Origin of the sequence: Streptomyces sp. Alt3, assembly GCF_030719215.1 — a bacterium.
GTDB classification, from domain to species: Bacteria; Actinomycetota; Actinomycetes; order Streptomycetales; family Streptomycetaceae; genus Streptomyces; species Streptomyces glycanivorans.
In genome coordinates this window covers 8,116,580-8,173,809 of record NZ_CP120983.1, presented here as the reverse complement: position 1 = coordinate 8,173,809, position 57,230 = coordinate 8,116,580, and the positions used below count along the sequence as shown (strand labels likewise).

The window sequence follows — 57,230 nt, the reverse complement described above, 5'->3', positions numbered from 1 at the left end:
GGTCGAAGACCTTGTCCTTCTGCTAGTAGGGCTTTGTTAGGTATCTAAGGGCTGTCCCGCAAACGCGGCCATGCTCTGACCTGAGGCCGGCTGGATAGGGTCAGGAGCACAGCCGACGGAAGAGGACCGTTCGATGGCGACGTACGACCAGCTGACCGAGTGGGCCGGTCTGGGGCATGTCACGCGTGCCGGACGGGACGTGGTGGCCGGCTGGCGGGTCCCGGACTCCCCGAAGGCGCAGCTTGCCGAGGTGGGCATCCCGGTAGCTCCGCGACTGATCGAGCGAGTTGTGATGCAGAGCGAGGCTGAGCCGACCCTGCTCACGTCCCGGGGCCCGCTCTACCGTCTCACCGAGCAGGCGGATCCTGATGAGCCGGCCGAGCGGTCATCGTTCGGTGTCGAGCCGGAGACCGGGGCGGTCTACTTCGTCATGCCGGACGGGGAGGCATGGTTCGCCAACTCGGGTGTCGGCGTGTGGCTCGACGTCCTTCACCACTACGGCAGCCGGGTCACAGCCTCTGAGCTTCTCAGCGAGCCTGACGGTCCCGAGGAGTACTTCTCTGAGGAGGAGGAAGAGCGGGCTTTCGCCGAGCTGCACCGGCTGGCCGAGGAGCTGAAGGAGATCGACCCGGCGGCCTTCAGCGGCTACGAGGGGTTTCTCTGGCCAGGGCTCCTGGACCGCTGGCTCTACTGACCTCGGCCGGCAGGTCCAGGGCCCGTAGGTCTGGACCGTGCAGGGAGGCCAGGCCCGTGGCTGAGATGATCTCCATGTGGGGGCTGTGATCACGGCGTCGGAGCCGTCATGGATAGCACCGTACTCCGGGCTGAGCCCGAAGCAGTTCGGGAAACTGATCACCATGCTGCGGCGCCAAGGCCCGCCCCTCGTTCGCAGGGGCCGTCCGTGGAGTCTGCCGCTGGAAGACCGGGTGTTGCTGGTTGCCGCGTACTGGCGAACGAACTTGACCTTGCGGCAGCTGGCTCCCTTGTTCGGGATCTCGAAGTCGGCCGCGGGCCGGATCGTGAGCCAGCTCGGGCCCCTGCTCGCGTTGCGGCTGCGGAGCCGTTTCCGTAGAGACACGGTGCTGATCGTGGACGGCACCCTGGTGCCGACACGGGACCACAGTGTGGCGGAGCAGTCCAAGAACTACCGCTATTCCACCAACCATCAGGTCGTCATCGATGCCGACTCACGCCTTGTCGTCTCCGTCGGACGGCCCGTGCCCGGCAACCGCAACGACTGCAAGGCGTGGGAACTGTCCGGAGCCAAGAGCTCGGTCGGCAACACCATCGTGATCGCCGACGGCGGCTATCGCGGCACCGGTCTCATCATCCCGCACCGCCGAGAACCCGGCCAGAGCGAGCTGCCGGCCTGGAAGGAAGCCCACAACACCTCCCACCGGAAAGTCCGCGCCCGAGTCGAGCACACCTTCGCCCGCATGAAGACCTGGAAGATCCTCCGCGACTGCCGTCTGAAAGGCGACGGCGTGTACCACGCCATGCTGGGCATTGCCCAGCTGCACAATCTTGCACTGACCCGGTGAGCGAGAGGGCTCAGCCCGGCTCGGTCGCGCCGGAGCCCGCAGGCTTCGGGGGCCTATGGTGCCCGCACTCCAGCCGCTTACCGTCAGCGTCAGTCACTGTGTACTCCAGGACAACCTTGGTCGGGTCACCGTCCTCATAGAGCCACACCGTGATGCCCTCCTGGCAGACAGCGATAGAGAAGCAGACATCGATCCCTGCGACCTCCGGAGCGACCGTGAAGACCTCGCCGGGCTTCAGCCAGTAGTCCTCACCGTACGGTTCGACGAAGAGCCAGAGGTCGCTGGCCCCCGCATTCTCCACAGGCAACCAGCTGCGTCCCACGTCTCCCCCCAAGGCCGTTGCTTCATGCATGAACCTCTGCACGCTATCCACCCAGCCGCACCGGCGCCTTGGCGGCCCTCGTCCCACCGACCCTTTGTGGGACAGCCCTTAAAGAGCGTTTTGTCCTGGCCAGGGCGTTTGATAACTGGCGCGATGTTGCCGCTTTGGTCGGCCCGTGCCGGCGTGTGAGGATCCGCCCGTGGAGTGTGATGTGTGCGGGCGGTCGATGTGGCGGTGGCCGGTGCCACCGACGGTCTGGGAAGAGGAGATCTGGTCCTGTTCCTGGTGCCATGCGGCCACCCATGTGGGCGGCGAGTGGTTCGAGATGTCGCGACCGCCGTATCTGCCCCTGGGGATGCGCTGGGAGAAGGCCGTCGCGGATGGCCTTGCCTCTGGTGTCTGCCACGCGTTCGGCATTTTCGACAAGACGCTGTGCGGCATTCAGGAAGCCGGTATGTCACCGTCCGACTACTTGTGGCTGCCGGAACGGGAGGATGCGTGCGGCGCCTGTCGGGGAGCGGCGAGTCTCATCGATAGCCGCTGGCCGCGGTCGATGAGGAGTGAGGATGCGCGGGTCAGCGTGGCCCGGCGGCTATGAGTCCTTCCAGTTCGGAGTCGACTCTCGGGTAAGCCTGCGGCTCATCAGGTCGATCATCGCGAGGTGGACCATCGCTTCGGAGCGATGGGGGTGGGTTTCGTAGTCGCGGGCGAGGCGACGGTGGTGCATGAGCCATCCGAAGGTCCGCTCGACGACCCAACGTCGCGGAATCACCTTGAAGCCCTTGTGAGCGGGGTCGCGGCGGGTGATTTCGACGTCGATGCCGAGGCGGGCGCCGTGGTCGATGACCTTGGTGCGGTAGCCCGTGTCGGCCCACGCCTTCGTGACACGCGGATGGTCTGCGGCGATGCTCGAGAGAACCTGAATGCCGCCGACGTTGTCGGAAACGTTGGCGGCTGTGACCAGCACGGCCAGGAGGAGGCCGAGCGTGTCAACGCCGATGTGCCGTTTGCGGCCCGCGATCTTCTTGCCCGCGTCGATGCCCTGGCCGGCCGCGGGCACATTGGCCGAGGTCTTGATGCTCTGGGCGTCCAGGACGCAGGCGCTCGGCTCGGCGTCGCGGCCTTCGGCCTCTCGGACCAGTCGCCGCAGGAGACCGTTGAGCTGGTCGAAGACCTCGTCCTTCTGCCAGGCGGCGAAGTACCCGTAAACCGTCTCCCATGGGGCGAAGTCGTGCGGTAGGTACCGCCAGGGGATCCCGGTCCGGTCGACGTAGAGGATGGCGTCCATGATCCGGCGCAGATCGTGCTCGGGCGGTCGGCCGATGTCCAGGCCCTTCCCTCTTCGATTGGCCCGCCATGCTGTCAGAGTTGGTTCCAGCAGTTCCCAACGGGCATCGGACAGGTCACTCGGGTACGGCCGCTGTCGGCGAGGCATGTTTCCGTAGTACCGATATCAGCCGTCCCGCCACAGGGCGCAAATAGGCGTGACCGGGGGCTTGTTGGGATCAGACAGGAGCGAAGGGACCGAAACGGACCCTCGAAGGCCGTCACCCGTCCCATCTGCCACAACAAGCGTCTACCGCCTCAGCCGGCCCGAAGCGGTCCGCCACCTGAACTGCAATGAAGCACCCCCGTCGGGACAAAACGCTCTTTTAGGCAGTGTCTTGAAACACCTCGCCTGTGTCGCGGCGCGCACCAGTACGAGCTTGGTCTCGCACGCAGTGCGGTCGGCAGCCATCAGCGTTGTCATAGCCACCTGTAATCATGATCGGCATGAGTGAGACAAGTAAGCCTGAAGAGCGTGAAGTTACTGATGTCGTGACCACGTCGCAGGAGTGGCGTGGCTTCCTGGAACGATACGGCGAGCTGTACGTGCACGCTTATTCAGACGGCGACGAGTTGGTCGATCTGCTGGAGGAAGAGGAGCTGGAGGCTTTCGACCGGGGGGAGCGGGTTAAGCCGTGGCTGGGTGAAGCCCCTGCTCGGGAGGAAGCCCTGGCGGCGGCAGAGGAGCGGCTGGGGGTGCGGTTCCCGCCAAGCGTGCGGGGATTCTTCCTGGCGAGCGACGGGTGGACACCCCTGGCCGCCTCCTGGGTGGGGGGTGTCCGTCCGTGCGACCGTGTCGTGTGGATGCGGGACAGCGAGGCCGGAAGAAGTGTGACCGAGATCTACGACTCGATCCCCGGCAACGAAGAAGAAGTCCACCTGTTTCGCCGGTCTGTCGAGATTGCCCACGGGGAGGACTTCTGGTTGCTCGATCCGACCGATGTCGGCCCGGAAGGAGAGTGGGCCGCCTACAAGTTCGCACCGAAGTACGGCAACCCTAGTAGGTACCCCAACTTCTACGCGCTTTTCCGTTCAAGTTACAACTATATGAAGGGGTAGAAGTTGTCTTCAGACGCCCGCCCACATCAGGATTGAGGCGAGGGTGACGGCTGCTTCGTAGGACTGAGTGGTCTTGTCGTAGCGGGTGGCGATGCCGCGCCATTGCTTCAGGCGGTTGAAGCAGCGTTCAACGACGTTGCGGTGTTTGTAGGCCTCGCGGTCGAAGGCCGGCGGACGGCCTCCGCGGCTGCCTCGCCGTGCCCGGTTGCGGACCTGGTCGGCCCGCTCGGGAATCGTGTGCGCGATGCTGCGGCGGCGGAGCCAGGCACGGATAGCCTTCGAGCTGTAGCCCTTGTCGCCCAGGACGTGATCAGGCCGGACGCGGGGTCGTCCGGGGCCGGTCCGGGGCACCCGGATCGCTTCCATCACGGCGGTGAAGCGGGTGCAGTCGTTGGTGTTGCCACCCGTGATGACGAAGCCGAGTGGACGACCGTGGCCGTCGCACGCCAGATGGATCTTGCTGGGCAGGCCGCCTCTGGACCGGCCGAGGGCCGGGTCTCGGAGCCCCCTTTTCGGGCGCCGGCCGCAACTGGTGGGCCCGGACGATCGTGGAGTCGACCGACACCAGTCAGTCGATATCGCCCGCCGCGTCCGCCTCGGCCTGGGCGGTCCGCAGCATCCGGTCGAAGGTCCCGTCCGCCGCCCACCTGCGAGAACGGGTGTGGAGTGTGGCCCACGGCCCGTATCGTTCGGGCACGTCCCGCCAGGCCGTCCCGGTCCTGAACTTCCACACGATCCCATTCAGGGGATTCGCCGGTCATCCAGCCGCTTCCGCCCTCGCAACGGCTCAGGCAGCAACGCCCGGGCCGGCGCGAACGCCTGGCAGCAGATCACAGCAGATCACCGCTCACGGGCTACGCCGGGGCGGGGCGCAAGCCATCGCGGAAGCCTGCGGGGACCCGACGAAGCAGGCCCGATGGAAACCCGGCTCGGCGGTCGTGAAGCGGGGGTATCTTGACCGCGCGCAGTCCAGAGCCGAGAACCCGTGGCTCAGGGTGCAGGCGAAGCGGCGCGAGAAGCCGATGTGACCCCGATAGACGATGGCCCGGGCTGCCTTCGTCTTCTTCGTGCGCCCTTTCACCGCCCCTTCTTCGCGCCCCCTTTCACCGCCCCGGCCGAGACCGTGTGCCGGCTGCGCGAACGCCTGCCCACGGTCGGCTCCGCACGGAGAATCAGCGCCCGCCGGCCCAGGTGTGGTCGGCCCAGTCCGCGAAGCTCGTCCAGGGGATCTCCGGGTGAGCTTCGTGAAGTGCGGGAATGTCGACCCGGTATCCGGGACCGTTGAGGAACGCCCACATCGCGTGCATATCAGGATTGCCGACCGCCGCCAGTGGCATCTGAACGTGGCGGACTTCCCGTCCCGACGACTTACTCAGCGACGCCGCCATGTGCTCGGGGGTGGGAGCATCGCCGGCCAGCTCGATGCGCCGCCCCACGTAGGGAGCGGGGTCGAGCATCACTTCGGCCGCGAACGCACCGAGGTCGGTGCGGGCGAGCTGCTGCAGCGGCCGGTCCGGAGGCAGCGGCAGGTCGAGCGTTCCGTGCAGGATGCGTTCCTGTCCTCCCAGCGCGTTGTCGAAGAAGTAGGTCGGCCCCAGGATCGTGTAGGGCACGTCGCCGGAGGCCAGGTCGGCCTCGATGCGCGCCTTGCTCTCGAAATGCGGTACCCCGCTGTCCTGATCGGCTCCTGCCACGGAGCTGAACACGAGGTGCGCGATGCGCGCCCGCGTCGCGGAGGACAGGATCGCGCGCCCCTGGCCCACCTCCGCCTCCAGCCCCGCCTCGAAGGGAGTGGTGAACGCGAAGACACTGGCCACTCCGCGCATGGCCGTGACGAGGGAGCCTTCGTCGCTCAGCGAACCTGCCACCACTTCGACACCACGTCCGGCCAGTTCGCGCGCAGCTCCACGGTCCGGATCACGTACCATCACCCGGATCCGGGCCCCACGGCCCAGCAGCGCGTCCGTCACAGCCCTGCCCTGACCGCCGGTTGCCGCCAGTACCAGTACCGGTGCGTCGACCATCGAAGTCTCCTTTTCTCAGTCGGTGCCTGCGCAGCCCGTCAACGGACCCACGGCCATGATCAGCTGCGGACGACCGCGTCCGCTGCACGGACGCCCCGAAGAACCGGAAAAGTACGCTGTCAGGCATGTGATGTACGCCGGCAGTCATACAATCCCTCTGCTGCGAGCGGTCGCGACGGCACGTCACACGCGGGACTCCATGCGGTGGGCGCGGACGCAGAGTTAACGGCGTCCGGGCTCCTGGTGGTACGGATGACGGCTTCGCGCTAGAAGGCCGCTGCAGCCTGTGTCAGCCAAGGGGCTCGAGGAGGTGGGCACGGATGGCGAGCAGCCGGTGGTGGCGGGGCCCTGCGGTTGTCCGCCTCCAGTGCCCTGGCCAGGTCGAGTCCCGCAGTAGGGCTGTGGGCCATGGCGACCGCGACCGGGCGGTTCAGGGAACCATCAAGTTCGGCCCGATCTGTTCCGGGATCTCTTACAGGGCGAGGAGCTGGGGCCGGTCGGTCCTCGGCCTCGTCGTGCACGGCCGCGACGGCGGCCTGCAGTCGGTACGGGCCGACGCGGCCGAGCGGCATTGCCCGGCTGACCAGGACGACCCCCTTGCGAGGGCACGGCGATCTCACCTGCTGCGGTCGTGTTCCGCCGGCGGCACCACCCCGTCGGAGGTGCCCGTGCGGGCACCTGATCCCGCTCCGGATACGGCAGAAGGTCTGAACATGGTCGGCATGGTTGTCATCGCAATGCTCCTCCTCGCCCTTGCGATCGTGATCGCCCTGGGGGTGGTGGGGATTCATGCGCTTCTTCTCGGTCGGGTGCCGGGGCGGTCGCTTCGGTACCGCGTTCGCCGCCCTCGGATCTGGGGGGCGGGAGTGATACTCGTGGCCCTCACCTGGTCCCTGGATTCTCTCTCTGTCTGTGCTGTGGGAATCGGCCTGATGGCGATTGGGTACGTGCCGGAGGAGAAGCCCTGATCTCGATCTGTACGAGTGGCTGGTGGGCGAGTGCGAGTTCATCGAACCCAGCCGCTCGCCATCGGTGGGCCGGGCATGTGAACGCGCGCTGGTCGAGGGGGCCGAGATCTTCCGCCGGGTGACCGGCGAATCGGCGACGGCAGCGGCAGCGGCAGCGGCAGCGGCAGCGGCAGCGCGTTCGACGCGGCTGCGGAGTTCCAGGTACGGGGTCGATAGTGCTTCGTTACGCCTCTTCAGGTCCGCGACCACGGCGGCCGGCAGGTTGTCAGTGGCACCCGGCACGATGTGATCAAGCAAGACACCTGCGACGCTCGGCACAAGAAGAGGTCACCATGCGCGAGATCCCCCAGTTCAGCCGCCTCTACGCGGACGAACAACTGCGCTCGCCCTCCGGGCGGTTCGTCCTGCACTACGACACGGCGGGGATCGCCGTGATCGCGGACACCGAGCGGGACGTGGTCACCTGGCGGGCGGGGGCCGCCGGTCGACTGTTGCTCGGCGACGGGGGCGAGGTCCAGGTCGAGGCCGGGGACAGCCACGAGACGATCTGGTACTCGGGTTTCGCGGCCCCCGGTGCGCATGTCCTGATCCTCACCGACGCGGGCGACCTGGAACTGCTCAGCGGCGAGCATGTGCGCCTGCGCAACTCGCGCACCGGTCCGGTCGAGGCGCTGGCACTGCGGGACAGCGCCCCCGCGGCCGACATCACCGCCGGCAGTTTCCTGCTCAGCGAACGCAAGAAGCGCCGGACCGTCGTACGAGAACAGGACGGATGGCTCCGGGTGGGTGAGCACTGGCCGAACGGCGGCGGCGGGAGCTATGCGCTGTCCGGGCCGCTGGTCGACTGGCTGGAGCAGGAGGGCACCGTACTCGGCTGGCTCATGCTGCCGGTCAACGGCACCAGGGCGAAGGCCCGGACACTGTGTCTGACGGACGCAGCCGGCACCGTCCTGTGGCACGAGGGCGACCAGAGGCCGGCCACGCCGGTACCCGCAGGAGCCCCCTACGCCTACGGCGGACCGGAGCTCGGGGTCGGCGCACGCCTGCGCCACCAGTCGCTGACCTCCCCCTCCGGCTCGCACACCCTGACCCACCAGGGGAACGGCGACCTGGTGCTGCGCTGCAACGCCGAGCACCGCGACGTTTGGTCGACCGGCACACACTGGGCCGACGGCGGATGGGCCGAGCTGAAGGCCGACGGCGACCTGGTGGTGCACAACCCGCACGGTGCGCCCGTCTGGCGCTCCCGCACGGCCGGTTCGGGCGCCCGGCGGCTCGTGGTCCGGGACGACGGCCGGGTCGAGCTGCTCGATGGGAAGGGCCGGGCACTGTGGTCGGTGGACACGCACGCCTCCTGCGCCGCCGCTCCCGTCAACGCCCCGCGCGGCGCGGTCATGCTCCGGGGACAGACGCTCCGGCAGCACGCCCTCACGTCCGCTGACGGCAGCACGGTGCTCGGCCATCACGATGACCGGCGCCTGGTGCTGTTCGGGGCGGACGGAACCTGGCTCTGGTACGCACATCTGGGAGAGGCGCAGCAGCCAGGGCTGCTCCTGGACGAGGACGGCATGCTGCGGATCCTCGACGACGACACCGAACGGCCCCCGCTGGCCGGACCGGCCGACGAACTGCGCGTGCAGAACGGAGAAATCCTGCTGCTCCGCGCGGACGGCACGCTCGTGTGGCGCAACGGCGAAGAGGTGACGGAAACAGGCGCCGCCGCCCAGGAGCCGGCCGAGGACTTCGAGGCGTGGATGGAGAAGCTGACCGGCCTGCACTACTACTGCGCCGCCGTCGTGCACGACACGACACCCGACGACGCCCTCGTGCGCCTGGGCGCCGACCCGGGCCAGATCCGAACGGGCACCTGGGACGACCTGCTGACACAGAGCCAGTACGCCCGCCGTCTTCACCGGCCGGTTCGAGACCGGAGTGGATCCCGCCCACCCCGGGCGGCCCCGGCAAGGACCGTGCGGGAAGGGGAGCCGTACCGTACCTGACCGGCCGCCGCCGACCCACAGACGGCGGCCCCGTGGCCGGCCACGGATCCCTGGGACTCCCGCTCGGCCGGCCTGGCACACGCGCTTCGGGTCCTTGCCCGGTCGGCGAACTTCCCGTACGCCTCGGCCTGCTCATCAGTCAGAAACTCCACTGGCACGAGCGGACCGTAGCCGGCCCCGGCGCCCGTCCGGCGATCGTTCCGCGAACCCCAGCAGGGACCTCAGCCAGTGTGCTGGCCGCCCGTGATCGTTCTCAGCGTCAACCGTTGTACCGATGTCCCCCGAGGCCGTCTTTGCAGGAGATCACCGGCAAGATCCGGTGGCGCCGCAGCTCATGCCGGACTGACTTCGAGTTGACGCCACAGACCACCACTCCCACCCCTAAAGCGATACGATACGTCTCGTCTAACATTGGTCCCGTCCTGGAGGAGCACCATGGAACGCTTCATCGACGCAGCGCCCGGTGTACGCCTGTGGACGGAAGACCGGGGTGCCACCGACACGTCCCCGTTGCTGCTGATCATGGGAGCGCAAGCACCCGGCCTGGGCTGGCCGGACGGACTGGTGGACATGCTCACCCCCCACCATCGCGTGATCCGCTACGACCACCGCGACACCGGTCGCTCCACTTGGGCGTTCGACCGACGGCCCTACCCCCTCGGCCAACTTGCGGAAGACGCCCTCGCGGTGCTGGACGGCCTCGACGTCGAACGCGCCCACGTGGTGGGCATGTCACTGGGCGGCATGCTCGCCCAGCTTCTCATCGCCGACCACCCCGACCGACTGCTCAGCGCGACGCTGATCGGCACGAGCGCGCTCAGCACCGTCCCGTACATCCACCCGGACGGAACCCGGATCCCGCCCGAGGAACTCCCCGGTATCGCACCCCGCCTGCTTGAGATGTGGTCCCGTCCCGTTGTGGACCTCGGCCTGGAGGCAGAGTTGGAACGGCGGGTCGAGCACTGGCGGATCCTGGGTGGCGATCAGCTCCCCTTCGACGCCGAATACGCCCGCTCCCTGGAGCGAAAAGCCGTCGAGCACACCGGGCACTACACCACCAGCACCGCGCACGGCCGCGCCGACGCGTCCGACCTGAACCGCACCGAGCAACTGGCAAGGGCCTCAGTGCCCACCCTCGTCACCTCTGCTCCCGCCGAACCGGTCTTCCCGCCGCCCCATCCCCAGCACCTCGCCCAGGCGATTCAAGGTGCACGCATCATCGAGATCCCCGGAATGGGGCACGCTCTCCCACCTGAGGTGCACACGCCGCTCGTCGCCGCGATCCTGGACCACACCACAGGACGCTGATGCGCAACCGGGCCGAGGCGAGGGCCGGACCGAGACGGGCCGGCCAGTGCCCCGATCGTGTTGCCCACTCCCGGCAGGCGGTGCTGGAGTGGGCACGTGGACAGCATCCCCGCCAACCGGCGGTTCTGGAACCGGATCAGCAGCGCCTACCAGCACGAGCACGACCCACAGATCGGGGCCACACCCCGGCTGTGGGGCATGTACTCCATCCCCGACGCGCACCTGCACGCCCTGGGCGACGTCACCGGAAAGCGCGTCCTCGAACTCGGCTGCGGCGCCGGCCAGTGGTCCAGGGCGCTCGCCGCCGAGGGCGCCACCGTCGTCGGGCTCGACCTGTCCGAAGCCCAACTCGCCGCAGCCGCAAGCGCCATGGGAGCGGACCGCTACCCATTGGTGCAGGGCGCCGCCGAACAGCTCCCCTTCGCCGCCGACAGCTTCGACCTGGTGTTCTGCGACTTCGGTGGGCTCAGCTGGGCACCCCCGCACCTGGCCGTCCCGCAGGCCGCACGCGTCCTGGGCCGAGGCGGGCGCCTGGTGTTCAACGTCGCCGGCCCATGGTTCGAAGCCTGCTACGACGAAGCCGCCGGCCGTGTGACCACGACGCTTCAGCAGGACTACTTCGGGCTGAACACCATCGCCGAAGACGACGGCGCGACCAGCTATCAGCTCACCTACGGCGACTGGGTCAGGGTCCTGCGCGGCGCGGGTCTCGTCATCGACGACCTCATCGAACCACGGCCCGAACCCGGAACACCCAACGGCTACAACGAGACCGACCCACCCGACTGGGCACACCGCTGGCCGGCGGAACTGCTCTGGGTAACCCACAAACCGTAGGTTCCGCCGCGCCGAGACATGAAAGCAGATCGGTACGGATGGCGCGTGAGGAATACGCGCGGTCGGCCAGGACGGCAAGAGACCGGTTTCGCGGCCGGCCTGGACCGCTGCGGGGCACGCGGGCGCCGGGCATCACCGTCTCGAAGGCGGGCGCGTCACCGGCCTGGCCCGCAGTGACGGTGAAGGCCGGAGGCCGCGACCGGCCGTCGGCGGCCGGATGAAGCTTCGTGCTCAGCCCGCCGCGGGAACGCCCGAGAGCGTGATCGGCGGGTTCGACCCGGCCTCGTGCATCCCACTCCGGAAGTTCGGCGACGGTGACAATGCTGTGAATACCCAGGTCCGCCCGTCGGACCGAGGCCGTCTGGTCAACGACGACGGAGCAGCCGGCCCACTGCCCGCCGCATTCATCGACCATCGACCGCACAGCTGACCCCGACGCCGAACCCGCACAGGGGCCAGGCTCTCAGGCGTCGAATCGGCTCCGCGCCCAAGTGGCCAGCGCCGGGTCGGCAAGGCTGTCCACCCACAGATCGGCTTGCTCAGCCTCGAGGCCGTTCGGGCGGGGCCCGATCGCCAGTACTCGAAGCCCCGCACTACGGGCCGATTCCATGCCCGTGAGTGAGTCCTCGACCGCGAGGGCCTCCTGTGGCGGAACGCCGCACAGTCTGGCGGCAGTTCGATAGACGTCCGGCTCAGGTTTCGGCCGCGTGTTCTCGCCTGCGACCACCACGTGGCTGAAGTAGGTGAGCAGGCCGGCACGGTCGAGGCATGTCTCGACCATGCTCCGGGGGCAGTTGCTCGCGACGGCCAGGGGGCGGTGGCGTGCCAACTGTCTGACCAGCGCTACGGCTCCAGGCATGGTCACCGGGTCCTCGTCGACGAGTGTTGTGAAGTTCTTGAGGAGTGCGTCCGTCAGTTCGTCGGCGAGGTCGGGCTTTCCGGTTTCATGGGCCATGAGGGCTCCGCACTCGACGTAGTGGACGCCCTTGGCGCGCTCAGCGAACCCGGCAGGCGGCTTGAGGCCGAATGACCGGAAAGTGATGTTGCGGGCCTCCTGCCAGTGCTGCTCCGTGTCCAACAGTGTCCCGTCGCAGTCGAACACGATAGCGGACGGGGACCAGGCGAGGATGCGATGTGCTGTCATTTATCCGCCGTTCTCTCGGCAGTCGCGTCATCTGTTCGATTCGCGAGTGCGGCAAAGGTTCGGCTTCGCAGGATCCACCTGCCGCAATCGGCGATGGAACAACCGTCCAACCGCATCGGCAATCGCGTGCTCGATGCAGAAGTAACTGCCCCGAACCAAAACATCGTGACCGTTACGTTAGTTTGCCGGTTCCAAATCCTGCAATCACTGGTTCGAGTGCAAAAAGAGGCACCGCCACGGGTCGCCCCGCCGGAAGTGTCCAGCCGCAGGATTCCCGGGGAAGCGACGAATTCCCCCTGCCGGACCTCGATGACCTGCGCGATCGCGCCGATCAGGTCGCGGCCCAGTTCGCAGCACCATCACCCTCCAGCGACGTTTCCGCTCACAGAACTGTCAGATTGCGTCATCGCGCTGGATCAAGCACACCGTCGAAGAATAATAAAATCGCCATGTACTGCGACTGTTCCTGCGATGGCGAGCGCCATCGATATGCGCGCAGCCATGGAACATGAGATCGAAGGGAAGACAAATGCAGGAGAGGGCACGCGCCACCCGCAGAGCTCTGCTGGAATCCGCGGCACACCTTTTTCTCGAACAGGGATACGCCGGAACAAGTGTTACCGATATAAGCGATCACTCAGGAAAAACTAGCGGAGCTATCTACTTTCATTACTCCAGCAAAGAGAATCTCGCACTCGCCGTCGTCCGGGAGCAGTTCGCGAGCTGGCCTCAACTCGTCACCCCGTACGCGGCACCCGGAGTCCCTCCGCTGGAGAAGTTGGTGGCGCTCAGCTTCAGCATCGCGCGGGACCTCAGCGAGGACACGGTGGCGCGCGCCGGAGCTCGGCTGTGGGCAGAACGCCGCAGCATCGACGCCGCTGTCCCCACACCGTTCGATGCATGGGTGCCGGCGGTCACACGGCTTCTCGCCGAGGCCAGGATCCGAGACGAGCTCGCCGACGGAATTCAACCGTCGGAGACTGCCGCGACCCTGGTTTGCGCCTTCTTCGGAGTATGCGCCCTGGGCGATGACGTACCCGGCGGACGTCACTGGTCCGATCGGCTGGAGCGATGGTGGTCGCTGGTGCTGTGCGCGCTGCAGGCGCACCCGGACCCCGGCGCCCTGATCGCCCAGGCGCAAAGGCGAATTCCCGCCCGCCAGAAAGCTACGACCCATCTGGTTCGCGAGAGGGAGTAGCGCCGCGTAGTGAGAGAGGGGAACGGCGGCCCGGCGTGATCACGGCACGAAACGGGTGCAACCGTGTCCGCCGCCGCGCTCCCAGCGGGAAGCTTGCTTCCTGGCGCGTCGGCCCGCACGCCGCCGTACACGCCGGCGGTCCACGATCCACGGCTGGAGTACTGGGTGACGTGCAGCAAGGCGGTGCACCGTCAGGGACGCAGCTTCTTCACCATCACCGCATACACCGTCGAGTCGGCGAACGGCTGCTGTTCACCCGCCTTCTCGTAGACCCACGTCTCGTACAGCGCTTGGACCTTCGGGTGGGTCACGCCGACCAGGAGCACCGCAAGGTCCTCGCTCCGCTCCTTCAGCAGGGCCTCGTACGGGCGGTCCGAGACGCTCTCCCCGACGCGATCCCCTGTTCGTCGATAGCGTCGGCTGCTTCACCGCAGTCGACACCATCCCAGGGACCATGACACCGCAACCACTCGCAGAACCCGTCATCGATACCCATGTCATCCTGCGCGAGGGCGACAAACTGCTGTTCTCCCGACGCGGCGGGCCCTACGGCTACGGCCGCTGGCACATGCCCTCGGGCAAGCTCGACCGAGGCGAGGCCCTGCGAGCCGGAGCCGCCCGGGAGCTGCTCGAGGAAACCGGCGTGACGGTCGACCCGGCGCACCTGCGAATGGTGCACGTGGTCCACCACCGGCAGAGCACCGAGGTCGATCGGATCGGATTCTTCTTCGAAGCCACCCGTTGGAGCGGGGAGCCCGTCAACAGAGAACCGGAGAAGTGCCTCGGCCTGGAGTGGTTCAGCGTCCACGAACTACCCGACGACATCATCGAGTACCCGGAGAAAGGACTGCTCTCGTATCTGAAGGGCGATTGGGCGCTCACCGAACACGGCTGGGAGTAGCTGATGGCAGGAGGATGGCTCCGGCTCCGGAGGGGCGTGAAGCCCTTCCGGGATGGCCCGTTGCGCTCCGAGCCGGGCCAACCCCGCGAACGCGGGAAGCGATCCGGCGCCCGCGCGTTGTCGTCAGGGGTGCCGGGGCCATGGGCACGGCCCCGGGAGCCGGTGTCGCTCTCGATCCGCCGGCCGAGTCCCTCGCTCCGCACGGCGCGACACGCTCCCACGGGCACCTGCTGTCAGACGGGTGGCCAGTTCCGCAGCGCCGCGTCGGCCACCTGCTGGAGTTCGGAGCGGGTGGCGCCGCCGACAGCCTGGACAGCGATGCCGTTCGCCACGGTCATGACGTATCGGGCGAGCAGTGCCGGGTCCGCGCCGGGAGGCAGATCACCTTCGTCGACGGCCTGCTGGAACCGGTGGCGGAGTCGAGTGCGGCCGTCGTCGCGCCAGGCGATCAGGGCATCCTGGGCCACCCGTCCGGAGTCGCCGGCAGCGAGCGAGCCCTGCACGCCCAGGCACCCGGCGGGGCAGCCGGGGCGAGTGGTCGTGCTGACCGAGCCTGCGAGGAACGCCGTGGCCACCTCCCGGGCGCTCGGCTTCTCCAGCGCCCGGGCCGCATAGGCGGCGGGCCCTTCGGTGTAGAGCTCCAGGGCCTTGCGGAACAGCTCCTCCTTGTTGCCGAAGGCCGCGTACATGCTCTTGCGGGTGATGCCCATGGCCCCGGTCAGCTCGGTCAGGCTGGCGCCTTCGTAGCCCTGCTCCCAGAAGACGATCATCGCCTGCTCCAGGGCCTCGTCGGTGTCGAAGCCTCTCGGCCGGCCGATCGGCGCTTTCCGGGTGATCTCCATGACCTCATCCTACGACCTTGATACCGATCGGTGCAGAAGTGCTACGGTTCCATTCTGCACCGATCGGTATCTAAGTGTCTGGAGTTCAAGCAATGGGACAGCTGGAAGGCAAGACCGCCGTCGTCACCGGCGGGAGCACAGGAATCGGCCTGGCCACCGCCACACGGCTGGCATCCGAGGGCGCCCATGTGTTCATCACCGGCAGGCGTAAGGAGGAGCTCGACAGGGCCGTCGAGTCGATCGGTTCCGCGGTCACCGCGGTGCCGGGCGACACAGCGGAGCCGACCGATCTGGACCGGCTGTACGACGCGATCCGTGAACGCGGCCGGGGCCTGGACGTGCTCTTCGCCAACGCGGGCATGGCCACGCTCGCACCGTTGGCGCAGGCCACCGGGGAACGGTTCGACCAGATCTTCGGCGTCAATGTCCGGGGCACACTGCTCACCGTGCAGAAGGCGCTGCCGCTGCTCAACGACGGCGCCTCTGTGATCTTCAACGACTCCATTCGCGCCGACGACGGCCGGGAGGCCTTCGGCCTGTACGCGGCATCGAAGGCCGCGGTCCGGTCCCTCGCGCGGACCTGGGCCAACGAGCTGAGGGGCAGGGGAATCCGGGTCAACACGGTCGCGCCGGGCGCGATCGACACCCCCGGAGTCGACATCGCCATCGGCAAGGAAAACGCGGCCGCGGCCAAGGCGGAACTCGCGGCGGGAGTGCCGATCGGCCGCAGGGGGCGCCCGGAGGAGGTCGCCGCCGCGGTGGCCTTCCTCGCCTCCGCGGACAGCAGCTTCATCCTCGGCACCACCCTGCACGTCAACGGCGGCGAGAATCAGTTCTGACCCCGCCACACCGAGTCCCGAACTGTCGCGGGCGAGTCGTCACCCGCGACAGTTCGCCTGGCCGGCACGGCCTTCCTGTGGGGCCGGACGCCCGGTGGATCGCAGAGACCTCGTTGACGGTGGACGGCGGGTACGCGGACTGACGGCGGCGGCCCCACCAGCGGTGGTCGGGCGGAGCCGCGGCGGAATGCGGTCGGCGAGCATCCGAGGATGGCGTACGTGATGCGCGACAGTGCAGGGCAGGTGAGCGGGCGTGCGGGCGTGCGGTGCAAACGAGCCAGACGCGTCCTGAAGTCGCTGCCCCATTTGCGTGAACAGTCACCCATGTCATGGAACGCGTCGCCTGCCCCTGCATAGCCTCGCCAAGGTTGCCGACGGAGCACCGGGCGGAGGGCGGACATGGGCGAAAAGGCAGTGGAGCTGCCGTCCGGTGTGGTGCACATCGATGAGGCCGCGAACTGGGCGGAGACGATCGGCGAGACCTGCGGGCTCGGCGAGCACGACCGGTACAGGATCTGCCTGGCCGTCAGGGAAGCGGCGGCCAACGCCGTCCTGCACGGCAACCGGCAGCACCCAGGCAAGCGCGTCCGGCTCGACTGGGAGATCCGGGAGGGCCGGGTGCGCGTCACGGTCGGCGACGAGGGTGACGGCTTCACGCCTCCCCCGCCCACCGGGAAGGTCAACCTGACCCCCTCCGGCCGCGGCCTCGTCCTGATCGACCACCTGACGGACAGCTACACCGTCGCGCGCCGCGACGATCCACCAGGAACCGATGTGGTCCTGGTCTTCGACACCACCACATAGAGGAAAACACTCATGGCTCAGGTCAACCGCCGCACCGTGGACGACGTCAGCATCATCGCCCTGACAGGAAAGATCACCATCGGGGTGGGTGACGTAGCACTGCGCGGTGCCGTGGCGGTGCCGTGCAGGAAGAGCTCGACAACGGCTCGACGAAGATCCTCCTCGACCTGAGGGGTGCGACCACGATCGACAGTGCGGGCATCGGCGAACTCGTCTCCTCCTACACGAGGGCCACCAACCGGGGTGCGAAGCTCAAGCTGGTGAACCTGCCCGCGAAGATCCACGACATCCTGGCCATCACGCAGCTGATCACGGTCTTCGACGTCTACGACACCGAGGACGAAGCGGTCAAGAGCTTCGCCTGATCCATCCACCGAGGGCAGCGCCACTTGGGCGCCGCCCTCGCGCGTGCGCCGCACGGCGGAAACACCTGGGCGCCCCGTGGGGCGAGTACGACAGCAGGTAGTACGACGCCCTTTGGTCCTCGTGCTCGGCGAGCCAGGTCACCCCGCCGCAGCTGGGTCGGGGCTCGTGCGGATTCGGCTGCGGCCGTACTCCGCGAGTACGCGGAAGGCGGCTTTGGGCTCCCAGGGCAGACTCGGGTACGCGGTTCCGGTGCGTCCGCCGTCGAGGACCTTGACCACGCCGAAGGACGCTTTGTCGAAGTCACGGTCGTCGTCGGCGCCGGCGTGCGGAAGGTCGTAGCGGGCGAAGGTGTTGACGAAGGCGGCATCGATGGCGGACTCGTCGAGGGCGTCGATGAGTTCACGCAGGTAGTCGGCTTGTTCCTGTTCGTCACGGACCACGGTGCTGGTGAACCGCACCGGACGGGCGCGGTCGTCCCACGCGATGACGGCGTCCCCCCGGCCGCCGACATCGGCGGCCCCGCGGTAGGTGGTGCAACCGAACTCCGTGACGGCGGCCGGCTTGCCGTGTGCGGTCAGTGCCCGCAGGCCGTCGGCGAGCCGGTCGGCGGTCTGCGCATCGCGGTATCCGGCATCGGTGGCGACTATGTCGAACGGTGCCCAGTCCACGCCCTCGAACGGAAGAGAGGCGTACCCGATTCTTCCGCCGAACCGGGCGCGCACCGCAGCTACCGCCCGGCCGAGGAAGGCGTTGACCAGTGCGGGGAGCCCGGGCAACGCGGCCCGCAGTTGCTGCGGGTCGGTGAGGACGGTGGCGCGGTCCTCGAACGTGTCACCGGGGAGCAGTCCGACGGTGAAGAGGGAGATCTCCGAGCCGGTGAGGAAGACGACCTCGGCACCTTCACGTCGCAGCCGCTCGGCGCGTTCGGCGCCGTCGGCGAGGAAGTCGAGGAGTTCTCCGGTGGTGAGGCCGTTGGTGAACGGCGAATACCACACCTCCAGTTGGGCTTCGGCCGCGTATCGCGCAGCCGTCTCGAGCCGGTCGCGGTCCCCGCCGGTGACACGTACAGCGTCACAGCCCAGCTCGTTGCGGATGATCTGCATCTCACGGCGGACGACAGCGGGGTCGAAGGGTTCACGGGTGGTGGTTCCCGCGGTGGTGAAGCCTGTGTCGTAAGTGATGCCGAAGGTGCGCACGACGGGAGATCTCCTCACGATTTACGGTACTTTCCGTACCGTACTGGGTACGCACCGTACCTTGAAAGTCGCCTGGAGTGGGAAGCACGAGATGCCGGAAGGTACGATGCGTACCGTAGATCCGGGTGCGATGGGGTGAGAGAGGACGGCCGGTGGCACGAGCCAGGAAGGAACCGCGGCAGACCTCGGCTACGCGGCGACGCGGGGCAGAGCTGGAGAAGGCCATCCTGCAAGCGGCTGCCGAAGTCCTGAAGGAGTCCGGCGTACCGGCCCTGACGATGGACGAGGTAGCCCGACGGGCCGGAACGAACAAGAACGCGCTGTACCGGCGCTGGCCCAACCGCGTCGCGCTGGGCGTGGCGGCGTACCGTCGACTGGCCACGACTGAGACCGTGCCGCCGGACACCGGCTCGCTGCGCGGCGACACCCTGGAGATGCTGCGGCGCGCGAACAGCACCTGGTCGTCACCGTACGGGGAGATCCTGCGCGGGCTGATCGCGGCAGCCGGCAGCACTCCGGAGCTCCTGACCGAACTGCGCGACCCGGCGGCGGAGAGCGCGCACGAGGCAGCCTGGCTGACCATGCTCGGCCGGGCCGTCGCCCGCGGAGAAGCCGCACCCGAGGCTCTACACCCTCGAGTCGCGTACGCACCCATGGCGCTGCTGCGCCACGAGTACGTGATGCTCGGAGTCCCGACCGTGCCCGACGCCGTCCTCGCCGAGATCGTCGACGAGGTCTTCCTGCCCCTGGTCCGGGGACGGGGACCCCGCGGCGGCACATCAGCCTCACGCGGCCCGCACCAGTCGTGATCACGCAGTGGGGTGCGGGCCGAGAAGCCAGGCCATCGCCCCGCGCAGGTGGAGCCCGGCAAGCAAGGTAGCTCTCGGGTGTCCTGCCGTGACGCGTAGACGGACCGCTCCCCGCCTTGGTCTTGTCGTTGCGGCGTTCCGCGGCGCTCCGGTCCTGACGGGGCTCGGCGTCATGCGCGACCGACCTGCCGCCCCGGCGGCCCTTCTTCTTGCGGTCGGCGGTCAGGAGCAGACCGTCATGCCCACCGTCGGCGCACCTTTCCACGAGCGCACCGCCGGGCCGGCCGGGCAGCCGACCGGCCCGGATGAAGGCCGCCGGCAGGGCACCTGGTGTTGCGTCAGCCGACGTCGTCGCCTGTTGGCCTGGCTCCGGGCTCGGTCCTCCAGCCGGAGGCGGTCCTGGCCGCTATCGCCAGCGAGTGGCTGTGCCCCTGAGCCGTCACGCGGTGGGATTCCTCGGGGTCGACACGACAGTCGGCGCGGAAGGGGCGCAGCCAGTACGGCCCGTCCGGCTTCTCGTGGCAGAGGGGCGGGAACGTGGTGACGGTCTTGCGGGCGATCGCGAGGTGTTCCACGTACGTCTCGGCCTCCCGCAACCGGCTCTGCAGGTCGTCGATCTGTGTCAGGACCTGGGAGGACGCCTGCCAAGCCCTCGGCCACGAACTGCTGCCGAAGAGCCTCGAAGGCACCCGCGTCAAGATGAAACGCCTGGTCGAACTCGGCGTCCTCACCGAGGCCGACACCGGCAACTTCGCGAGAAAGCCGCAGCCGGACACCTATTTCCAGGAATCGCCGGCCAAAACCCGGCGTGCGTACTGGTCCTCCGGGCCGATGTCCGCAACTACCGTCTGAGCTTCTCGCACCCGACCCGTCTCACACATCAGTCGAACAAGGACGTACAGGTCCACGGTCGCCGTCTTCGGCACGGTCACACAGCGCCGCCTCCATACCCCGCTCCCGAAGCGATCTGTTAAGTCTTCGACGTGCGTGGCTATCCGTGAGGGCGCGATCCGTAAGTTCTGAAATCCGTTCCGCCCGGGCCAGCAGATCCATGTGCCACAGATGGTTGTCGTGCATGTCTGAATCCCCGGAGAAGCACTCGGCGTGGGCGCTCACCAGCGCGATCGCCTCATCCCAATCTTGATGCTGTTCCGCCGCCCGAGCTCGCTCCAACCAGTCCACAAGCCGAGTATCACCCGGGGCCCCACCGGACAGCGCTTTTCGAAGTAACCGCTGATGAGTGCCCTTCAAGACAAGACAAGGTCAAATGCCCATGAACCGCCCTCTTAGGATTTCCGTACATTTAGGTGATTTTCTTCCTGAACAGCGCCCGTGGGTTCGCCCCCTCTGGCATACGCCCGCCAAGGCGGCCGCCAGCTCCTGGCGCCACGTGTTCCCCTGACGCGCGCGTTCGTTCACCCGAGCGTGAAGAAGTTCATGGCTGTCCATTGCCGCGATGGAGAACGAGCCCCCGCCGGACGACTTGCACGATGATCCCGAAGAGTGCAAGGAGCCTTTGTCAGCGAACACCTGACAGCCGCCAAGACGTTCGTCGGAGCAGCACGTCCAGGACCTCGAGGGGAAGACCGACGTCACAAGGAAAGCGGCCGATATGCCAATGCCTCGTCGACAACTTCCTCCGCCGACAATTCCCGCTCCGGCGACCAGAAGACCAGGTCGCTGATATGACCGGACGGGCAGACAAGAGCTCTGGCCAGCCTGTCCAGCAAGTCGTTCACCTCGTCATCGGAGGCGTAGTCCGCCTCCATGATTCGCTGCACAATCGCGACCGCTTCCATCCGACTCAACCCCACCGCAATCACCAGGCCCCTCTCCGGGAGCGACCTTATCGAGCGGTGTGATCGGCCGGAGGTTGGTGCGCGTGGAGACCCGCGCAGAGGTATCTGTGAGCCTTCTTCCGCTCTGACGGTGGTGACCGCGCCCTGGACGGTTCGATTGATCCGTCCAGCCGGACCTTGCGGTTCCTGACCGGACAACTGGCTGCCGGACGGCGGGACATCGGGACGCGGTAGCGCCGCCTTCCAGCATCGCGACAAGCACTGCTCGCCTCGGCGGCCCCGCTGCCGAGGTGATGGCGCGGTTCGACGGACGCCTGACCACGCCGCCGTACCGACTGGTCGCCCGGATCTCAGCCCACCCGGCAACACAAGGTCCCTTAAGGAGGGACAGGAGCCCTGTTCTGACCTGCGGGCCCACCACGGGGGACGTCTCGCGACCAGCTCCGCCGGAACAGCAGCCGTCGGGCCGGCCGTGCCGGTTCCTTGCTCACGAGCGTTGAGCAGACCCAGGCGAAGCGAGGTAACAGATCAGGACCGCAGCAGCGTTCCTGCTCACAACTCGTAAACGTGACAGCGGGCTGGGCGAGACGCTGCGCGGCATGGGTTCAGGGTGGGCGAACCGGTCTACGCAGCCACGGCACCCGATGGGCCGGCACACCATGTGCTGGCCCATAGCCACCGGGCAGGCCGCCGATCACACTGGCCTCCCTTCCGTCCGTACGCCACTCCGAGGAGACCTCTTCGCCATGAACCGACCGCAACTGCCGACCCTGTTGAGGGTGTTCGCGCATCCGGACGACGAGAGCCTCTTGGCCGGCGGCGTGCTCGCCCAGCACCACGCCGCCGGCGCCCGTACCACCGTCGTCACCGCGACCTGGGCGCCGAACAGCCGCCGCGTTCCCGAACTCGCTGACGCTCTGTTGACCTTGGGCGCCGGCGCTCCACGCCTGCTCGGCTACGGCGACGCCCGCAATCCCGAGGCCGCGCCCGGTCAGCCCCGGCTCGTCGACGCTCCCCTCGACGAAGCAGTCGGTCACCTCGTCGCCCATATCCGCGACTTTCGCCCCGACATCGTCGTCACCCACGACGCCGTCGGACAGCTGACCGGCCACCCTGACCACGTACGCACGCACCAGATCACCCTGCTCGCCGTCGAAGCGGCCGCCCTCGCCCACCTTCATCCCGATGCGGGCCCGCCCTGGCAGCCGACCGCCCTGTACGCGGCCACGCACCCCGAGTCCGGCGTCGGCCTGCTCCGCCCGCTACTCAAAGGGGCGGGCAAGGCCATCCTCGCGGTACCGGATTCGTACGTGACCACCAGCGTCGACGTCACCCCCTGGGCCGATGCGAAATGGGCGGCGGTCCTCGCGCACCGCGGCGAAGTCGCACGCGAGCGGTCCCTGCCCGGTATCCTCGCCCGCCTTCCCGAAGCCGGCCGCAACCGGATCATCCAAACCGAGCACTTCACCCGCCTCACTCCCGGTCCCACCAAGGGCGACCCAGTCCGGCTGACCATCTGACACGCGGACCCGGTGCCGCCCACCTCCTCACCGCCCACGAGCAAGCACTCACCGATCGGAGTGAGAGGACTACGACTTCCGCACGCGAGCAAGCACGTGATGGCGGCAGGCCCGGCCGACAAGCTGGTGACGGCTGAATGGAGCCGCTCAGTGTGCGATGTGATGCGCGAGGAAGCGGAGTCGATCACCGCGTTGGCGGGACAGCTCGGCCTGCGGACGGTGTTCGCCACGTATCGGCTGCATGGCCCGGTCTGTCCGGCCGCGCACTTCAGGCGGGGTCGACGGCCGCGTCGACGGCAGGGGCATTGATCCCGCGCGGCAGCGTGCTCAGCTTCAGATCGTCGAAGACGGCCCGGATGTGATGACCGACCCCGTCCTGCCCCGACCCACCCCAGTGCAGCCCCACAACCTGCCGTTTCTCAGCCGCGCGGGCCGCATTGCCGGATGCGAGCAGGTACAGCGCTCCCGAGTCCCCACCCAGCGAGAAGTCGCCGCCCTCGGCATCGATCCACAGGTCGGAGTGCGAACCGCGGTAATCCGAGTCGAAGTCGATCAGGTCGACAATTCCGAAGGTGAGTCCCGTCGCACGTCCCGTCTTCTGTACGCGCATGTCCAAGGCCGCCTCAGCGATTTCGAAAACCGCAGGCCCTCCCTGAACGATGGACGCACTGACAATCGACACATCAGCAGGCTCGGCTATCGCCGCATCGAGTGATCCTGTGCGCAAAACTGCGGCGATGCGGTCGTCCGGTGGAACTCCGCCGTCGTCACTAGAAGGCTGAACGATGCTCACTCCGAGGCGTGAGCCGAACACATGGGCATTGGACAGCGCGACCACTTGCCGGGTCACGGTGTCCCATACCCATCCCCCCAGCGTGCCTGATCCGACGTGCGTTCCCACGGTACCGACGCTCACCCCACCTGGAACCGGGCGGACCCTGCCAGTCTCCGGAACGGGTTTTGCGTGCTGCTGCACGTCTACTCGCACCGCGACATCGCGCCCGCTCTTTTCGGTGAAACGCAACTCTTTGGGCAGCAATCGAGCGGGAGAGACATAACTTTCCGGGCGTTTCTGACGCAGATGCACGACGACGGCGTACTCGTCCGTCTTGTCTCCGGACCGCCGACGCCGGCCCACCCCCACGCCCTCCACGTCCGGGTGGGCCAGCAGTTGAGGACCGAAACGCGCCTTCGCCTCCCGGGCGATGCGCAGGTCGTCGCGCTTCATGCCGTCGGCCTGCACGGGTCACTCGGGGCGCGGGCCCGCGTCTCCTGCACCCGCATCGCCGCCTCCGACCGGGGTCACGGGAGGACGGCCACTGATGGAGTCGCACCCGCACTCAGGAGTGACCACAGCGTCCGAGTGATCGGCCTCTTCCGGAAGGGCGCTCCCCTTCGCGGCGACCAGTTCACTGATCACACGAACCGGTCGGATGTCCATGGCAACCGTGTCGACACCGGCTTCACGCAGGGCGCTTCTCACCTCGTTCCACAGGTTGTGCTTCTCGATGAAACGAATGTGGCTGCGGAACGTGTCGATGGGCACGTCAGCAAGCCTTTCGCCATCACTTTCCGCCTGGCCGGCATAGGTTCCCACGACACCACTCCTTACTCTCCACTTTCTGACAGGATCCCACGCCTCTCCTCCCCCTGCACATCGGAACGGGGAGCCCGCAACCCGGAGTTCGCGTTCCCGGAAAAGAGTTCATGTGCCGACACCTCGGAGTCCGCATAAAATGATTGCGCCGGAATTCTGCGACGCACGTCAATGATCCGCCCGCTGGATCAACAGCTTTGGCGTCGGACCAGCGACGAAGGCCGATGTCCGGTGTGGTGTGAGCGTCACGCTATCGGCGCGATCCGTCAGTTCCGTGCGTTCGCACACCGTTCCTGGATGTGCATCACTGGCGGTGACGAAACAGTATGCGGTAATGCCCGGATGAGTGGGCCTGCTTCAGGTTTGCGGCTCACGGTGGAGAGCGTTCCGAGCAGCAGGGATCGATCGGCAGGAGGAGGTTCCCCCATGAAGCTCAGCTATGACGAGGTTGTGCAGATGCTGCGCGACAGGCCCGAGCAGACGCGAACCTATGAAGTCGAATCCGGTGTTATCGAGCGCCTCCCCTCGGACACGCCGGCGTGCCTGCGTCCGATGAACGAGGACGAGGTGCGGGAACTGGCGAACTACCTTCAGGTGTCGCCCTCCGCTCTGCACGGGCCTTTCCAGGTGGTCGACCACACGTGTTCTTCTTGCGCGCGCACGACTACGTTCCTCGACTTCGTCAAGACGGCGGTCGATGCCCAGCGGCACAGCCGTGACACGTTGCGGTCCGTCCTCACCGACGCCGAGGCGTCGTGGGTCACGGTCCGCGGCCGAGACGGCGGCCGTCCGGTCATATGCGCCAACTGCGGCAACACCTTGTTGGGCGCACTCAAGTGCGGGGGCGGCGAATACTCCGAATACTCGTCAGGTACGTACGCCTACGCCTGACGCGTGCGGGGATTGCCGGCGGCGGCTGAGGCACGGTCCCCTGCGCGCGCCGTGATGGTCAGCACCGCGGGGATGAAGAGCCGGTCGGCGAGGCTGAGCATGTGGGCGGAGAGCTGCGACGAGCCAACGCCCGAGCCTTGCAGTTCCCAGTGCAGGATCTCCAAACGCGGCTACGGTCCGGCGACCCCTCGCCACGGCGTCAGGAGCCGCTCGTCAGCGTCCGGGCGCCCGACCGACAGGGCCTTGCCGGGCTCTGATGCGGGGTCGGGCAGGATGGCGAGATCATGGCCGGCACATTGCTGGAGGACGGCGGCGGCTGCCGTCGGCGGTCGCGTGAGCTGCAGAGGCGATGCTGCACAATCGAGCCCGAGCGTGGTCTCCTGGCGCCATGGGCGAACCTGATGGCGTGCGTATAGCTGCTGCTTGAGGCGCCTGGGCGACGGTCTGAAGCCGATTGCCGGACGCAGGATGCTGCGCGACTATCGTCGCATGGGCAGGAATGAGGGTCCGAAGCTGACGCGGGTTGTGCAGACGTGTTCCGCACACCCGTCGCAGTGGAGTGCCTGGACGGCAGACGGCCAGTACCTGTTTCTCCGATACCGGCATGGCGAGGGCTGCGTCGAGTGGCATCCCGGCCCCGAGGACGACGCCGACACGGCGGAGTCTTGGAACGAGGGCCTCTCCGGACTCCTGATCGAATGGGATGACGGCAGCGGTAACGGTGTCATTGGCCTTGAGGACTTCCTCGCGGCAGCGGGCTTGGTGCTGGCGCCGGGTGCCTTGGTGAGTTGAGGTCCTGGCACGCGGTCAGGTCCGGAGCCGGATGACAAGGGCGGCTGCGGTGACAGCGCCGAGGAAGACGTAGCCGCGCTTGTCGTAACGGGTCCTGACGGCAAGGGAGTTCTTCGGCCTGTTGACAACCCTCTCGAGGGTGTTGCGCTTCTTGTACCGCTCCTCGTCGAACCCCGGCGGCCGGCCACCTCGCGATCCTTTGCGCAGGCGGGCGGCCTGACTGTCGGCCTTCTCCGGAATCGTGTGGTGGATGGCGCGCCGCCGCAGATACTGGCGGCAAGGACCGCTGCTGTATGCCTTGTCGGCTGCGATGCTGTCGGGTTTCCACGGGTCCTGCCAGGTCCGAACCGGAGTACCCGGATCTTCTCCAGCACTGGTATGAACTGGGTGCAGTCGGCTCGCTGCTGGGGCGTAACGATCAGGGACAGCGGGCGGCAGCGGCCGTCCGCGCTCAGGTGGATCTTGCTGGTGCAGCCCCCCGCGCGAACGCCCCAGGCTCTCGCCTCCCGCACCACCTCCACCAGCCGGCCTGCCGGCCGACGAGGATCTGCCACGGAGTTTCGTCCTGGTGTTCCAACGACTCGTCCCCCTTCGAGTCGACAAGAGTTGGTCGTGGATCGATGCGGGAACCGGCCGCGTGCTGGTGCGCGCGCACGATGGTGGAGTCCACCGGGATGTCCCAGTCGATCCCCCCTGCCGCGTCGGCCGCGGCCTGGACCTGCTGCAGCAGCCGCTCCCAGATTCCGTCGGCAGACCAAGCCGATGCCGCAGACTACGGTGGTCCAGACCAGAACATTGACGCGTCCCTGACCGGTCGATACGCTCCAGGAAGTCCTCTGAGAGCGCTCTCACGTTCGCATTGGGTGTACTCGCACTGGCCACCCCCCGCAGCACGGCCTTCCGGATGAGGAGTAGAGCTTGTCTGCCAACCTTCCTTCCGCCCCACGTACACCACGTACACACCGAGCCCGCCGCGCCCGTCTCAGGCCCGCCGCCCTGGTTGCCGCGCTCGCGCTGGCCGGCGGATGTCTTGTCGTCACCCAGGTCACCGCCGCCACCGAGGCTGCCGCCGTCCCCACGACCATCCCGCTCACGCTGACCAACAACTCCGGGCGTGGCGAGCAGGTGCACGTCTATGTGATCGGCACCGAACTCTCGTCCGGGCGCCAGGGATGGGCCGACGCGAACGGCACCTTCCATCCGTGGCCCGCCGGCGGCAACCCGCCGACGCCCGCTCCCGACGCGTCCATCGCGGGCCCGGCCAACGGACAGTCGAAGACGATCCGGATGCCGAAGTTCTCCGGCCGGGTCTACTTCTCCTACGGGCAAAAGCTCGTCTTCAAGCTCACCACCGGCGGTCTGGTGCAGCCCGCGGTGCAGAACCCGAGCGACCCGAACGCGAACATCCTCTTCAACTGGACCGAGTACACGCTCAACGACGCCGGCCTGTGGATCAACAGCACACAGGTCGACATGTTCTCCGCACCGTACGCGGTCGGCGTGAAGCGCCCGAACGGCACCACCCTTACCACCGGCCACCTCAAGCCCGGTGGCTACAAGGCGTTCTTCGACTCCCTGCGCAGCCAGCCCGGTGGCTGGGGCGGGCTCATCAGGACCCGCTCCGACGGCACGATCCTGCGGGCGCTCGCCCCCGGCCACGGCATCGAAGCCGGGGCGCTACCGGCCTCCGTCATGGACGACTACGTCAACCGGGTGTGGAGCAAGTACTCCTCGCAGACGCTGACCGTCCAACCGTTCAAGGACCAGCCGAACACGAAGTACTTCGGCCGGGTTCAGGGCAACACCATGAACTTCACCAACAGTTCGGGGGCGGTCGTCACCAGCTTCCAGAAGCCTGACTCCGACAGCATCTTCGGCTGCTACAAACTCCTTGACGCGCCCAACGACCTGGTCCGCGGGCCCATCTCCCGAACGCTGTGCGCCGGTTTCAACCGGTCGACGCTGCTGAGCAACCCCAACCAGCCCGACGCGAACAACGCGAACTTCTACAAGGACGCGGTCACGAATCACTACTCGGCGAAGATCCACGCCCAGATGGCCGACGGCAAGGCCTACGGCTTCGCCTTCGACGACGTGGGCGCGCACGAGTCGCTGGTGCACGACGGCGACCCGCAGCAGGCGTACATCACGCTGGACTCGTTCAACTAGAGGAACTGCCGTGCGAGTTGCAGCCGGGCCCGAGACGAATTCCGTCCCGGGCCCGGTCACGCTCATTCCCCGGCGAGGTACACCTCGGTCAGCCGCAGGCAGATCTCGCTGATCGTCGGGTACAACGCTGCGGCCGGCGCAGGCGTATGACAGGGACCTCGTCGGCGATGGCAATCGTGGCGCAGGGGATGAGCTTGCCGACTGCGGGACCGACAAAGGTGACGCCGCGGAGGATCTCGCGGTCGAGGTCGACGACCACGCGAGCGCACTTCACGTCGCGGCATGGAAAACGGCGCACGCGGTGGCCGCCCGTTCGGGTTCGGCGAGGGTGTCGTCGAGACAGGATTCGCCTACGCGACAGCCGAGTTCGCCCCGGAGCGCCTGCCGCTGTGCCGCTTGCGCGTCACCGGTGGGCTGCACGAAGGACGTGACCGCAGGATCGTCGCCAGGCTCGTCACCGGACACAGCTCAGTGGACGGGTCGACGGCCGTCACCCCCTCGGACACACGCAGAACTCGTCACCATCGCCAGGCGCTTCAACGCCCCCGGTGACCATACTGCGCTTCAACCCGGACCTCGCCGACCTGCTCCAGCAGTACACCGAGCGAGAACGCGAGCACCTCACCGCCACTGACGTCCACGCCACCTTCAGACCCGCGGCGCCAGTGCCGACCGGCTCCGCTCCGCGGGCGCAACCACCTTCCACGACGTCCCCGGACGCCGCCGAGCGCCCACACCCATCGAAGCCGCAACTCACTTCTTCTTCGCCCGACACATCCGACGTGACTTCCGCCCGTTGACGCCCCACGAGCGGGCGGACCCGGCGGAGTCAGCCGTGGGGAAGTGCCGGACTCCATGGGCACGGTGGTCCGCACATACTCAGAAATCTCCGGGTCCCCTGAGCGCCGGTTTCCGGACACCTGAGTCGGCGTCGAAAGGCCGGCAAGACGGTGACCACTGGAGAGAGGCACGTTCGCCCAGGTTGCGCCCTCTCTGTCTGCGCCTCGCCGGCCACCTTGAACTAACGACCGTAAGTTTATCGATGAACCCCCTTGCGCGACTTGACCTAACGTCAATAACCTTACGACCGTAAGCATGCAGCGGAACCCGCTGACAGTCGAAGGAGCATCCCTGTGGACACCACCACCGCCACCACCACCACCACCACCACCACCCAAGTCGTACTGCCGGGCAAGGTCGAGCCCGACGGCCTGGAGCTGCAGACCCACGACCTGTCGGCGCCGGGGAAGGGCCAGGTCGTCCTGCGGATGGAGGCAACCGGGATCTGCTTCGCCGAGCAGCAGATGCGCCGCGGCAAGTACTACGACCAGCCGCCATTCCCCTTCGTGCCCGGGTACGACCTCGTCGGCATCGTCACCGCGGTCGGACCGGAAACCGATGCCGCGCTGGTCGGCCGCCGGTTCGCCGCCATCACCAAGATCGGCGCCTGGGCCAGCCACCTGATCATCGACGCCGCCGACCTGATGCCCGTCCCCGACGAGGTCGACCCGGCCGCCGCGGAGACGGTCATCGTCAACGGCGTCACCGCCTGGCAGATGCTCCACCGCACCGCCAAGGCCCGCACCGGCCAGACCATCGTGGTCCTCGGTGCCAACGGCGGCGTCGGCTCCACCCTCGTCCAGCTCGCGGTACACGCCGGCGTCACCGTCATCGGCACCGCCTCGCCCCGCCACCACGACACCCTGCGAGGTCTCGGCGTCACCCCGGTCGACTACCGCGACCCCGACATGTACGCCCGCATCCGCGAGCTCGCCCCCGACGGCGTGGACGCGGTCTTCGACCACGTCGGCGGCCCCGCCATCGAGGACTCCTGGCAACTGCTGCGCCGCGGCGGCACGCTCGTCTCCTACGGCACCGCCGCCTCGAAGGACGAGGAAGGCAACTCCCAGCTCCCCGTCCTCAAGCTCTTCGCTCTCCTCAACGCCTGGAACACCCTGCCCAACGGCAAGAAGGCCCACTTCTACAACCTCTGGGCCGGCAAGCGCCGCTGCAGGAAGACCTGGCAGCAGCGGATGACCGAGGACCTCACCCAGGTCCTGCGCCTGGTTGCCGACGGCACACTCACGCCCCAGATCGCCGCGAAGTTCGCCCTGACCGACACCGCCGAAGCCCTGCGGCTCGCCGAGTCCCGCACCGTCGCCGGCAAGGTCATCATCGTCCCCGAGATCTGACCTCCGGGGCGCAGTGCATCAAGGCCCCCTCCCCCGCACCCCTCCCGCTCCGCCCTTCGCGCGCTGCCGCGCCTCCTCACCGTCCCGCACATCTGCCCTGCCCGTCCCACATGCCCCGGAGACACCGTCATGTCCGTCACCGCCCCCGCCGCACAGGCAGCCGTCGACCACAGCACCCCGAACCGCACCTCGACGGGCGACGTCGACAACCTCGGCACCTACGTCAGCTTCGGCCTCGCCTACCTCCTCGGTCACGGTTCCGCCGCCCTCTCCCAGGGCGACGCCCCCGTCCTCGACCTCCCCGGCTGGCTGCCGATGACCCTGCTCGGCGCCGGACTCGCCGCAGGCACCGTCCAGGCCACCCGTGCCGCCCTGCGCACCCAGCGCACCACCACCGACCCTGATGCCGTCCGCACCGCCCAGCTCCTCGGCGCACTCTGGGTCACCGCCTTCGCCGCCCTATTCCTCGCGATCACCGGCCTCAGCGCCACGGTGGACCACCCCGACATCCAGACCCTGCTCTGGCCCACCGGCTCCGGCTTCGTCGTCGGCCTCATCTACGTCGCCGAAGGCGCCGTACGCCGCAACCTGCTCCACTACGCCCTCGGCACGTGGCTCGCCCTCACCTCGACCACGGCCCTGTTCCTCGGCAACCCCGGCTTCTACTGGGTCCTCACCCTCGCCGGCGGCGGCGCTTACGCCCTCGCCACCGTCCTCGAGCGCCGCCGCCCGCGCCGGCGCTGAGCTCCTCCCGACCGACCAGCCCCCCACCACCACCACTGAGCAGTGCAACCATCATGGAAGGCACCAACCCGATGACCACGCGACACCGCGCCCTGCAGACCATGGCCGTAGCGGCGATCGCCACGCTGACAGCACTCTCCGCCCCGTCCATGGCGACGGCAAGCGCAACCCGACCCGCCGCCGGCACTCCCGCCTTCCAGGAATGCCAGGGCGTGACCGTCGACAGAACCGCGCCGGTCATCGCCCGCGCCAGCGTTCTGATCAAGGCGTCGGCGCGGGAGATATGGGAACGGCACACCGACATCGACGCGTGGAACACCTGGATCCCCGAGATCACGCCGTCGCAGAAGAAGACGCCTGGACCGGTACGGCCGGGTACGGTCTTCGACTGGTCCCCCCAGGGCATGAAGGTCACCTCCACGATCACCAACGTCCAGAAGAACCGGTGCCTCGCTTGGGCCGCGCCCGTCAACGGCATCGACGGCGTGCACCTGTGGACGTTCAAGAAGGTCGAGGGTGGAGTGCTCGCCACGACCGAGGAGTCCTGGGCTGGCACTCCTGTCGAGGCCGACATCCCCGGCAACCAGGCAGCCCTCGAATCCGGCCTCGTCGACTGGGTGAACCGGCTCAGGACCACAGCCGAGACGACGAACGACTGCTCAGCCCGCCGGGGCGAGTAACACGCCGCACCGACGGTACGGAAGGCGCACATCAGGATCCGGGGTTTCGCCGAGGCAAGGGCGAAAGCTGCGTGACGGGGTCGCAGATACGACGATCGAGTCTCGAGCCTCATCGGTCCGGGGCTCCGGCTCGGGGCACGGCTGCTACAGGTCGAACTCGAGGTGTTCGATGTCCGTGAACCGGACCTCGTCCAGGCTTCCGGCGCGGCGGCCGCCGTCCTGGAAGTAGACCTCCTTGAGCGCTTCGGCCGCGATCTGCTGGAGCCGGGCGTCGCCGGCGCCGGCCTCCTGGGCCTCGAAGAGGCGGGCGGCGTACTGCGGGGGCAGGGCGACGGTCAGGTGCCGGATGCGGTCCTGGTCGGTCGATCCGATCGGTGCGGTGTAGCCCATGCGGGCGCGGGTGTCGATGACGATGCCGTCCGTTGACGCCGCCTTCGCCCTGGCCTTGGCCCGGATCTGCGGCTGCCACCGCTTCTTCACCTCACGCTCCAGGCGCGCGGCGAGCTCCGGGCGGGGCTTCTTGATCTGGTCCTTCACGTACCGCTCGACGGTGCGCTGGGAGATCCGCAGCATCTGCGCGACCGCCTTGGTACCACCCAACTGCTTGACCAGGTACCGCATCCGCGGGCCCGCGTGCTTCGGTGCCGGGCGGGTGAACGCCTTCTGGACCGCGGCGTCCAGGCCGTCCCCGATCAGGCTCATCGTGGCCCTCTCCTACTCTCCGTTGTCGACGTCGGTGACAGTGCCGTCCTTGATGTACCGGGCGAGGTTGAGTTCGGGCGCGTTGAACCGCTCACGGACCTCCTCGCCCCACAGGACGCTCTGGGTACCCTCGTGCTTGACCAGGCCGGGGTTGATACCGAGCTTGAAGCCGCCGGGCAGCGGCTTGCCCTCCCGGTAGGGCAGGAAGTCCAGCGGGCTCTCGCCGTCGGCAGCGTAGACGACGCAGTCGGACAGGACCGCGATCGGGTACCGGCCGGTGAACGCCGCGTGCTTGACGATCTTGCGGTGCAGGTTGATCCGGGTGCGGGAGATGACCGCCGCCCGGATGTCCGGTCGCCAGGTGGGGCGGGACAGGGCGCGCCACGGCTCGCCCGGCTGCCATCCCTCGCCCCGGGGCCGCTCGCGCAGCTTGCCCAGGCCGCCCTTCACCGTCGCCTTGACCGCCGAGACGACGATCGCCAGCTCCGGGTCACGGCTCTTGCAGCCGTCCATCGCCGCGAGGAAGCCGGCCGGCGAAAGGTCGGCGGAGACGCCGAGGTCGGCCATCGTGGCGAGGAAGGCGTCACGGAGCCGGTTGTACCAGCCGTCCAGGTAGCGGCCGTTGTCGTACCGGATCCACGCCTCGATCGGCGCGACATCGTAGCCGAGCTCCACCGCGTAGGCCACGGTCGGCGTCGCGTACCAGGCCGGGCCCGTCGGGCGGTCGCCCTTCGGCGTGAACGGGGAGGGCAACAGCGAGCCGTCCAGCTCTGCCCACTTGTCCTTGCCGACCTTCACCGTCGACAGGTCGACGTGGGAAAGGTCGACCAGCCAGGAGCCGGGCAGCTTCGGGTCGAACGCGGGGGCTTCGACGTACTCCGGTTCACCGAGGCCGACGTTCAGCCCGTTCGCACCGGCGGCGAAGGCCATGTTGACGTCGATGCCGACCAGATGGCGCAGGCTGCACTCGGCATCGGTCATCGGCCGTGCCCAGTCGTACGCCTCCTCGAACAGCTTCTCCGCCGGGCCGCGCACGTGGAACCGCGGCAGGTCCTTGAGGACCGGGTGCCCGTCGGGCACCTCGCACGGAGGCCAGTCCATCGGGTCGATGGCGTCCTTCCCCAGCGAGCCGGGGTTGTGCTCCGAGGTGCGCCTGCCGCTCTCATCGGGTGCGGTGGCGCGGGTCGGCGGGTGCAGCGCGGTCATCAGCTCCAGGCCGTTGACGGCGGTGGAGCCGCGCGGCGTCATCACCCTCGACGCGTACGCGCCCAGGACACGGGCGAGCTCGGCCGGCGGGAGCTGCCCGGCGGTGTCCCAGTGCCGGGTGTCCAGAGCCTGCCAGGACGGGATGCACAGCTGCACGCAGGCCCGCTCCGAACCGGTCGCGGGGCGGTAGATCCTGGCCCACGGTGCGAGCCCGCGCTTGGTCAGCTTCCACTCCGCGCGGTGAAGCTGCTTGATGACCTTGTGGCCCTCCGGCAGACGTCCGGCGAGCCTCTCCTCCTCCGTCAGCATGGCGGGGAGGCCGTAGCGCTCGCACGCGGCCTCGGTGAGCACGAGCAGCGGGTCGGCGTCCTTGCCCGGCCCGGGCAGCTTCGGTGCCCCGAGCTTCGCCTCGCGCAACGTCCAGTCCACCAGGGCCGGGATGCTCCTGGCGGGCACGTCCAGGACCAGGCCGCCAACACAGTACGCCACCACCTGTCCGTCCTCGACGTCCACGACCGCCAACGGGCCGTTCTCGAACCGCGGGTCGCTCTCACCCGCCACGGTTCCGGCCGGGGCCGACTCCTTCGCATCCGGGCGGCGCGACGTCGACGACGGCGGCGTGGTGCTACGCGCCGGACGCGGAGCAGCCGCCGGGGCAGCCACAACGGGAGCAGGAGCGCGTGGCCGCCACCGCGGCGTCCTGAACGGGCGCGGCCGGGTCGGCGGGGTAGAGCTCCGCGAGCTTGTCCAGCAGCCGGGCGTAGGCGTCGCGCTCCGGGGGCCGGGGTTCGGTCTTGCCGGCCTCCCAGCCCGACACCGTGGCCCGGCGCACCTTCAGCGCACCGGCCACCTCATCGATCGTCAGGCCGTGCGCGGCACGCAGCCGCTTCCGCTCCGCCGGGGGCGGCAGCGCGGCACGGGACGCAAGCAGCGCGTCGACCGCGTCGAACAGCTCGGACATGAGACACCTCCTGACCACGACCCTAGCCCACGAAACGTGCAATACACGTACGTTCGGCGTACGAATTGCGCTCATTGGCCAAGCGGGTGAGGCGACACGTCACGCTCACGTCCGCAACGGTCTTGTCCTGTGTCACCGAACTTTGAGCGATTGCCGCCGAAGTTTGAGTGGTCGGGGGCCGACTCGGCTCCGGCTTCCGAGCGGTGTCAGTGGAGGGCGGCAGACTTCGTGCTTCCTGCCGGAGAAGCGGGTGTTCCTGCGCTGGCTGGCTGCGTACTCCGAGGCCGAGGTGTTCACGGCAGCCGAGGCGGTTCTGGCCGATCCGGACACCATTTGGGAGGACAGCGGACTGGTCGACGGCGCGCCGTCGCGTACCGCCGGCGCCGTGGCGACGGCCTCGCCCAGCGCCCGCCGGTACAACAGCGACCCGAGGCTGCACCGCTCAATCGAAAACTGTCGCTCCTGACGCTCGGCCCCCGACCACTCGAACTTCGGTGGCAATCGCTCAAAGTTCGATGACACAGGCCAGTCAGGACTGTCCGGTTCGAGGACGTACCGCCTGTACGCGGGTTCCGGTGGAACAGGGCAACCGCAGCTTCGCGGGCTGGTACTACCCGGGGGATTCCACCGCTCCCACTCCGCGTCCCGTCCGGGGTCCGTCCAACAGGCGCGGGACGGGCAGGTAGCGGGGCCATACCGAACGCTTGGTGCGCCGAGCCGAGCGCGTCAGCGAAACATCATCAGAACGTCAGCGGGGGCGTGCACGCTGCTTGGGGAGGCTTGCCTTCGCACTGTCGGGGGCCAGTTCAGTCGGCCCTCACTCATCTAGGGAAAACATGTTGCGCAACACAACTGAACGAAGATCATCCTGGCAGACTCGGCGGCGGGTGTTGGGGAGCATCGCCGGTGTGACGGCTGCTGTAGCGGCCCTGGCCGCACCGGCCCCCACCTCCGTCGGCTCCCAGCCGAAGCCCGGCCAGAAGCTGGCGCAGGAGTCGGCACACGGAGCCACCGTGGCCCCGGCACTCGCGCGGGATCTGGTCAACGCACAGGTGGCGGGTCCGATTTCCCCCGGCTCCTCCCCCGTGGCGGAAACACCGGGCGTTCCTGCCGCCTTCGCTTCCTGGGACCAGCTGCGACGCGTTCAGGGAAAGATGAACGAGACGGCCGGCGCGCTGGAGCACTCGGCAGGCCAGAGCGAGGGCAGTGCATTCGCCGGGGTGATCGCCGCGCCCGAGGACAAGCGCGTCATCGTGTACTGGCACGGTGCGTTGACACCGGCCGCCCAAGCTGCCATCGCGCGCAGCGCCACGCCGGTCGTGGTCAGGTCGGCCAAGTACTCGGTGAAGGTTTTGTCTGCGGCATCGGCGCGGGTGGCGCAGCGGGCGCAGTCGGCGGATGTGCAGCTCGCGAAGGTGATACGACCGCAGGACGGAAGCGGGCTGCAGGCGTCAGTAGTGGGCGGCGAAGCCGAGGCGGCGCGGCTGCGGCAGGCCGTGGCGTCTGTAGGCGTACCGGTGAAGGTCACCCCTGGCGGGGAGGTTCAGACCAGTCTGGCCGATCCTTCGCGGAACACCGATCCCACTGCGGGGGGTGCGCAGATGATCTCCCCGGTCTGCAGCACGGCGTTCGCGGCCAAGTACCAGGGTCGGGAGGTGATGCTGACGGCCGACCACTGCTTCAGCCCCGGTTCGGGCATCGAGAGATACGTCGTGGACTCGACCGGGGGGCGGGCGCCGCAGCCTTTCGGTACCCGGGTTTCGCCGAAGGTTGAGGGGCCGGTCGTCGACGTAGCAGCCCTGCAGCCGTGGAACGGAACCCAGTTCGAGCCTCGGATCTGGACCGGGTCCGCTGCCGACGCAGGGAGCAGTGGGCAGAAGAAGACCTGGGTCAATGGTGCGATGCTGCCCCAGAAGGGCAACTGGATCTGCAACGACGGTTCCCGCTCAGGGATGATCTGCAATATCCAGATCACTGACCGGAGCGAGGACTATTTCGCAAAGGGGCCGGACGGCAACGGCAAGGAGGTGATGCATCACTACCGGTGGGGCTGGGACGCGAAAAAGAGGGTGACCAGCAAGGACAGCAGCCCAGTCGCCGGGCGGCGGGGCGACAGCGGTGGCCCCGTCATCCTGTCCACGGGGCGGGACGACACAGGAACTGAGCCCAATGCGTTTGCCATGGGCATCGTTTCGGCAAGTGCCGGCGCGGGCTTCACATGCCCTACAGGTGTGCAGACCATCTGCTTCAAGGCGATCACCTTCGTCGGAATCGACGACGCTCTCAACTACCTGGGAGATTCATCGCTCACAGCGGTCGATTTTCCCAATACCACGGCTCGGAGAGATCTGAACTTCCAGGGGCAGGCACCCACCCCCGCCCCCGCACCCACCCCTGAGGTGCATGAACACACGGAACTGGTAGCTGCCAACGGCACCGCACTCGGCTACGACTCCCGGCTCGGAAAGCTCACCGGCGAGATTCCGGGCGACCGGGAAGCCGACTGGGCGGTACAGCAGGCCACCGACGGCGGATGGTACTTCCAGAACCTCGCCTCCCCCCTACAGAACTTCGGGATATCGGCTGCAACAGGAATGCAGATCGTCAGCGTGGGCGGCGACGAGGTGCAGATCCAGATCCAGCAAGGTGTCTGCCTGCATCTCGAAACCGATATTGCTCAAGCCGAGACAGCCTCAACCGCGCTCCCGGCGCCGTGCAACATCAACGAAATCGACCAGAGATTCACGCTGGTCCCCGTGACCAATGACCTCGCCGATCCCACAGAGCTGCCGCCCCCTTCCCAGGGGAGGATGAACCTGCCGTCCTCCGAGCACACCACGCCAGTTCCCCGCCTCAGTGTGATGCCGCTGGGCGACTCGATCACCCTGGGTGTGGGCAGCGACACCCGCACCGGCTACCGTCCCGGGCTGGCGAACCGGCTGGCCGGGGCCGCTGACACCGTGAAGTTCGTCGGCTCGCAGACCGATGCCGACGGCACTCGCCATGAAGGCCACTCCGGCTGGCGTATCGACCAGCTCCAGGCAAATATCGAGACCTGGCTGGCCGAGGCGAAACCCAACGTCATCACGCTGCACATCGGCACCAACGACATGAACCGCAATTACCAGGTGAGCACCGCACCCCAGCGCCTCGGTGTCCTCCTCGACCAGATCAACGCGGCCTCACCCGACACCGCGATCGTGGTGGCTTCCCTGGTTCCCGCCACCGACCCAGCAGTGCAGGCCCGCGTCAACGCCTACAACAAGGCGATACCCGACGTCATCGCGGCCCGTACTTCCAAAGGATTCCGGATCACGCAGGTCAGCATGGGCGCTCTCACCACCGCTGACCTCAACGACAACCTCCACCCCAACAACGCCGGCTACGTGAAGATGGCCGACGCCTTCCAGGACGGCATCGCGACCCTCGCCCGCAACGGCTGGATCAAGGAGACCGTCGAAGTCAAGCCCGCCCCGCCCAAGCGGGCAGCGAACGTCGGCGACTACAACGTCGACATCAACGGGGACGGTCTGGCCGACTACCTGGTCGTCGACGACAACGGCGCCACCCGCGCGTGGCTCAACACCGGCCCGGGCAAGTGGAGCGACCAGGGTGTCATCGCCACCGGCTCGGGCACTTGGACCGACAACCAGGTTCGCTTCGCCGACGTCGGCGGCGATGCGAGGGCCGACTATCTCGTGGTCGAGCCCAACGGCGCCACCCGCGCCTTCATCAACCAGGGCGGAGACGGCCGGGGCGGATGGCTGGACAAGGGTTACATCGCCACCGGATCCCCCAACTGGACCGGCGATCAAGTGCGCTTCGCCGACGTCGCCGGCGACGCTCACGCCGACTACCTGGTAGTCGATGCCCACGGCGCCACCCGCGCCTGGCTGACCACCACCGACGCCACCACCGGCACCATCAAGCTGACCGACCAGGGGATCATCGCCAGCGGCTCAGCTGCTTGGACCAGCGATCAGGCGAGGTTCGCCGACGTCGGCGGCGATGCCAGGGCGGACTACCTCGTGGTCGAGCCCAACGGCGCCACTCGCGCCTTCATCAACCAGGGCGGGAACGGCCGGGGCGGATGGCTGGACAAGGGTTACATCGCCACCGGCTCCCCCAACTGGACCGGCAGCCAGGTCCGCTTCGCCAACACCGACGGCGACGCCCACGCCGACTACCTCGTCCTCGACACCGACGGCAGCATCCATGCCTGGCTGACCACCACCGACGCCACCACCGGCACCATCAAGCTGACCGACCAGGGAATCATCGCCACGGGTACCGGAGCCCCCAGCGACCGCGTCCGCATCTGACGCCGACAGACAGTCACCCCCGCCCGGGCGTCCCTGCGCACACCACGCCGGGACGCCCGGGCAGCCCCGTTCCAGCGGGCTGTTTCATTACGGTCTGGCCGTTCTCGGTCGGTGGATGAGAACGGCCTGGCCGGGGGTGTTAATGGGTTGTGGCCAATGTCGGTGCTCGGCTCTGTCAGAAGCAATCACTCAACCTCCAGTGCGACAGGTCAGGTCTCCTCGCGACGGGGCCGAGCATCCTCACCGAAGGCCGGGCCGAGGGGCTCCGTCCCACAGAAGGACGAGCGCATGCCAACCAGTCCTGACGGGCAGGGCTCAGCGCTCCGGATCACAGCTGGTGCGGCCCGTGCACGGCGCCGGAATCCGCGGTGAAGAGAGCACGTCGGGTGTGACAGCACGCCATTCGACGCGCGCCACTCGCATCGACCACACGTGCTGATTCCGCGAGCCTCCAGCCATCCTTTCGCATCCTCGAGATCACCGAACCGCCGATGCCCCGAACGGCCTGCACAGCCTTGCACTCGCACTTGATCTCATCGGCCATGCGGCCGGCGCCCCGTTGAGCGAACCGGTCGTATCAACTGGGCGCGCGCGTGGATGACTCCATGAAAATCCCGGCGTCACGAACTGCCACCCTCAGCACCGGCATCCGCGCGGCTCGCTGAACGCTTGTAACAGAAAACCGGGGACGGCACCCCGTTCGGAGTTGCGGAGACCGCCGCGCCCAGGCAGCTACTGCGGTGTCCGGGCACAGCGAGCCATGTCGACCGACGCTGCACTCTGCCTCAGCAAGGAAATCCTGCGATGCCACAGCCGACGCTGTCGACAGGTACGCGCAACAGCCGAGCAAACCTGGTCAACTCAGCGCCAACATCAGCCAGTCAGGCTCACGATCACACCGGCCCGACTAACCTGCCCCAAGTGATCTCCATCACTCAAGGCGGGTCGGCTGTCCCTGAACGACGCTGCTCACCGGCTGATCGCTGACGTGGCCCAGGCCCTGCTCCGTGCGAACGGCGCCGCCCTGTGCGTACGCCGCGAGCCGGGCACGGCCCTCGCACCACGACGACAAGACGTCGCGGTGGCCCTCCGGAAGCCGACGAACCGCTCGGTCGCGTCGCACGGCGCGAAGCGGATGAAGAGAGCGGGGGTCCACGTCGGCGTCGGCCGGCAGAAGTACTGCGGGCTCGTCCACCACCGCGGACCTGGTGACGGCCTGGACCGGATCACGGCCGTGTTCGTGGTCCGGTCCTGGGAACGCAAGCCGCCGAAGCCGAGCAGGGCAGGAACGAAGGTCCGTTCCAGGTGCCGATGGAGAGGCCCCCGGCGGGCTGCCACCTTTGCACCGCCGCCATCCTCCACATACTCACCCACGGCCCGTCGTTCCGGGCTCCGAACCGGCCGACGCAGGGAGTCAGCGAGTGAAGCGATTCTTCGGCAAGGTCCGCATGGCGGAACCTCAGGTCTCCGATGCGGAGCGAGAACTCTTCGGTGGGCCCCTGCGCTACGACATGGGCTGGTCCCAGCACGAACATGCCGGTCTGGACCTGACCATGCGCTCCGCGCTGCGTCAGATGCCCGGACTCGTCAGTGCCACCCTGCGGATGGCATGGAGTGCGGACCGCCGCGCACTCGTGGCCGTGGCGATCAGCGAACTCGGCCAGGGCATCGCCGCCGCGGTCGGCCTGCTCGCCATCAACTCGGTCATGCACGCGCTTCTCGGCGCAGGGGATGCCGCTGAGAGGCTGCACGCCCTCCTGCCGGGGCTGCTCGCCGCCGCAGGCGTCGCCGTCGTGAACTCGGCCCTGGCCGGCTGGTCGACATCTCGGGCCGGCCGCCTGGAGCCGAAGGTCGAGCGGATCGCCACGACGCGGTACCTGGCCGCGGCGACCTCGGTCGAACTCGAAGCCATCGACGACCCGGACTTCCGCCGCCTGATCGACATCGCCCAGTACGGTCCCGCCTCCGCGCGCCGGATGATCGGCGCCTGTGTCTCCGCGCTGAACAGCACCATTTCACTGATCGCCACGGCCGGTGTCCTCACCGCCTTGCACCCGGCCCTGCTGCCCATGCTGCTGGTCATCGCGGCTCCCCGCGGCTGGGGAGCCATGCGGGTCGCACAGGAGCGCTACGTGTCGATGATGAGCTGGATCGAGCACCTGCGGGCCAGCCGTCTCATCGGCAACCTTCTCACCGAACGCACGGCTGCCCAGGAAGTACGCATCCACGCCGTCGGTCCCTTCCTCCTCGACCGGTACCGGCGCATGGCCGCGAGCGCGGAATCGGAACAGGAGCGTCTGGCCTCCAGCAAGGCCGTCACCGAATGGGTCGCCTCCGCGCTGTCCGGGCTCGCGATGGCCGCCACCTACGGCAGCATGATCTGGCTGATCATGGCCGGGCACATGAGTCTCGCAGTCGCCGGCACCGCCGTGATCGCGGTGCGTACAGGGTCGGCGAGCCTGGGCGCCCTGGTGATGAACATCAACCAGCTGCACGAAGAGTCCCTCTACGTCCGGGACCACGGACAGTTCCTGGTCGAGGCCGCTCGACGCGCCATCCCGAAGACCGGCGCTCCCGTCCCTGCGCAGGTGCGACAGGTCTCTCTGGAGCACGTCACCTACCGGTATCCCGACCGCGACGCACCGGCCCTGGACGACGTGACGCTCGCCTTCCCCATGGGGTCGGTCATCGCCGTGGTGGGCGAGAACGGCTCCGGCAAAAGCACCTTGATGAAGATCCTTTCCGGCCTGCTCCTCCCTCACGCCGGATCGGTGAGGTGGGGCGATTTCGACGTCTCCGAACTGGAGCGCTCCCAGGTCTTCGACCGCGTCTCCCTTCTCACCCAGGACTTCCAGCGGTGGCCCGTGACCGCAGCGATGAACATCCGTATCGGCCGCCCCGGCCGCGACGCATCGACCCGCGACCTGCAGAAGTCCGTCGACTACGCCGGAGCCGGATCCGTCACCGCCAAGCTCCCCAACGGCCTGGACAGCATGCTCGGCCGCATGTTCCGCGGAGCGATCGAACTCTCCGGGGGCGAATGGCAGAAAGTGGGCCTGGCCCGCACCCATTGGCGCAGCTCGACGTCGCAGGAAGACAGTGTCCTCATCGTCGACGAACCCACCTCCGCCCTGGACCCCGAGGCCGAGATCGCCGCCTTCGACCGCATCCGCCGCCTCGCTGCTCCGCACCGGGCCGTCGTCCTGGTCACCCACCGCATGTCCGGCGTCCGCCACGCCGACCACATCTACGTCCTCGACCAAGGACGCCTCACCGAGCACGGCACCCATGACGACCTCATCGCCGCATGTGGCCGATATGCCGCCATGTTCGAGACCCAGGCCGCCCAGTACGCCCCGGCTCCGCACGTCCCGAGGCCTGCTTCGCCCGGCGTCGTGGACAAGGCGTGACCCCGCCCCGCCGGAAGGCGGCCCCATGTCGTCCTCGCTCCCCCGCCGGCACGAGTTGCCTCGCAGTCCGTCCTGTCGGCAGCGCACCGGGATACCCGGAGGCATCTCCGCCTCGGCCAGGCCCGGGTGTGCGGGTCGGAGGCTGCTCGTCCCGCGCCGCACCTGCTCCGCCACCGTGACCCGGGCCTCACCGTCGCCGATCATGTCGAAGGCCGCGGGACACCACAGGCCGCGGTTTCACGCCTGGTGGCTGCCCAGAGCGGTGTAGGGGTCGTCGCCGCCCCAGCCGTCACGAGTGCGCCACAGGACGTGGATCCCGAAGGCCTCACGTACCGTCTCGGCCGCCCAGGCCTCGGCAGGCGGCTCGCACAGGACCATGTGAAGGCGGTCTGCCGGTGTGCTCAGGGTGTGGTTGACCTCGAGAAGCCGGGTCGCCCCCGAGCGGAGTTCCGCGTACGCGGAGCGGCCGGCTCCCAGGACCTCGTAGACGAACAGGCCGTCGCCCACGGTGCAGAGGACGTCGACGGTCTCGGAGTCGGTCGGCTGGAGGTCCGCCCACAGCAACTCCGACTTCAGGGCGTGGCGCACCGCCTCGTGCTTCTTGCAGGTGCGGTCCGAGGCTGCCAGGGTTTCCAAGGCGGCAAGGAAGTCGTCCTTCGTGGTCACGGCCGGGACGGCTGGTGCTTCTTCGACGGTGGTCACGGGTTCGGCTTCCTTCTGCTCGGAGGGGTCGGGCTGGTGGGCGTCAGGCTCGCTGCTGTGGTCGGGGGTTGTGGCACCGGTCAGGCGGGCACGAAGCGTCTGCTGCGCGTCGGCGAGCGCCACGGCCCAGTCGGAGTCGGCGAGTTCGGTCCGCAGCCGGCCACTGTCCAGGGTGCCGTCCTTCAGCGCGCGGTTGGTGCGTGTCGCGAGGTCCCGCAGGATGCCCAGGCGCTGCCGGTCAGGGGAGTTGAGGACGCGGTACACATCCACCCAGTCAGCCTGGTCGCGGCGGAGAATACGGTTGGCCATGCTCTGCAGGTCGGAGAGCCGGGCGCGGGCGTCGCCCAGGACGTCGTCGTCGCCCGCGACCAGATCGTCGAGCACGCCGAGTGCCGCTGTGTAGCGCTGGGCCATCTTCGGTGAGACGGGCATGCGTCCCCGCTCGTCAGCGGTGAGCACGCTCTGGCCGCTCTCGTTCGCGAAGACCCAGCAGTCCAGTTCCTCGCCGGGGCGGGGAGGAGTGGTGCCGTGCCGAACCGTCAGGACCAGGGGGCGGTCCGTCCGCGGGCTGATCGCCTTGACCTTGTAGCGGCCGCCCGGGCCGGGGCCGATGACTCGGACGCGGATGTCGGCCCCGATCTCGGGAACGTCGCCCGGATCCGTGCCGGAGCCTGTCCCGGCGGACGGCTCCTGGGGGGCGTTCTCCCTGTTCGTGAGGACCTCGGGAAGCGGTGAGGTGTGCAGCACCGTCAAGCTCTGCGTGCTGCGGGTCAGCGCGATGTACAGCTGCCGGAGGCCGGCCGGGCCGCGGTCGGCGATGGTGGCGGGCTCGACGACCAGGACGTGGTCGTACTCCATGCCCTTGGCTTGTGCGGCGGCCAGGACGGACACGGTCTCGCGCCCCCTGGCCGGGAGACCGGGGTCCTCGTCGAGGCGGCGGCTGATCTCGTCGAGCCAGGACGAGTCGTCGGGGACGATGACGGCGATCCAGCGCGGCGTGCTCCCGTCGCTGGTGCCCACCAGGCGGTTCATCTGGGCGACGGTGTCGTCGAGCAGTCTCCACGGTTCGGTCGCCACCGTACGTACGGCGTCCTCGCCCGCCTTTCGTACCGCCCGCGGGTACGACAGCCCGGGGGCGACCGCGCGTGCGAGGGGTGCCACGAAGTCCATGATCTCTGCCGGTACGCGGTAGCTGGTGTTCAGCTCGGCGACGCGCCAGTCCCCGTGGTCCGACAGAAGAGTGCCGAGCGGGTCCCAGCTGAGATGGGTGTGAGGGCCGGTGGCCTGGGCGAGGTCGCCGAGGATCGTCATGGAGCCGCCGACGGCGCAGCGGCGGCGCAGTGCGCGGGCCTGCAGCGGGGTGAGGTCCTGGGCCTCGTCGGCGACGATGTGCCCGTAGCGGCGGGGCGTCTCCCCGTCGATGAGGAACCGGAGTTCTTCGAGGCAGACGTGGTCGTCGAGGGTCCAGGGCTCGGCGTCGGCGGTGTCGGCCCGCGGGCGGTGCAGGGCCGCCTGCTCGTCGGCGTCGAGGATGCCGTCCGCACAGGCGCCCAGCAGGTCGGGCGAGTCGTAGAGGCTGCGCAGGGCCTCCCTGGCACCCGGCGCGGGCCAGATGCGTTCGACGAGTCGCTCGACGCGACGGTTGCGTTCCAGGTCGCGGCGGATCGTGCCACCCTGGCCGCGGCGCGGAGCAACGGTGGCCAGCTCCTGGAGGAGCCGGTCGACGAACAGGCTGCGGAAACGTTCGCGACGCTGTCGGTAGGGGCCGTCGGCAGCACGTACGTCGTCGAGGAGTGAGAGGACTTCGGACTTCGGCACGCGCAGCGTCGTGCTGCCGGCGGTGACGACGACGGCCGGTTCGTCGCCCTCGTAGGAGGGCGCGGTGGTGAGGTCGTCGAGTGCCTCCGGGCGGCAGTCGCTCTCGACACGGCGCCGCAGCACGGCCGCCATCCGCTCGCCGGACTTCACCAGCCGGGCCTGCGGGGTGTCGGTGCCGTGGATCTCGCCCTCCCACAGCCGGTCCAGCTGGACGGCGTTGACGTCCCGTGTGCCGAGGGTGGGCAGCACCTGGCCGACGTAGTCGAGGAACCTCTGGTGGGGGCCGATGACGAGGATGTCCTGGGCCTTGAAGTGCTCGTTGTTCACGAGCCAGGTCACGCGGTGCAGGCCGACGGCCGACTTGCCGGTTCCGGGGCCGCCCTGTACGACGAGGATGTCGGACGGTGAGCCGGTCACCAGGTCCATCTGGTCACGGCGGATGGTCTCGACGATGTCCCGCATCCGGCCGCCACGCGAGCGCCGCAGCTCACGCAGCAGGAAGTCGTCCGGCTGAACCGGCTTACGTCGTTGCCGGCCGACGAGGTCGCCGGGCGTGCGGGACGGTGGACGTCTCTCGAGCTGTTCCTCACCCGGTTCCGGAGACGCCTGGACGGGTGCCTCGGCCCCAGTCCGAGACTCGGCCTCGGCTACGTCGTCCGCGGCCGGACGCGGCGGTGGAATGGCCTCGAGAGGGGGCATGACCGGTGCGGCGATCTCGTCGAAGTAGTCCTGGACGACCTGCTGCACGCAACGCAACTGTCGGCGCAACACCACCTCCCCGGGCGCCTCCGGCATGGCGTCGGCCCATGTCTTCGCGAGTGGACTGGTCCACGGCAGGACGACGATCTCCTTGTCGGAGTCGTGCACCAGCCGCCGGCCGATGTACCACGGACGCGGCTTGCCGCCCGGGTCGTCCGGCGCGTCCACGCGGGAGAAGACCAGGGCCTCGTCGCCGAGGCCGCCGTAAGCCGCTGCCTTCGCTTCCGTGTGCTTCCGGTTGGCGATGCCGTCCTTCCCGCTCGCCGAAGCCGTGGCAGCCGATGTCCCGATCATCTCGGCCAGATTCGTGGTGTAACAGTCGTACGCGTGGTCCACCGCCGTCTGCTCGGTGGTGATGACCTCGTCATGCGTGGTGGTGGTGCCCATGTACATCCTCCCCTGCGGGCGCCCGCGGGCGCCGCTACGGGCCTGCGCCCGTACCCCGCTGAAACAACTATCAGAAGTCGAGCGGTGACAACCAGTCAGAGGGGAGGTTCTCGGACCAGCACGCCGGCCTCGGTGCGCCGTCGGGCAAGTCGTCCTCCATGCGGCCCGGACTCTGCGTGAACAGCTCGCCGAGGCCCGTCAGCGAAGGGCCCGGCACTGCCCTGACCGGCTGCCACGCCTCCGTCCGACGGCGGAGACTTCGGCGCCTCGACCGTTCCGGCATCCGAAAGATCTCCCGCTGCTCGAATCGAGGTTTCCCGACTACAGGGCTACGGTGATAACGGATCATGTCAGCCCGAATCAGTGATCGGGCTTCCTTGTACCGGAAAGCCCCGTTGTACGGCGCGACCCCAGGAGGAACGATGGCCCACCCCGAGCGCGACGCGAGCAAGGACGAGGGACCCGCGGACGGCGGAGCGTCGGGGAACCCCGGCGTCCACGACGGCGGAGCCGATGGCGGCGCGGACGGCGGCGCCGAAGGACCCGCGGACGGCGGAGCCTCGGGCACCCCCGGCGTCCACGACGGCGGCGCGGACGGCGGAGCCGATGGCGGCGCGGACGGCGGAGCCGAAGGACCCGCGGACGGCGGAGCATCGGGCACCCCCGGCGTCCACGACGGCGGAGCCGATGGCGGCGCCGGCAGCGGCTCTTGAGCGTGTTCCGGACAGAGATCCAGGACGTCGGCGCCCAGCGAGGCGCCGGTGTCCTGGAGTCCCGTCTGACCGGACTGAGCCGTGAGGAATTCGGTCGTGATGTCTGGGCGCGGACCGCGGCGCTCACCCGGGGTGCGAGTGACTTCTCCGATGTTTTCTCTCCGTCCGCCGTGGACGAGCTGATCTCCCGCCGCGGACTGCGTACGCCGTTCCTGCGCGTCGCCAAGGACGGCTCCACGCTTCCCGAGTCGTCGTTCACCGCGCCCGCGGGAGTTGGCGCCACCATCGCCGACCAGCTCGACGACACCGCTCTGTGGCGCGCGTTCGCCGACGGAGCCACGCTCGTTCTGCAGGCGCTTCACCGCACCTGGGAGCCGGTCGCGGACCTCGTATCCGATCTGAGCACGGAGCTCGGTCACCCCGTGCAGGCCAACGCCTATGTGACCCCTCCGCAGAACCGCGGATTCGACGCGCACTACGACGTGCACGACGTCTTCGTCCTCCAGATCGAAGGGACGAAGCGGTGGATCATCCATGAGCCGTTGCTGCCCGACCCGATGCGCGATCAGCCATGGACCGATCACCGGCCGGCTGTCGCCGACAGGGCGGCACGGGGTACGGCCCACCTGGACACCGTGCTCCGTCCCGGGGATGTGCTTTACCTGCCGCGCGGCTGGCTGCATTCAGCCCGGACGCAGGGGCACGTCTCGATTCATGTCACTCTCGGTGTCCATCCCTGGACCCGCTACGCCCTGGCCGAGCAGCTGGCCCGGGCCGCCCTCGCGGCGCTGCGGGACGATCCCCCGATGCGCGAGTCCCTGCCTCTGGGGGCCAGTGGCCGGGACGGCGAACGGGATGTGGTCCGTGAGCGTCTGCTGGCCGCTGTGGCGAAGGCCGACCCGGCTCCGTCGTTCGAGCGCGCCCGGCGGGCCCAGGGCCGCCCCGCCCCGCTGGGGCCGCTCGCCCAGCTCTCCGCGTTGAACGGCCTTCGTCCGACGTCACCGGTACGGCTGCGGGAAGCAGTGGAGCCTTGGCTGTCAGGGACGCGGCTGTTCACCCGGGTGGGTTACCTGGACTTGCCGGCATCCGACCTCGTGCTCGTGACTCGACTGCTCGACGGCCGCATCCGCACGGCCGGCGACCTCGGGCTCGCCCTTGCCGAGCGGCTCCTGCGGGCCGGGGTCCTGCTTCCAGGGAACCGGTGACCCCGGCGGAGCGGTTCTTCTGCGCCGATGCCGCCCGCGCACGAGGTGACGCCTTCTCGGGAACGGCTCCCTACGGCAGTGTCTGGGTGCTCATCGAATGCAGGCGCAGCTGGCCGGTCAACGGTTTCGACGGTCTCGACCTCGACCCCGGGATCAAGACGCTCGTCTTCTCGGCGGCCCGGGCGAGCCGGGCCAGGGTGCTCCTGGTCAGGCGCCCAGGACGCCGCCGTCCCGGCGGAAGTGACCGCTGGGCGGTGCTGCGCCACGACGCCTGCGGTGGCCTGCGCCAGCAGTGGGGCAGTTGGCGACTGGACCAGGACCTGGCCCGGATCGTGACCGCTCTGCAGTCCCCGGGGGAACAGGGCGGGCCCCCCGTCGTCCTCGTCTGCGCACACGGTCTGCACGATGTCTGTTGTGCCGTGCGCGGGCGGCCCGTGGGCCGGGCCCTCGGTGAGCGCTGGCCCGACCTGGTGTGGGAATCCACGCACGTCGGCGGGGACAGGTTCGCCGCGAACGTCGTCGTCGTACCCGACGGCGTCTACTACGGCGGTCTCGATGCCGCCTCGTCGCTCACCGTGGTGGAGGAGCACCTGGCCGGCCGCATCCATGCCGACCACCTGCGGGGCTTCACGACCCTGTACCCGCCGCAGCAGGCAGCGGTGGCGGCGGTGCTCAGGCGCTTCGGTCCGGCCGGCCGGCACGACTACGCGATCGTCGGCACCGTGCGCGACAAGGACGGATGGCACGTGAGGGTCAGCGGAGGAACGTCGCACGGCAGACTGCTCGATGTCGAGGTTCGGGCCCGCCCCACGCCGCCGCTCCGGCTGACCTGTCGCGGACCGGAGGGGAGTTCCGCCCTCGTCTACGAAGTGGTTTCTCTGCGCGAGAGCTGAACGGGAGCTGCCCGTAAGGGCTGCGGGTTCACGCCGGCGTGATGGAGACGAGCTCGGCCGCTTTCCGTCGGACGTCGACGAGAACGACCGGGATTCCAACCGTCCATTGCCGCACTGGCACGATGTCGAGTGCAGCCGCGGCCTCCAGGGCGCCGGCACGCGTGGTCGAGACGCCGGGGGTGCGGCGGGCCTCGTGAGGATGAGGGAGCGGCGCGAGCATGGAACGCACGAGGAGGAGCCATGGGTAGGAAGCGCAGCCCACAGGTCCAGGCGCCCGGCAGGGGTGTACGGCGGCTCTGGCTGCTGCCCGACCCGGGGGAGGACGAGCCGTTCATCGACGTGCGTGAGGGCGGTCGGGGGACGCTGAACGTGTCGGTCGCCCGGGACGAACGGCATGTTGATTTCAGCTTCGCGGTGACCGCGCAGCACATAGCCGTCGCAGAGCGCAGCGCCCTTCGGCGTTGGGCCGTATTCGCCGTGCTGTTCGGTGAACTCGCCGTTTTTCATGCCGATGCCTCCCCCGCGCGTCCGCCGGCAGAATGTCGTCGGGTGATCGACGCGATCCTCGGTGGCACCGATTCCGCGGTCGAGAACTACCTGACCACGATGAACAAGCGTTTTCGGGGCGGTCTTCGGGATTCACTCGCGTTGTTGTGCAAGGTCGATCTGAAGCGTTCCCGGGATCGCGAGGCGTTCGGGAGGCGGCTTTGGTTCGGCGTCGAGTCGTTGATCATCAGCGATGGAGAACGCGCCCGGCGCGCGCAGGAGACGGAGGACAGGGCAGCGGCCCGGGCAGTCGCGGTGCGGCATGCCTTCGAGCCGTACAACGACGCTCTCCTGATGGCCGAGCGGGACGACGCCGTGCAGCGTGTCATCGGTCTGCTCGGCTCGGACCCGGTGATCAGCGAGTTCGAGGTCGGCGCTCCCGCACACCACGACCGCTGTCTGACGTTCAGCTCGGGCGGGGAGATCATGCTCCGGGACGGGACGGTGACTGCGATCCTCTTCCACGTCCAGCCCACCGAGGCCGCGCCGCACGGTTTCCCGGAGCTAGGTGGCCTGCTCCCCGGGCTGGGCCGGGACGCCTCCAGAAGTCAGGTCGAGGAGGCACTCGGTGCGCCGATCGCCGGACGCACGGGCACGAGCGCGACCCACCGCGTCGGGGGCGGCTTCGTGAAGGTCTTCTACGACGCATGGGCCGAGAAGGATGAGCCGAATCATCTGAAGCTCATCCAGATGACGGCAGAGGACACGTATGCCGGGACCGATCCCGCTGACGAGCGTTGCCCGGGCTGCGCGGGCACGTTGATCAGGGCGGGATCAGCGTCCGACGGCGTCGATGTGGACGCGACGATCACTTCGTTGCGCAGCGGGGTCGCAGCCGGCCACCTCCGCCAGGAGCACAGATGGGTGGCGCTGGACGACTTGCTCCGCCTGCATGACTCCGGGCTGATGGAACACGTCGCGGCACAGCTGGGGTGCACGATCTGCCACCGGCGCATCTTCTTCGCGCTGCATCGCGACGCTGATCCGACCTTCGAGTACGCCTCGTTGAACGACGCCCGTCGCCGAACCCCGGAGCGGGTCCCGCCGGTCGAGCGGTGGGGCGATGCCGCCCGGATCGCGTGGGAAGCACAACGACCGGAACAGATCGCGACCGACGGCAGCACCTGGATCCTGTTCGCCAGGGGCAAGCATCTCTTCATGAACGCACGCTGCTGGTACAGCGCCGTGGACGGGTCGAGGTTGATCCGCCTGACGGCCGCCGAGGTGAGCCGGTACGAACGTGACGGTGGGGCCTATTTGTCACGATTGCAGGAGTCGATCAACCGTACCTGGACGAGCAACGATGATCCATGGCGCTCGCGCGACCTGACGCAGAGCGGGATGTCCGACGAGGAGGCCATCGAGGCGAGCACGGCCCCCACGCAGGAGGAGCAGACGTGAGGAGCCGGGCTGGCCGGCACCCGGCCGGCCACCCTGCCGACCCTCCCAGCCCGGGATCGATCCCTCACCGGCCTCCCTCCGGAGACCGCGTGGCACGTGGGACTTGTCGCGCTCGTCCCGCACATCGGCCTGTTGCTGCATGGCGGGCGGCACCGACCGTTGCCCGGCGCTGGGGGGCACAGCCCGGTTCTTCGCTGCTCCCCGCCACGACAGGCCCGGCTCGTCGCCCTCTCGTGATGATCAGCGACCGGTCCGCCCCGTCGCACCGTGCCTTCGAGCCGGGCCAGGGCGTGAGGCCGACTACTGGTACCGGTGCCAGACCAGCGCGTAGCGCCAGAACAGTCGTCGGCGCAGCCGTGCACCGGGGAGCGCCTGGTGGGCGTCGCGGACGATGTCGGAAAAGGTCATGGTCGCAGGTCGGGTCGGGGCGGTCATCGAGGCCGGTCGCGACACCTTGCGGCCCTTGTTCTTGACCCAGGCCATGACGACGTTCGCCGGGATGGCCACGGCGTCGATCAGGAAATCGCTCCGAGCCTGCGGGCGATAGACGCCGACGACGATCAGAGTTGCGCCGGGCGCCAGGTTCCGGCGGAAGCAGGTGAGGGCGTCGTGGAACGGCATGTGGTGGATTGTGGCAACACATGTGATGACGCCGTAGGGGCCGGGTGGCACCTCCTTCAGTGCGTCTCCGACGGTGAAGGTGACCGAGGCGGCGGGGTCTGTGAGCTCCCGCGCGCGATCGACGATCGCGGGGTCGGCGTCGATTCCGTGCACCACTCGGGCCCGTGGGGCCAGGAGTCTGGCGAGGTCCCCGCTGCCTGATCCCACGTCCAGAGCCTTGTCGAAGCGCTTGGGGAGCCGGCGCAGGATCCACCGGTGGTAGTGGGCGTTGTGGTCCCAGGGGCGGGTGGCATGGAACTGCTCGAGTGTTCGCAGGATGCGGGGCAGCAGGGTCGTCATGCCGTGACTCCATCACTCCCCCGGTCGCCGGTGGAACCACAGCCGGGACAGGGGTGAGTTGCCCGTGATCCGGCCCGGAGCGACCGTGCCTTCGCGCCCGCGGACCTGGACGGCCTGGCCACCGGCCTCCTACCGGGGGAGGCCGCCCCAGGGCGAACGGTCCGAAGGTCCAGGGTGGGCGGCCCCGAGTGGTGCACGTCGACCGGACCTCGCACCACCCGGGTGCCGTGAGTGCCCCCTGCGCTCATGGCCGCACCTACGAATCGAAGACGCCAACCCGCAAGCTCCCCTGCGAATCTGATGGCAGGACCAGCCGAAGTCCACGGATTCCTCGCACGCCACCCACCACTGCGATGCGGTGAAGCTGTCCGGGCACGTGCCGAACGCAGGTCTTCCCGTGTCCCGGGGGCTCGGGCCCCGGCCACAGGACCACAGGACCACAGGACCACAGGACCACAGGACCACAGGACCACAGGACCACAGGACCACAGTTCCTCGAACTGCTGATGCCGCGGCGGCCGGGAAAGAGCTCGTCAGGCCGGCGTTTCCGTGCCGACCCGACGCCGCTCGGTGCCGCCGGCCACCTGCGCGCCCGGTTCGCCGCCCACGCTCACCGAGCGCCTTCGTCCCAGGCGGGGATGGAGGAGGACGAAGGCGAGGAGCGCTGCCGAGAACGTGAGGCCCGCCGAGACGATCAGGCACACGCGCATGCCGTCGAGGAACGCCTCGCTCACCGCGCCCCAGACCTGTCCGGCCTCGGCCCCCAGGGGGATCGAACTCACCGCTCCGAGGCCGCCGTCACGGGTCACGGCGGTGACCTGTCCGGTCAGCGAAGCGTCCACCCCCGCGTCGGCGAGGTGGCCCGGAAGGGAGGAGACAGCACGGCTGGTGAGCAGGGCGCCGAGCACGGCAGGACCGAGCGCTCCGCCGACCTGGCGGAAGGCGTTGTTGCCTGCCGCCGCCATCCCGGCGAGCGGGTGCGGTACGGAGGCGACGGCGGTGGCCGTCATCGGCGTCGTCACCAGTCCCATGCCCAGACCCAGCAGGAGCAGCCGCCAGGACAGCGAGCCGAAGGAGGTACCGGCATCGGCGCCGAGCAGGGTGAGCAGGGCCGCCGTCACCATGAGCAGACCCGTGGTGATCATGAGGCGCGGTGAGAGCCGGTGCATGACGCGCCCGGCTATGCCGCTGACGATCAGCGCGGCCCCGGTGATCACGAGCAGCCGCCAGGCGGCGCCGAGGGTGTCGAGCCGCTGGACCATGCCGAAGTAGAGGCTCAGCACGAAGAAGAAGCCGATCATCCCCAGAAACATGATCATGGCGACGAGGGTCGTGGCGGTGAAGCCCGGGCTGCGGAAGAGCGCGAGGTCGAGCATCGGGTGGGCGGAACGGCGCTCGGTCACGACGAAGAGGACGCCGCTGACGACGGAGACCGCAAGCGCGGCGATGACCGGTGTGTCACCGAAGGATCCGGCGCCCCCCTCGATGACGCCGTAGACGAGCGCGGTGATGGCGAGCGCGGCCGTTATCTGTCCGGGCCAGTCGAGCCGCCCTGCTCGCGGTGCGCGGGACTCCGGCAGGCACCGCAGTGAGACGACGACTGCGACGAGCACGACAGGGAGCGGCACGAGGAAGATCCAGCGCCAGCCGACGTGGCTGAGGATCGTCCCGGCGAGCACACCACCGACAGCCAGGGCGCCCAGCAGGCACATCGCCCAGATGCCGATGAACTTACCGCGTTCGCGGTGGTCGGGTACGGCGTGGCTGATGAGGGCAAGTGTCGTGGGCAGCAACGCGGCAGCGCCGAGCCCGGACAACGCCTGACCCGTCCACAGCTGACCGATCGAGTGCGCGGTGAGCGACGTGGCCGCGCCCGCGGCGGAGAACAGCAGCCCCGTGACGAAGACCTTGCGCCGGCCGTGCACGTCCCCGAAGACACCGGCGGTCAGGATGAACGCCGCCATCGGCAGCACGAAGGCATCCGACACCCAGGCCAGTTGCGAAGTCGTCGTGGACAGCGCCGACTGAATGGCGGTCAGGCTCACCGAGACACTGGTCACCGGCAGATAGGCGACGAAGACCCCGAGACAGGCCATGACGATGGTCGCCCCACGGTGGGACACAGGTGAGGGCGGTGACTGGGACAACACGACTCCTTCAGGGCACCGAGGCCCGGCGCGAGAGACGGACGAGAAACACGGAGCCTCGGGCGCGCGTCCGGCCGCACGAAACCGAGCCGCACGAACCTGAGCTGTACGGGCCTGGCTGGACGGGTCGCCGCAGGCCAGGGGCCCGGGACACGGCCTCGAGACTCCTCAGAGTCTCCACCGACGTGGGCGTTTCCATCAATTCCGCTCAGCGCAAGCGAGGGAAACCGCCGTCACAGAACAACGGACGCTACGTTTGCACCATGCTTGACACCCTCGACAGCTATATCCTCCACGCACTCCACATCGCACCCCGCGCACCGTTCCGACTGGTCGGGGAAGTGGTGGGGGCTTCGGAGCAGACCGTCGCACGGCGCTACCGGACGATGCGCCGCGCGGGAACGGTACGGGTGGTAGGACTCGTCAACCCTGCGGTGCAGGGTCTGGTCGCCAGCGTGGTCCGGATCTCTCTGCGCCCCGACCGGATGGACGCGTGCGCGAAAGCCCTGACCCGGCTTCCCGAGGTCTCCTTCGCGAACATCTCCTTCGGCGGCTCGGAGATCGTGTGCTCGATGGCAACACCTCACGAGGGGCGGATGCCGGAGGTACTGCGTCAACTCGCCCGTACCCCGGGAGTACTGGAGACCGACACCCGGATGATCCTGCACACCTACTCCCCGCCCGGTGCCGACTGGGGACGGCTGGGCCCCTCACTTCCCGAGGAAGCGGTGAAGTCGCTTCGCGAGCACAACCCGCGTATGACACCGCGGGGCCGGCCGGCCGAACCGCACGAGGAGGACGCCACCCTGCTCGCCGCTCTCGCGGAGGACGGCCGGACGAGCCAGGCCGCGCTCGCCGACCGCACCGGCTGGACCACCGGGCGGGTGGCGCGACGCCTGGAGGTGCTGGAGCACTCGGGCAGCCTTTTCTACGACGTGGACCTGGCCCTGGAGAAACTGGGCTACCCCTTCGGCGCCACCCTGTGGATGAACACCTCCCCCGCGCACCTGCACGAAACAGGCTCGGCCGTCGCCGCGCTCCCCCAGGTCGTCTTCGCCTCCGCCACGACCGGCGCCCAGAACCTGATGGCAATCGTCATGTGCACGGACGCCGCCGACTTCTACGACTGGCTCAGCTGCCGGCTCTCCACGGTCCCCGGGATCACCGGCTACACATCCAGCGTCCGGCTTCGCACCCTCAAGCAGGCCGCGTCACTCGTCCACCAGGGACGGCTGATCGCACCACCCCGGTGACGGAGCCGGCACGACACCTCGACGCGCTGAACGCCGCCCCGCCCCCACCGACCGAACCGGCCACTCGGAACACCGGACCCGACACCTACCAGCACTTCGCCGGGCATGATCCCCCGGGCAGGGGAGGCGGTCAGCCGTTCGCGCGGGTACGTCCAAGACGGAGAGCGGAGACGAGGAAGAAGACGCCGCCGAGGAAAGCGTAGCCGGCCAGACTTCCCAGCGAGGCGCCGTCCTTGCCCGCCTGCATGAAGAACGAAGTGCCGGCGAGAGTGGAGATGAAGCCGCTGGCGATCATGGCCCACTGCCCGCCGAGCCGGCGCCGGGCTGCGCCGACGACAAGCTGGACAACGCCCGCAGTGACAGCCCACACACCCCACACGCGCAGGACGGCGGGAACGCCGGAGGTCACGGCGACAGCCAGACCGATCACGGCGAGCCCACTGAGCACGACGTTCACGTACAGGCCGCGCACCGACCGGGCGTCCACCCGGGCGGACCTGATGTCGATGACCGCGCACGCCACGTCGAACAGCGGGTAGATCACCAGCAGCGCGGCAGTGAACACCCCCAGGGTGTCGGCCATCGCGAACAGCGATCCAGCCCACACCGCGGCGAACGCGAAACGCAGCATGTACAGCTTGCGCAGGGCAGCGGGAACGCCGGCGGGAGCAGTAACGACCAAGGTGTCCATGGAAGTTCCTTTCAGGTAAAGCGTGTCGATGTCGGCCGACCGGGGCTTCCGCCCGCCTCTCAGGCCGGACGCGTGACCGCGCCGGACCAGCAGGCCACGACGCACCATGCCCCCGAGGGAGAACGTTCGGTCTTGTTTCACATTGAAGGGGGATGCATCGCCCCTGTCAAGACCGAACGTTCTCCCTCATCCCTGAGGTACTCTGGCCGCATGAGTGAGGCAACGGGAGGCGGCAGCACGTCGGCAGCACGGGCGCGACTGCTTGCAACAGCGACAAGGATCTTCTACGCGGAGGGCATCCACTCCGTGGGCGTCGACCGCATCATCGCGGAGGCGCAGGTCACCCGCGCCACCCTGTACCGGCACTTCTCAGGCAAGGAAGAACTGGTCCTCGCTTACCTGGACCAGGCGGACCGTGGAATCCGGGCGGGGACCGAGGCTGTCCGGGCGGGCGAGCAGTCGGCAGCCGACCAGGTCAGGGCCATCGGCCGGTTCATCGCCGAAAGCATCCAAAGCCCCCAGTTCCGCGGCTGCGCCTTCCTCAACGCGACGGCGGAATACCCCGACCCGGCCCACCCCATTCACCAAGCCGTTCTGACCCACCGCCAGTGGTTCCTGGACACCGTCACCGACTTGCTGGCACAGGTAGGCGACGCCCCTGCCGCCGAAGCCGGCCGGCACCTCGTCATGCTCCGGGACGGCGCCATGGCCTCGGGCTGCCTCTTCGACCCGAAACTGATCTCCGAGACCTTTCAGCTGGGCATCGAAGGAATCCTGCAGACACGCGGCGCTTGAACCACCTCCGCCCCGCCACATGATCGAACCCCTCCCCCACCGGTCCGGCCGGACACCGGAACGATGACACGGCGGAACACCCCGGTCGCCCGGCGTGTGCGCTCGTACAGTGCGCACACGACCTTGCCCGAGCGCAGCCGGCGGGAAGGGCGAATACCCGGACCCGTCAGGGCAGCACAGTTGCGCGACGGTTCAGGTTCCGATACCCCCGTTCCGCACCCCCGAGTGGAGAATGGCCGTATGACGATGACCGGTCCGACCATCACCCTCGTACACGGGGACATCACCGAGCAGCACGCCGACGTCCTGGTCAACGCCGCCAACTCGTCGCTCCTCGGCGGTGGTGGGGTGGACGGTGCGATCCACCGGCGAGGCGGTCCCGAGATCCTCGCTGCCTGCCGCGCCCTGCGGGCTTCGCACTACGGCAAGGGCCTGCAGACCGGGCAGGCCGTGGCGACGACAGCCGGGCGGCTGCACGCGGAGCACGTCAT

50 protein-coding genes and 5 pseudogenes (1 of these 55 cut by a window edge) are annotated in these 57,230 nt (G+C 68.5%); 33 read left to right on the top strand and 22 right to left on the bottom strand.

Annotation, left to right across the window (positions count from 1 at the left end; translation table 11 throughout):
• The first annotated feature begins 133 nt into the window (after positions 1–133).
• Positions 134–694: an SUKH-4 family immunity protein gene (locus P8A20_RS36290; RefSeq protein ID WP_147958164.1), complete on the top strand. Its 561-nt coding sequence runs from the start codon at positions 134–136 to the stop codon at positions 692–694.
• A 76-nt stretch (positions 695–770) separates the two neighbouring features.
• On the top strand, positions 771–1,541 hold the full coding sequence (locus P8A20_RS36285; protein WP_147958163.1) for a transposase: 771 nt from the start codon (positions 771–773) through the stop codon (positions 1,539–1,541).
• A gap of 10 nt (positions 1,542–1,551) precedes the next feature.
• Here P8A20_RS36285 and P8A20_RS36280 read toward each other — a convergent pair whose 3' ends face one another.
• Positions 1,552–1,905, bottom strand: a complete 354-nt coding sequence (locus P8A20_RS36280; protein WP_306105029.1) for a hypothetical protein — start codon at positions 1,903–1,905, stop codon at positions 1,552–1,554.
• A gap of 157 nt (positions 1,906–2,062) precedes the next feature.
• Between P8A20_RS36280 and P8A20_RS36275 the strand changes: the two genes are divergently transcribed.
• The gene (locus P8A20_RS36275; RefSeq protein WP_306102628.1) at positions 2,063–2,461 is read left to right on the top strand and encodes a hypothetical protein; all 399 of its coding nucleotides are present in this window, start codon (positions 2,063–2,065) and stop codon (positions 2,459–2,461) included.
• Here the strand turns inward: P8A20_RS36275 and P8A20_RS36270 are convergent.
• Positions 2,456–3,298, bottom strand: coding sequence for an IS5 family transposase (locus tag P8A20_RS36270; RefSeq protein ID WP_306102629.1), 843 nt, complete (start codon positions 3,296–3,298; stop codon positions 2,456–2,458). The genes P8A20_RS36275 and P8A20_RS36270 overlap by 6 nt on opposite strands.
• A gap of 329 nt (positions 3,299–3,627) precedes the next feature.
• On the opposite strand from P8A20_RS36270, the gene P8A20_RS36265 reads away from it, so the two are divergent.
• Complete coding sequence (locus P8A20_RS36265; protein ID WP_306105028.1) at positions 3,628–4,248, top strand: SMI1/KNR4 family protein; 621 nt, start codon at positions 3,628–3,630, stop codon at positions 4,246–4,248.
• A gap of 9 nt (positions 4,249–4,257) precedes the next feature.
• On the opposite strand, the pseudogene P8A20_RS36260 reads toward P8A20_RS36265, so the two are convergent.
• Positions 4,258–5,082: pseudogene (locus P8A20_RS36260) on the bottom strand (IS5 family transposase).
• Between the two features lie 338 nt (positions 5,083–5,420).
• Complete coding sequence (locus P8A20_RS36255) at positions 5,421–6,272, bottom strand: NmrA/HSCARG family protein (RefSeq protein ID WP_147964215.1); 852 nt, start codon at positions 6,270–6,272, stop codon at positions 5,421–5,423.
• A gap of 401 nt (positions 6,273–6,673) precedes the next feature.
• On the opposite strand from P8A20_RS36255, the gene P8A20_RS36250 reads away from it, so the two are divergent.
• From P8A20_RS36250 to P8A20_RS36235, 4 genes are all read left to right on the top strand, one after another.
• Positions 6,674–7,240: a hypothetical protein gene (locus P8A20_RS36250; RefSeq protein ID WP_147964214.1), complete on the top strand. Its 567-nt coding sequence runs from the start codon at positions 6,674–6,676 to the stop codon at positions 7,238–7,240.
• Positions 7,241–7,572: 332 nt separating this feature from the next.
• Positions 7,573–9,240, top strand: coding sequence for a Curculin domain-containing protein (mannose-binding) lectin (locus P8A20_RS36245; RefSeq protein WP_147964213.1), 1,668 nt, complete (start codon positions 7,573–7,575; stop codon positions 9,238–9,240).
• A gap of 435 nt (positions 9,241–9,675) precedes the next feature.
• Positions 9,676–10,548 (top strand): alpha/beta fold hydrolase, encoded by an 873-nt coding sequence (locus P8A20_RS36240; RefSeq protein ID WP_147964212.1) that lies wholly within the window; start codon positions 9,676–9,678, stop codon positions 10,546–10,548.
• A 96-nt stretch (positions 10,549–10,644) separates the two neighbouring features.
• Positions 10,645–11,385, top strand: a complete 741-nt coding sequence (locus tag P8A20_RS36235; protein WP_306105027.1) for a class I SAM-dependent methyltransferase — start codon at positions 10,645–10,647, stop codon at positions 11,383–11,385.
• 25 nt (positions 11,386–11,410) lie between these two features.
• On the opposite strand, the pseudogene P8A20_RS36230 reads toward P8A20_RS36235, so the two are convergent.
• A pseudogene (locus tag P8A20_RS36230) lies at positions 11,411–11,653 on the bottom strand (IS5/IS1182 family transposase); the annotation flags it as partial.
• Between the two features lie 195 nt (positions 11,654–11,848).
• Complete coding sequence (locus P8A20_RS36225; RefSeq protein ID WP_147964210.1) at positions 11,849–12,529, bottom strand: HAD family hydrolase; 681 nt, start codon at positions 12,527–12,529, stop codon at positions 11,849–11,851.
• 529 nt (positions 12,530–13,058) lie between these two features.
• On the opposite strand from P8A20_RS36225, the gene P8A20_RS36220 reads away from it, so the two are divergent.
• Positions 13,059–13,727, top strand: a complete 669-nt coding sequence (locus P8A20_RS36220; protein WP_147964209.1) for a ScbR family autoregulator-binding transcription factor — start codon at positions 13,059–13,061, stop codon at positions 13,725–13,727.
• Between the two features lie 191 nt (positions 13,728–13,918).
• Here P8A20_RS36220 and P8A20_RS36215 read toward each other — a convergent pair.
• A pseudogene (locus P8A20_RS36215) lies at positions 13,919–14,098 on the bottom strand (GNAT family N-acetyltransferase); the annotation flags it as partial.
• An 83-nt stretch (positions 14,099–14,181) separates the two neighbouring features.
• Between P8A20_RS36215 and P8A20_RS36210 the strand changes: the two are divergent.
• Positions 14,182–14,628 carry an NUDIX hydrolase gene (locus P8A20_RS36210; RefSeq protein ID WP_306105026.1) on the top strand — a complete coding sequence of 149 codons (447 nt, stop codon included), beginning with the start codon at positions 14,182–14,184 and terminating at the stop codon, positions 14,626–14,628.
• A gap of 233 nt (positions 14,629–14,861) precedes the next feature.
• Here the strand turns inward: P8A20_RS36210 and P8A20_RS36205 are convergent, their stop codons facing one another.
• Positions 14,862–15,470, bottom strand: a complete 609-nt coding sequence (locus P8A20_RS36205) for a TetR/AcrR family transcriptional regulator (protein WP_306105025.1) — start codon at positions 15,468–15,470, stop codon at positions 14,862–14,864.
• Between the two features lie 92 nt (positions 15,471–15,562).
• Between P8A20_RS36205 and P8A20_RS36200 the strand changes: the two genes are divergently transcribed.
• The 3 genes from P8A20_RS36200 (at position 15,563) to P8A20_RS36190 (ending at position 17,478) form a co-directional block, all read left to right on the top strand.
• Complete coding sequence (locus P8A20_RS36200) at positions 15,563–16,309, top strand: SDR family NAD(P)-dependent oxidoreductase (RefSeq protein WP_306105024.1); 747 nt, start codon at positions 15,563–15,565, stop codon at positions 16,307–16,309.
• Positions 16,310–16,708: 399 nt separating this feature from the next.
• On the top strand, positions 16,709–17,113 hold the full coding sequence (locus P8A20_RS36195; protein ID WP_147964204.1) for an ATP-binding protein: 405 nt from the start codon (positions 16,709–16,711) through the stop codon (positions 17,111–17,113).
• A gap of 122 nt (positions 17,114–17,235) precedes the next feature.
• Positions 17,236–17,478 (top strand): STAS domain-containing protein, encoded by a 243-nt coding sequence (locus P8A20_RS36190; protein WP_306105023.1) that lies wholly within the window; start codon positions 17,236–17,238, stop codon positions 17,476–17,478.
• 138 nt (positions 17,479–17,616) lie between these two features.
• Here P8A20_RS36190 and P8A20_RS36185 read toward each other — a convergent pair whose 3' ends face one another.
• Positions 17,617–18,675: a glycoside hydrolase family 113 protein gene (locus P8A20_RS36185; protein WP_306105022.1), complete on the bottom strand. Its 1,059-nt coding sequence runs from the start codon at positions 18,673–18,675 to the stop codon at positions 17,617–17,619.
• A 152-nt stretch (positions 18,676–18,827) separates the two neighbouring features.
• Between P8A20_RS36185 and P8A20_RS36180 the strand changes: the two genes are divergently transcribed.
• Complete coding sequence (locus P8A20_RS36180; RefSeq protein ID WP_306105021.1) at positions 18,828–19,484, top strand: TetR/AcrR family transcriptional regulator; 657 nt, start codon at positions 18,828–18,830, stop codon at positions 19,482–19,484.
• Between the two features lie 338 nt (positions 19,485–19,822).
• Here the strand turns inward: P8A20_RS36180 and P8A20_RS36175 are convergent, their stop codons facing one another.
• Positions 19,823–20,173 (bottom strand): hypothetical protein, encoded by a 351-nt coding sequence (locus P8A20_RS36175; protein ID WP_147964200.1) that lies wholly within the window; start codon positions 20,171–20,173, stop codon positions 19,823–19,825.
• A gap of 10 nt (positions 20,174–20,183) precedes the next feature.
• Here P8A20_RS36175 and P8A20_RS36170 point away from each other — a divergent pair, with 10 nt between their 5' ends.
• Entirely contained in the window at positions 20,184–20,336 is a 153-nt protein-coding gene (locus P8A20_RS36170; RefSeq protein WP_187282462.1) for a hypothetical protein, read from the top strand.
• Positions 20,337–21,076: 740 nt separating this feature from the next.
• On the opposite strand, the gene P8A20_RS36165 is transcribed toward P8A20_RS36170, so the two are convergent.
• A complete protein-coding gene (locus P8A20_RS36165; RefSeq protein WP_187282459.1) occupies positions 21,077–21,283 on the bottom strand; it encodes a bacteriocin immunity protein in 207 nt (68 codons plus the stop codon).
• 746 nt (positions 21,284–22,029) lie between these two features.
• Here P8A20_RS36165 and P8A20_RS36160 point away from each other — a divergent pair.
• On the top strand, positions 22,030–22,803 hold the full coding sequence (locus P8A20_RS36160) for a PIG-L deacetylase family protein (RefSeq protein ID WP_306105020.1): 774 nt from the start codon (positions 22,030–22,032) through the stop codon (positions 22,801–22,803).
• A gap of 268 nt (positions 22,804–23,071) precedes the next feature.
• Here P8A20_RS36160 and P8A20_RS36155 read toward each other — a convergent pair whose 3' ends face one another.
• Both P8A20_RS36155 and P8A20_RS36150 read right to left on the bottom strand, forming a co-directional pair.
• Positions 23,072–24,031, bottom strand: a complete 960-nt coding sequence (locus tag P8A20_RS36155; RefSeq protein WP_306105019.1) for a hypothetical protein — start codon at positions 24,029–24,031, stop codon at positions 23,072–23,074.
• 18 nt (positions 24,032–24,049) lie between these two features.
• Positions 24,050–24,400 (bottom strand): hypothetical protein, encoded by a 351-nt coding sequence (locus tag P8A20_RS36150; RefSeq protein ID WP_147962814.1) that lies wholly within the window; start codon positions 24,398–24,400, stop codon positions 24,050–24,052.
• Between the two features lie 426 nt (positions 24,401–24,826).
• Between P8A20_RS36150 and P8A20_RS36145 the strand changes: the two genes are divergently transcribed.
• Entirely contained in the window at positions 24,827–25,291 is a 465-nt protein-coding gene (locus P8A20_RS36145) for a DUF8243 domain-containing protein (RefSeq protein ID WP_147962813.1), read from the top strand.
• Here P8A20_RS36145 and P8A20_RS36140 read toward each other — a convergent pair.
• A complete protein-coding gene (locus tag P8A20_RS36140) occupies positions 25,282–25,455 on the bottom strand; it encodes a hypothetical protein (RefSeq protein WP_187282369.1) in 174 nt (57 codons plus the stop codon). The two genes, P8A20_RS36145 and P8A20_RS36140, sit on opposite strands and share 10 nt — an antisense overlap.
• A 304-nt stretch (positions 25,456–25,759) precedes the next feature.
• Between P8A20_RS36140 and P8A20_RS36135 the strand changes: the two genes are divergently transcribed.
• Together P8A20_RS36135 and P8A20_RS36125 are read left to right on the top strand one after the other, a co-directional pair.
• Complete coding sequence (locus P8A20_RS36135) at positions 25,760–26,083, top strand: hypothetical protein (protein ID WP_261988948.1); 324 nt, start codon at positions 25,760–25,762, stop codon at positions 26,081–26,083.
• Positions 26,084–27,001: 918 nt separating this feature from the next.
• Complete coding sequence (locus tag P8A20_RS36125; RefSeq protein WP_147962811.1) at positions 27,002–28,252, top strand: glycoside hydrolase family 64 protein; 1,251 nt, start codon at positions 27,002–27,004, stop codon at positions 28,250–28,252.
• 62 nt (positions 28,253–28,314) lie between these two features.
• Here the strand turns inward: P8A20_RS36125 and P8A20_RS36120 are convergent.
• A pseudogene (locus tag P8A20_RS36120) lies at positions 28,315–28,517 on the bottom strand (oxidoreductase dimerization domain-containing protein); the annotation flags it as partial.
• Positions 28,518–28,534: 17 nt separating this feature from the next.
• On the opposite strand from P8A20_RS36120, the gene P8A20_RS36115 reads away from it, so the two are divergent.
• The 4 genes from P8A20_RS36115 (at position 28,535) to P8A20_RS36100 (ending at position 31,868) form a co-directional block, all read left to right on the top strand.
• The gene (locus P8A20_RS36115) at positions 28,535–28,804 is read left to right on the top strand and encodes a hypothetical protein (protein WP_147962810.1); all 270 of its coding nucleotides are present in this window, start codon (positions 28,535–28,537) and stop codon (positions 28,802–28,804) included.
• Between the two features lie 581 nt (positions 28,805–29,385).
• Entirely contained in the window at positions 29,386–30,444 is a 1,059-nt protein-coding gene (locus P8A20_RS36110; protein ID WP_306105018.1) for a medium chain dehydrogenase/reductase family protein, read from the top strand.
• Positions 30,445–30,573: 129 nt separating this feature from the next.
• Complete coding sequence (locus P8A20_RS36105) at positions 30,574–31,188, top strand: ABC transporter permease (RefSeq protein ID WP_306105017.1); 615 nt, start codon at positions 30,574–30,576, stop codon at positions 31,186–31,188.
• A 71-nt stretch (positions 31,189–31,259) separates the two neighbouring features.
• Entirely contained in the window at positions 31,260–31,868 is a 609-nt protein-coding gene (locus tag P8A20_RS36100; protein WP_306105016.1) for an SRPBCC family protein, read from the top strand.
• Positions 31,869–32,012: 144 nt separating this feature from the next.
• Here P8A20_RS36100 and tpg read toward each other — a convergent pair whose 3' ends face one another.
• The 3 genes and pseudogenes from tpg to P8A20_RS38950 form a co-directional block, all read right to left on the bottom strand.
• A complete protein-coding gene (tpg, locus tag P8A20_RS36095) occupies positions 32,013–32,570 on the bottom strand; it encodes a telomere-protecting terminal protein Tpg (protein ID WP_147961846.1) in 558 nt (185 codons plus the stop codon).
• 12 nt (positions 32,571–32,582) lie between these two features.
• Positions 32,583–34,472: pseudogene (gene tap, locus P8A20_RS36090) on the bottom strand (telomere-associated protein Tap); the annotation flags it as partial.
• On the bottom strand, positions 34,402–34,737 hold the full coding sequence (locus tag P8A20_RS38950) for a helix-turn-helix transcriptional regulator (protein ID WP_401538250.1): 336 nt from the start codon (positions 34,735–34,737) through the stop codon (positions 34,402–34,404). The pseudogene tap and the gene P8A20_RS38950, both read right to left, overlap by 71 nt.
• 250 nt (positions 34,738–34,987) lie before the next feature.
• Between P8A20_RS38950 and P8A20_RS36085 the strand changes: the two genes are divergently transcribed.
• The 3 genes from P8A20_RS36085 to P8A20_RS36075 all read left to right on the top strand — a co-directional run bounded on the left by P8A20_RS36085 (position 34,988) and on the right by P8A20_RS36075 (position 42,469).
• A complete protein-coding gene (locus P8A20_RS36085) occupies positions 34,988–35,203 on the top strand; it encodes a hypothetical protein (RefSeq protein WP_187282054.1) in 216 nt (71 codons plus the stop codon).
• A gap of 442 nt (positions 35,204–35,645) precedes the next feature.
• Positions 35,646–39,059: a GDSL-type esterase/lipase family protein gene (locus P8A20_RS36080; RefSeq protein ID WP_306105015.1), complete on the top strand. Its 3,414-nt coding sequence runs from the start codon at positions 35,646–35,648 to the stop codon at positions 39,057–39,059.
• Positions 39,060–40,480: 1,421 nt separating this feature from the next.
• Complete coding sequence (locus tag P8A20_RS36075; RefSeq protein WP_147961476.1) at positions 40,481–42,469, top strand: ABC transporter ATP-binding protein; 1,989 nt, start codon at positions 40,481–40,483, stop codon at positions 42,467–42,469.
• A gap of 237 nt (positions 42,470–42,706) precedes the next feature.
• On the opposite strand, the gene P8A20_RS36070 is transcribed toward P8A20_RS36075, so the two are convergent.
• Entirely contained in the window at positions 42,707–46,135 is a 3,429-nt protein-coding gene (locus P8A20_RS36070; RefSeq protein ID WP_306105014.1) for a HelD family protein, read from the bottom strand.
• 422 nt (positions 46,136–46,557) lie between these two features.
• On the opposite strand from P8A20_RS36070, the gene P8A20_RS36065 reads away from it, so the two are divergent.
• From P8A20_RS36065 to P8A20_RS36050, 4 genes are all read left to right on the top strand, one after another.
• A complete protein-coding gene (locus P8A20_RS36065; RefSeq protein WP_306105013.1) occupies positions 46,558–46,848 on the top strand; it encodes a BatC protein in 291 nt (96 codons plus the stop codon).
• Positions 46,845–48,053, top strand: a complete 1,209-nt coding sequence (locus P8A20_RS36060; protein ID WP_306105012.1) for a cupin domain-containing protein — start codon at positions 46,845–46,847, stop codon at positions 48,051–48,053. Before P8A20_RS36065 ends, P8A20_RS36060 begins: the two co-directional genes overlap by 4 nt.
• Positions 48,050–48,946, top strand: a complete 897-nt coding sequence (locus P8A20_RS36055; RefSeq protein ID WP_147961480.1) for a sucrase ferredoxin — start codon at positions 48,050–48,052, stop codon at positions 48,944–48,946. The genes P8A20_RS36060 and P8A20_RS36055 overlap by 4 nt, the downstream gene beginning before the upstream one ends.
• A gap of 369 nt (positions 48,947–49,315) precedes the next feature.
• On the top strand, positions 49,316–50,893 hold the full coding sequence (locus tag P8A20_RS36050; protein WP_306105011.1) for a hypothetical protein: 1,578 nt from the start codon (positions 49,316–49,318) through the stop codon (positions 50,891–50,893).
• Positions 50,894–51,193: 300 nt separating this feature from the next.
• Here P8A20_RS36050 and P8A20_RS36045 read toward each other — a convergent pair whose 3' ends face one another.
• Positions 51,194–51,853 (bottom strand): class I SAM-dependent methyltransferase, encoded by a 660-nt coding sequence (locus tag P8A20_RS36045; RefSeq protein ID WP_306105010.1) that lies wholly within the window; start codon positions 51,851–51,853, stop codon positions 51,194–51,196.
• Positions 51,854–52,386: 533 nt separating this feature from the next.
• On the bottom strand, positions 52,387–53,949 hold the full coding sequence (locus tag P8A20_RS36040; RefSeq protein ID WP_147961488.1) for an MFS transporter: 1,563 nt from the start codon (positions 53,947–53,949) through the stop codon (positions 52,387–52,389).
• 314 nt (positions 53,950–54,263) lie between these two features.
• Here P8A20_RS36040 and P8A20_RS36035 point away from each other — a divergent pair, with 314 nt between their 5' ends.
• Entirely contained in the window at positions 54,264–55,253 is a 990-nt protein-coding gene (locus P8A20_RS36035) for an Lrp/AsnC family transcriptional regulator (protein WP_147961482.1), read from the top strand.
• A gap of 130 nt (positions 55,254–55,383) precedes the next feature.
• Here the strand turns inward: P8A20_RS36035 and P8A20_RS36030 are convergent, their stop codons facing one another.
• A complete protein-coding gene (locus P8A20_RS36030) occupies positions 55,384–55,944 on the bottom strand; it encodes a hypothetical protein (RefSeq protein ID WP_147961483.1) in 561 nt (186 codons plus the stop codon).
• 210 nt (positions 55,945–56,154) lie between these two features.
• Between P8A20_RS36030 and P8A20_RS36025 the strand changes: the two genes are divergently transcribed.
• Both P8A20_RS36025 and P8A20_RS36020 read left to right on the top strand, forming a co-directional pair.
• Entirely contained in the window at positions 56,155–56,739 is a 585-nt protein-coding gene (locus P8A20_RS36025) for a TetR/AcrR family transcriptional regulator (RefSeq protein ID WP_306105009.1), read from the top strand.
• A 240-nt stretch (positions 56,740–56,979) separates the two neighbouring features.
• On the top strand, positions 56,980–57,230 hold the 5' end (the start) of the coding sequence (locus P8A20_RS36020) for an O-acetyl-ADP-ribose deacetylase (RefSeq protein WP_306105008.1). 277 nt of this gene lie beyond the right edge of the window; the window shows 251 of its 528 coding nt (coding positions 1–251); its start codon is at positions 56,980–56,982; its stop codon lies off the right edge, out of view.

Coding starts and splice junctions, on each gene's coding strand:
- P8A20_RS36115 (WP_147962810.1), top strand. CDS start 28,535: ATGGAAAACGGCGCACGCGGTGGCCGCCCGTTCGGGTTCGGCGAGGGT.
- P8A20_RS36040 (WP_147961488.1), bottom strand. CDS start 53,949: ATGGCCTGTCTCGGGGTCTTCGTCGCCTATCTGCCGGTGACCAGTGTC.
- P8A20_RS36200 (WP_306105024.1), top strand. CDS start 15,563: ATGGGACAGCTGGAAGGCAAGACCGCCGTCGTCACCGGCGGGAGCACA.
- P8A20_RS36045 (WP_306105010.1), bottom strand. CDS start 51,853: ATGACGACCCTGCTGCCCCGCATCCTGCGAACACTCGAGCAGTTCCAT.
- P8A20_RS36240 (WP_147964212.1), top strand. CDS start 9,676: ATGGAACGCTTCATCGACGCAGCGCCCGGTGTACGCCTGTGGACGGAA.
- P8A20_RS36290 (WP_147958164.1), top strand. CDS start 134: ATGGCGACGTACGACCAGCTGACCGAGTGGGCCGGTCTGGGGCATGTC.
- tpg (WP_147961846.1), bottom strand. CDS start 32,570: ATGAGCCTGATCGGGGACGGCCTGGACGCCGCGGTCCAGAAGGCGTTC.
- P8A20_RS36035 (WP_147961482.1), top strand. CDS start 54,264: ATGCTTGACACCCTCGACAGCTATATCCTCCACGCACTCCACATCGCA.
- P8A20_RS36105 (WP_306105017.1), top strand. CDS start 30,574: ATGTCCGTCACCGCCCCCGCCGCACAGGCAGCCGTCGACCACAGCACC.
- P8A20_RS36170 (WP_187282462.1), top strand. CDS start 20,184: ATGAAACGCCTGGTCGAACTCGGCGTCCTCACCGAGGCCGACACCGGC.
- P8A20_RS36100 (WP_306105016.1), top strand. CDS start 31,260: ATGACCACGCGACACCGCGCCCTGCAGACCATGGCCGTAGCGGCGATC.
- P8A20_RS38950 (WP_401538250.1), bottom strand. CDS start 34,737: ATGTCCGAGCTGTTCGACGCGGTCGACGCGCTGCTTGCGTCCCGTGCC.
- P8A20_RS36155 (WP_306105019.1), bottom strand. CDS start 24,031: ATGAAGCGCGACGACCTGCGCATCGCCCGGGAGGCGAAGGCGCGTTTC.
- P8A20_RS36070 (WP_306105014.1), bottom strand. CDS start 46,135: ATGGGCACCACCACCACGCATGACGAGGTCATCACCACCGAGCAGACG.
- P8A20_RS36135 (WP_261988948.1), top strand. CDS start 25,760: ATGCTGCGCGACTATCGTCGCATGGGCAGGAATGAGGGTCCGAAGCTG.
- P8A20_RS36065 (WP_306105013.1), top strand. CDS start 46,558: ATGGCCCACCCCGAGCGCGACGCGAGCAAGGACGAGGGACCCGCGGAC.
- P8A20_RS36195 (WP_147964204.1), top strand. CDS start 16,709: ATGGGCGAAAAGGCAGTGGAGCTGCCGTCCGGTGTGGTGCACATCGAT.
- P8A20_RS36225 (WP_147964210.1), bottom strand. CDS start 12,529: ATGACAGCACATCGCATCCTCGCCTGGTCCCCGTCCGCTATCGTGTTC.
- P8A20_RS36160 (WP_306105020.1), top strand. CDS start 22,030: ATGAACCGACCGCAACTGCCGACCCTGTTGAGGGTGTTCGCGCATCCG.
- P8A20_RS36255 (WP_147964215.1), bottom strand. CDS start 6,272: ATGGTCGACGCACCGGTACTGGTACTGGCGGCAACCGGCGGTCAGGGC.
- P8A20_RS36210 (WP_306105026.1), top strand. CDS start 14,182: ATGACACCGCAACCACTCGCAGAACCCGTCATCGATACCCATGTCATC.
- P8A20_RS36205 (WP_306105025.1), bottom strand. CDS start 15,470: ATGGAGATCACCCGGAAAGCGCCGATCGGCCGGCCGAGAGGCTTCGAC.
- P8A20_RS36025 (WP_306105009.1), top strand. CDS start 56,155: ATGAGTGAGGCAACGGGAGGCGGCAGCACGTCGGCAGCACGGGCGCGA.
- P8A20_RS36245 (WP_147964213.1), top strand. CDS start 7,573: ATGCGCGAGATCCCCCAGTTCAGCCGCCTCTACGCGGACGAACAACTG.
- P8A20_RS36030 (WP_147961483.1), bottom strand. CDS start 55,944: ATGGACACCTTGGTCGTTACTGCTCCCGCCGGCGTTCCCGCTGCCCTG.
- P8A20_RS36145 (WP_147962813.1), top strand. CDS start 24,827: ATGAAGCTCAGCTATGACGAGGTTGTGCAGATGCTGCGCGACAGGCCC.
- P8A20_RS36220 (WP_147964209.1), top strand. CDS start 13,059: ATGCAGGAGAGGGCACGCGCCACCCGCAGAGCTCTGCTGGAATCCGCG.
- P8A20_RS36265 (WP_306105028.1), top strand. CDS start 3,628: ATGATCGGCATGAGTGAGACAAGTAAGCCTGAAGAGCGTGAAGTTACT.
- P8A20_RS36165 (WP_187282459.1), bottom strand. CDS start 21,283: ATGGAAGCGGTCGCGATTGTGCAGCGAATCATGGAGGCGGACTACGCC.
- P8A20_RS36270 (WP_306102629.1), bottom strand. CDS start 3,298: ATGCCTCGCCGACAGCGGCCGTACCCGAGTGACCTGTCCGATGCCCGT.